The 55,910-nt window shown below is 63.5% G+C and carries 53 protein-coding genes and 1 tRNA gene (2 of these 54 cut by a window edge); 29 read left to right on the top strand and 25 right to left on the bottom strand.

The window, feature by feature from the left end:
- The 3 genes in view from AYK65_RS00855 to AYK65_RS00845 are tightly spaced (at most 55 nt apart) and all read right to left on the bottom strand, a layout consistent with a single transcriptional unit that may run on beyond the window.
- Positions 1-212 carry the beginning of a FadR/GntR family transcriptional regulator gene (locus AYK65_RS00855; RefSeq protein ID WP_081157794.1) on the bottom strand. Its footprint begins 481 nt before the window's first position, so 212 of the gene's 693 nt are visible here — the first part of the coding sequence; the start codon lies at positions 210-212; the stop codon falls past the left edge of the window.
- A 2-nt stretch (positions 213-214) separates the two neighbouring features.
- Complete coding sequence (locus AYK65_RS00850; protein WP_081157793.1) at positions 215-1,384, bottom strand: mandelate racemase/muconate lactonizing enzyme family protein; 1,170 nt, start codon at positions 1,382-1,384, stop codon at positions 215-217.
- 55 nt (positions 1,385-1,439) lie between these two features.
- Complete coding sequence (locus AYK65_RS00845; RefSeq protein WP_081157792.1) at positions 1,440-2,327, bottom strand: sugar phosphate isomerase/epimerase family protein; 888 nt, start codon at positions 2,325-2,327, stop codon at positions 1,440-1,442.
- A 306-nt stretch (positions 2,328-2,633) separates the two neighbouring features.
- On the opposite strand from AYK65_RS00845, the gene AYK65_RS00840 reads away from it, so the two are divergent.
- Positions 2,634-3,485: a sugar phosphate isomerase/epimerase family protein gene (locus AYK65_RS00840; RefSeq protein WP_081157926.1), complete on the top strand. Its 852-nt coding sequence runs from the start codon at positions 2,634-2,636 to the stop codon at positions 3,483-3,485.
- A gap of 202 nt (positions 3,486-3,687) precedes the next feature.
- Here AYK65_RS00840 and AYK65_RS00835 read toward each other — a convergent pair.
- Positions 3,688-3,777 (bottom strand) — tRNA-Ser (locus AYK65_RS00835).
- 299 nt (positions 3,778-4,076) lie between these two features.
- Between AYK65_RS00835 and AYK65_RS00830 the strand changes: the two genes are divergently transcribed.
- From AYK65_RS00830 to AYK65_RS00820, 3 genes are all read left to right on the top strand, one after another.
- Entirely contained in the window at positions 4,077-4,394 is a 318-nt protein-coding gene (locus tag AYK65_RS00830) for a hypothetical protein (protein ID WP_026616755.1), read from the top strand.
- Positions 4,395-4,443: 49 nt separating this feature from the next.
- Positions 4,444-5,097 carry a peptide-methionine (S)-S-oxide reductase MsrA gene (msrA, locus tag AYK65_RS00825; RefSeq protein ID WP_081157925.1) on the top strand — a complete coding sequence of 218 codons (654 nt, stop codon included), beginning with the start codon at positions 4,444-4,446 and terminating at the stop codon, positions 5,095-5,097.
- 343 nt (positions 5,098-5,440) lie between these two features.
- Positions 5,441-6,433 carry a BMP family lipoprotein gene (locus tag AYK65_RS00820; protein ID WP_026616753.1) on the top strand — a complete coding sequence of 331 codons (993 nt, stop codon included), beginning with the start codon at positions 5,441-5,443 and terminating at the stop codon, positions 6,431-6,433.
- 62 nt (positions 6,434-6,495) lie between these two features.
- Here AYK65_RS00820 and AYK65_RS00815 read toward each other — a convergent pair whose 3' ends face one another.
- Positions 6,496-6,708, bottom strand: a complete 213-nt coding sequence (locus AYK65_RS00815) for a SlyX family protein (protein WP_081157791.1) — start codon at positions 6,706-6,708, stop codon at positions 6,496-6,498.
- A gap of 68 nt (positions 6,709-6,776) precedes the next feature.
- Positions 6,777-7,514, bottom strand: coding sequence for a sulfate transporter family protein (locus AYK65_RS00810; RefSeq protein WP_081157790.1), 738 nt, complete (start codon positions 7,512-7,514; stop codon positions 6,777-6,779).
- A gap of 343 nt (positions 7,515-7,857) precedes the next feature.
- On the opposite strand from AYK65_RS00810, the gene AYK65_RS00805 reads away from it, so the two are divergent.
- From AYK65_RS00805 to AYK65_RS00795, 3 genes are read left to right on the top strand one after another with little or no spacing between them, the layout of a single operon-like run.
- Positions 7,858-9,219: an amidase gene (locus AYK65_RS00805; RefSeq protein WP_081157789.1), complete on the top strand. Its 1,362-nt coding sequence runs from the start codon at positions 7,858-7,860 to the stop codon at positions 9,217-9,219.
- Positions 9,216-10,127 carry an ROK family protein gene (locus AYK65_RS00800; RefSeq protein ID WP_081157788.1) on the top strand — a complete coding sequence of 304 codons (912 nt, stop codon included), beginning with the start codon at positions 9,216-9,218 and terminating at the stop codon, positions 10,125-10,127. The genes AYK65_RS00805 and AYK65_RS00800 overlap by 4 nt, the downstream gene beginning before the upstream one ends.
- Positions 10,124-10,861 (top strand): copper homeostasis protein CutC, encoded by a 738-nt coding sequence (locus AYK65_RS00795; RefSeq protein ID WP_026616748.1) that lies wholly within the window; start codon positions 10,124-10,126, stop codon positions 10,859-10,861. The genes AYK65_RS00800 and AYK65_RS00795 overlap by 4 nt, the downstream gene beginning before the upstream one ends.
- On the opposite strand, the gene nagA is transcribed toward AYK65_RS00795, so the two are convergent.
- Genes nagA through AYK65_RS00775 form a run of 4 tightly spaced genes read right to left on the bottom strand, consistent with a single transcriptional unit; the run spans position 10,858 to position 14,713 of the window.
- The gene (gene nagA / locus AYK65_RS00790; protein ID WP_046118120.1) at positions 10,858-12,018 is read right to left on the bottom strand and encodes an N-acetylglucosamine-6-phosphate deacetylase; all 1,161 of its coding nucleotides are present in this window, start codon (positions 12,016-12,018) and stop codon (positions 10,858-10,860) included. The genes AYK65_RS00795 and nagA overlap by 4 nt on opposite strands.
- Complete coding sequence (locus tag AYK65_RS00785) at positions 12,015-13,037, bottom strand: SIS domain-containing protein (protein ID WP_081157924.1); 1,023 nt, start codon at positions 13,035-13,037, stop codon at positions 12,015-12,017. Before AYK65_RS00785 ends, nagA begins: the two co-directional genes overlap by 4 nt.
- Positions 13,038-13,067: 30 nt before the next feature.
- Entirely contained in the window at positions 13,068-13,832 is a 765-nt protein-coding gene (locus tag AYK65_RS00780; RefSeq protein ID WP_026616745.1) for a GntR family transcriptional regulator, read from the bottom strand.
- Positions 13,829-14,713 carry a glucosamine kinase nucleotide-binding domain-containing protein gene (locus AYK65_RS00775; protein WP_081157787.1) on the bottom strand — a complete coding sequence of 295 codons (885 nt, stop codon included), beginning with the start codon at positions 14,711-14,713 and terminating at the stop codon, positions 13,829-13,831. The genes AYK65_RS00780 and AYK65_RS00775 overlap by 4 nt, the downstream gene beginning before the upstream one ends.
- A gap of 199 nt (positions 14,714-14,912) precedes the next feature.
- Here AYK65_RS00775 and AYK65_RS00770 point away from each other — a divergent pair, with 199 nt between their 5' ends.
- From AYK65_RS00770 to AYK65_RS00745, 6 genes are all read left to right on the top strand, one after another.
- Entirely contained in the window at positions 14,913-15,812 is a 900-nt protein-coding gene (locus AYK65_RS00770; RefSeq protein ID WP_081157786.1) for an N-acetylmuramic acid 6-phosphate etherase, read from the top strand.
- A gap of 51 nt (positions 15,813-15,863) precedes the next feature.
- A complete protein-coding gene (locus AYK65_RS00765) occupies positions 15,864-17,123 on the top strand; it encodes an ABC transporter substrate-binding protein (RefSeq protein ID WP_081157785.1) in 1,260 nt (419 codons plus the stop codon).
- 244 nt (positions 17,124-17,367) lie between these two features.
- Positions 17,368-18,315, top strand: coding sequence for a carbohydrate ABC transporter permease (locus AYK65_RS00760; protein WP_081157784.1), 948 nt, complete (start codon positions 17,368-17,370; stop codon positions 18,313-18,315).
- 12 nt (positions 18,316-18,327) lie between these two features.
- Positions 18,328-19,167 carry a carbohydrate ABC transporter permease gene (locus AYK65_RS00755; protein WP_046118116.1) on the top strand — a complete coding sequence of 280 codons (840 nt, stop codon included), beginning with the start codon at positions 18,328-18,330 and terminating at the stop codon, positions 19,165-19,167.
- Positions 19,164-20,228 (top strand): Gfo/Idh/MocA family protein, encoded by a 1,065-nt coding sequence (locus AYK65_RS00750; RefSeq protein ID WP_081157783.1) that lies wholly within the window; start codon positions 19,164-19,166, stop codon positions 20,226-20,228. Before AYK65_RS00755 ends, AYK65_RS00750 begins: the two co-directional genes overlap by 4 nt.
- A 15-nt stretch (positions 20,229-20,243) precedes the next feature.
- On the top strand, positions 20,244-21,254 hold the full coding sequence (locus AYK65_RS00745; RefSeq protein ID WP_081157782.1) for an ABC transporter ATP-binding protein: 1,011 nt from the start codon (positions 20,244-20,246) through the stop codon (positions 21,252-21,254).
- Positions 21,255-21,324: 70 nt separating this feature from the next.
- Here the strand turns inward: AYK65_RS00745 and AYK65_RS00740 are convergent, their stop codons facing one another.
- Positions 21,325-21,756 carry a CHRD domain-containing protein gene (locus AYK65_RS00740; RefSeq protein ID WP_046118115.1) on the bottom strand — a complete coding sequence of 144 codons (432 nt, stop codon included), beginning with the start codon at positions 21,754-21,756 and terminating at the stop codon, positions 21,325-21,327.
- Between the two features lie 261 nt (positions 21,757-22,017).
- Between AYK65_RS00740 and AYK65_RS00735 the strand changes: the two genes are divergently transcribed.
- From AYK65_RS00735 to AYK65_RS00725, 3 genes are read left to right on the top strand one after another with little or no spacing between them, the layout of a single operon-like run.
- The gene (locus AYK65_RS00735) at positions 22,018-23,238 is read left to right on the top strand and encodes an efflux RND transporter periplasmic adaptor subunit (RefSeq protein WP_081157781.1); all 1,221 of its coding nucleotides are present in this window, start codon (positions 22,018-22,020) and stop codon (positions 23,236-23,238) included.
- 10 nt (positions 23,239-23,248) lie between these two features.
- Entirely contained in the window at positions 23,249-26,386 is a 3,138-nt protein-coding gene (locus tag AYK65_RS00730) for an efflux RND transporter permease subunit (protein WP_081157780.1), read from the top strand.
- Between the two features lie 52 nt (positions 26,387-26,438).
- Positions 26,439-27,074, top strand: a complete 636-nt coding sequence (locus AYK65_RS00725; RefSeq protein ID WP_046118113.1) for a TetR family transcriptional regulator — start codon at positions 26,439-26,441, stop codon at positions 27,072-27,074.
- A 36-nt stretch (positions 27,075-27,110) separates the two neighbouring features.
- On the opposite strand, the gene purU is transcribed toward AYK65_RS00725, so the two are convergent.
- Entirely contained in the window at positions 27,111-27,965 is an 855-nt protein-coding gene (purU, locus tag AYK65_RS00720; RefSeq protein ID WP_026616733.1) for a formyltetrahydrofolate deformylase, read from the bottom strand.
- 306 nt (positions 27,966-28,271) lie between these two features.
- Complete coding sequence (gene polA, locus AYK65_RS00715) at positions 28,272-31,286, bottom strand: DNA polymerase I (protein ID WP_046118142.1); 3,015 nt, start codon at positions 31,284-31,286, stop codon at positions 28,272-28,274.
- Positions 31,287-31,770: 484 nt separating this feature from the next.
- Between polA and AYK65_RS00710 the strand changes: the two genes are divergently transcribed.
- From AYK65_RS00710 to AYK65_RS00700, 3 genes are all read left to right on the top strand, one after another.
- Entirely contained in the window at positions 31,771-32,214 is a 444-nt protein-coding gene (locus AYK65_RS00710) for a MarR family winged helix-turn-helix transcriptional regulator (RefSeq protein ID WP_081157779.1), read from the top strand.
- 98 nt (positions 32,215-32,312) lie between these two features.
- Positions 32,313-33,704: a M20/M25/M40 family metallo-hydrolase gene (locus AYK65_RS00705; protein WP_139793098.1), complete on the top strand. Its 1,392-nt coding sequence runs from the start codon at positions 32,313-32,315 to the stop codon at positions 33,702-33,704.
- 385 nt (positions 33,705-34,089) lie between these two features.
- On the top strand, positions 34,090-35,037 hold the full coding sequence (locus tag AYK65_RS00700) for a lysylphosphatidylglycerol synthase transmembrane domain-containing protein (RefSeq protein WP_081157922.1): 948 nt from the start codon (positions 34,090-34,092) through the stop codon (positions 35,035-35,037).
- 87 nt (positions 35,038-35,124) lie between these two features.
- On the opposite strand, the gene AYK65_RS00695 is transcribed toward AYK65_RS00700, so the two are convergent.
- The gene (locus AYK65_RS00695) at positions 35,125-35,616 is read right to left on the bottom strand and encodes a hypothetical protein (RefSeq protein ID WP_081157778.1); all 492 of its coding nucleotides are present in this window, start codon (positions 35,614-35,616) and stop codon (positions 35,125-35,127) included.
- A gap of 107 nt (positions 35,617-35,723) precedes the next feature.
- Positions 35,724-36,611, bottom strand: a complete 888-nt coding sequence (locus tag AYK65_RS00690) for a DMT family transporter (protein ID WP_081157777.1) — start codon at positions 36,609-36,611, stop codon at positions 35,724-35,726.
- A 624-nt stretch (positions 36,612-37,235) separates the two neighbouring features.
- Here AYK65_RS00690 and AYK65_RS00685 point away from each other — a divergent pair.
- The 3 genes from AYK65_RS00685 (at position 37,236) to dnaJ (ending at position 43,100) form a co-directional block, all read left to right on the top strand.
- Entirely contained in the window at positions 37,236-39,476 is a 2,241-nt protein-coding gene (locus tag AYK65_RS00685) for a transglycosylase domain-containing protein (RefSeq protein ID WP_081157921.1), read from the top strand.
- A gap of 311 nt (positions 39,477-39,787) precedes the next feature.
- A complete protein-coding gene (dnaK, locus tag AYK65_RS00680; protein ID WP_026616725.1) occupies positions 39,788-41,713 on the top strand; it encodes a molecular chaperone DnaK in 1,926 nt (641 codons plus the stop codon).
- A gap of 250 nt (positions 41,714-41,963) precedes the next feature.
- Positions 41,964-43,100, top strand: a complete 1,137-nt coding sequence (dnaJ, locus tag AYK65_RS00675) for a molecular chaperone DnaJ (protein ID WP_081157775.1) — start codon at positions 41,964-41,966, stop codon at positions 43,098-43,100.
- A gap of 183 nt (positions 43,101-43,283) precedes the next feature.
- Here dnaJ and AYK65_RS00670 read toward each other — a convergent pair whose 3' ends face one another.
- Positions 43,284-44,168 (bottom strand): DUF2182 domain-containing protein, encoded by an 885-nt coding sequence (locus tag AYK65_RS00670; protein WP_081157774.1) that lies wholly within the window; start codon positions 44,166-44,168, stop codon positions 43,284-43,286.
- 4 nt (positions 44,169-44,172) lie between these two features.
- On the bottom strand, positions 44,173-44,808 hold the full coding sequence (locus AYK65_RS00665) for a DUF1326 domain-containing protein (RefSeq protein WP_081157773.1): 636 nt from the start codon (positions 44,806-44,808) through the stop codon (positions 44,173-44,175).
- Positions 44,809-45,014: 206 nt separating this feature from the next.
- On the opposite strand from AYK65_RS00665, the gene recF reads away from it, so the two are divergent.
- The 3 genes from recF to AYK65_RS00650 are packed head-to-tail and all read left to right on the top strand — an operon-like array spanning position 45,015 to position 47,433.
- Positions 45,015-46,139 (top strand): DNA replication/repair protein RecF, encoded by a 1,125-nt coding sequence (gene recF / locus AYK65_RS00660; protein ID WP_081157920.1) that lies wholly within the window; start codon positions 45,015-45,017, stop codon positions 46,137-46,139.
- 54 nt (positions 46,140-46,193) lie between these two features.
- On the top strand, positions 46,194-46,958 hold the full coding sequence (locus AYK65_RS00655; protein WP_026616720.1) for a molybdopterin-synthase adenylyltransferase MoeB: 765 nt from the start codon (positions 46,194-46,196) through the stop codon (positions 46,956-46,958).
- Between the two features lie 7 nt (positions 46,959-46,965).
- Complete coding sequence (locus AYK65_RS00650) at positions 46,966-47,433, top strand: GNAT family N-acetyltransferase (protein ID WP_081157772.1); 468 nt, start codon at positions 46,966-46,968, stop codon at positions 47,431-47,433.
- A gap of 68 nt (positions 47,434-47,501) precedes the next feature.
- Here the strand turns inward: AYK65_RS00650 and AYK65_RS00645 are convergent, their stop codons facing one another.
- The 3 genes from AYK65_RS00645 to AYK65_RS00635 form a co-directional block, all read right to left on the bottom strand.
- Positions 47,502-47,978 carry an SRPBCC family protein gene (locus AYK65_RS00645; protein ID WP_081157771.1) on the bottom strand — a complete coding sequence of 159 codons (477 nt, stop codon included), beginning with the start codon at positions 47,976-47,978 and terminating at the stop codon, positions 47,502-47,504.
- Entirely contained in the window at positions 47,975-48,310 is a 336-nt protein-coding gene (locus AYK65_RS00640) for an ArsR/SmtB family transcription factor (protein WP_081157770.1), read from the bottom strand. The genes AYK65_RS00645 and AYK65_RS00640 overlap by 4 nt, the downstream gene beginning before the upstream one ends.
- A 253-nt stretch (positions 48,311-48,563) precedes the next feature.
- Entirely contained in the window at positions 48,564-49,568 is a 1,005-nt protein-coding gene (locus AYK65_RS00635; protein WP_026616716.1) for a 2-hydroxyacid dehydrogenase, read from the bottom strand.
- Between the two features lie 247 nt (positions 49,569-49,815).
- Here AYK65_RS00635 and AYK65_RS00630 point away from each other — a divergent pair, with 247 nt between their 5' ends.
- Positions 49,816-50,355, top strand: coding sequence for an SH3 domain-containing protein (locus tag AYK65_RS00630; RefSeq protein WP_046118105.1), 540 nt, complete (start codon positions 49,816-49,818; stop codon positions 50,353-50,355).
- 66 nt (positions 50,356-50,421) lie between these two features.
- Here AYK65_RS00630 and AYK65_RS00625 read toward each other — a convergent pair whose 3' ends face one another.
- The 3 genes from AYK65_RS00625 to AYK65_RS00615 all read right to left on the bottom strand — a co-directional run bounded on the left by AYK65_RS00625 (position 50,422) and on the right by AYK65_RS00615 (position 52,576).
- The gene (locus AYK65_RS00625; RefSeq protein WP_046118104.1) at positions 50,422-50,943 is read right to left on the bottom strand and encodes a P-loop nucleotide/nucleoside kinase family protein; all 522 of its coding nucleotides are present in this window, start codon (positions 50,941-50,943) and stop codon (positions 50,422-50,424) included.
- Between the two features lie 49 nt (positions 50,944-50,992).
- Positions 50,993-51,985 carry an adenosine kinase gene (locus AYK65_RS00620; RefSeq protein ID WP_026616713.1) on the bottom strand — a complete coding sequence of 331 codons (993 nt, stop codon included), beginning with the start codon at positions 51,983-51,985 and terminating at the stop codon, positions 50,993-50,995.
- 165 nt (positions 51,986-52,150) lie between these two features.
- Entirely contained in the window at positions 52,151-52,576 is a 426-nt protein-coding gene (locus AYK65_RS00615) for a VOC family protein (RefSeq protein ID WP_081157769.1), read from the bottom strand.
- A gap of 67 nt (positions 52,577-52,643) precedes the next feature.
- Between AYK65_RS00615 and AYK65_RS00610 the strand changes: the two genes are divergently transcribed.
- Entirely contained in the window at positions 52,644-53,237 is a 594-nt protein-coding gene (locus AYK65_RS00610) for a TetR/AcrR family transcriptional regulator (protein WP_026616711.1), read from the top strand.
- 119 nt (positions 53,238-53,356) lie between these two features.
- Here the strand turns inward: AYK65_RS00610 and nth are convergent, their stop codons facing one another.
- Positions 53,357-54,133, bottom strand: coding sequence for an endonuclease III (gene nth, locus AYK65_RS00605; protein ID WP_026616710.1), 777 nt, complete (start codon positions 54,131-54,133; stop codon positions 53,357-53,359).
- Between the two features lie 22 nt (positions 54,134-54,155).
- On the opposite strand from nth, the gene AYK65_RS00600 reads away from it, so the two are divergent.
- Positions 54,156-54,653 (top strand): DUF2244 domain-containing protein, encoded by a 498-nt coding sequence (locus AYK65_RS00600; RefSeq protein WP_026616709.1) that lies wholly within the window; start codon positions 54,156-54,158, stop codon positions 54,651-54,653.
- A gap of 77 nt (positions 54,654-54,730) precedes the next feature.
- Positions 54,731-55,603: a methylated-DNA--[protein]-cysteine S-methyltransferase gene (locus tag AYK65_RS00595; RefSeq protein WP_046118136.1), complete on the top strand. Its 873-nt coding sequence runs from the start codon at positions 54,731-54,733 to the stop codon at positions 55,601-55,603.
- Between the two features lie 193 nt (positions 55,604-55,796).
- Here AYK65_RS00595 and AYK65_RS00590 read toward each other — a convergent pair whose 3' ends face one another.
- A protein-coding gene (locus AYK65_RS00590) for a 2,3-bisphosphoglycerate-dependent phosphoglycerate mutase (protein ID WP_026616707.1) crosses the window boundary here: on the bottom strand, positions 55,797-55,910 show its 3' portion. Its footprint extends 522 nt past the window's final position; 114 of the gene's 636 nt are visible here — the last part of the coding sequence; its start codon lies beyond the right edge, outside the window; the stop codon is at positions 55,797-55,799.

Genomic DNA, 55,910 nt, shown 5'->3' with positions numbered 1-55,910 from the left:
ACGCTCGCCTCCGTCGTCGTCAGATAGATGCCCGACTTCGCCCGGCGCTCCACGATGCGCATGGCTTCGAGGATTGCCAGAGCCTCCCGAAGCTGCCCCCGGCTAACGGCGAAGTGCTCGGCGAGCTCTCGCTCCGATGGCGTTCGCCCATTGCTGCTTGAAGTCGTAAATAGATGGGCCGCTAGATCGGAAAGCAGATTGTTTTCTTTCATGGTTACAGTCTTTGCGCGTGAGTCTCCAGGACGCGTTCGTTTATCGTAAATCCCAGGCCGGGTTTATCAGGAATCTCCATCATCCCGTCTCTCACAGCCACGGTCTCCTCGACGAGGTCGTGGATCATCGGGTTCGCGCCAACCGAGTATTCGATGACAAAGCTTGCCGGGGAAGCCGCGCAGATGTGCAGGCCTGAGAAGAAACACGGGGCACCGGCCCACAAATGCGGGGCGAAACGGAGGTTGAAGGCACTGGCGATCGCACCAATGCGCATGGCTTCCGTAATGCCGCCGCAGAAGGCCGGATCGGGCTGGAAAATATCGGCCGAGCGCAGCACCGCGAGGTCGCGGAAGGCGAACCGAGTGGCCTCGCTCTCGCCGGCTGCGATCGGCACCTTTCCAGCGGCGCGCACTTCCGCCATGCCGGCCTTATCGTCTGCGATCACCGGCTCCTCGAACCAGGCAAGATCGCAATCTTCGACGAGATGGATGAAACGTTTCGCGTCGGCAACCGTATAGGTGCCATGCGCATCGACCATGATATCCACCGAGGAGCCTAGCGCCTTGCGGGCAGCACGCACGCGGGCGGCCGAGACGTGCGGCGCGCGGTCCATTGCGCCGACCCTCATCTTGACCGCCTTAAAACCGCCATTGGCAATGTAAGACTGCAGCTGGCCGCCGATCTTTTCGGCACTCTCCCACCCGCCGGAAGCATAAGCAGGCAACCGGTCCGCCTTGCGCCCGCCGAGAAGCTTCCATACCGGCACGCCCAGCGATTTGCCAAGAATGTCCCACAATGCGATGTCGACCGCGCTGATCGCGGCAATGGAGAGGCCCCGGCGCGAGAGCTCCGGCATCGCATGACCCGACATGGCCGCCGTTTCGTGGCGCACGCCGTTGTAGAGCATCTCCCAGATCGCGGAGACGTCGGCAGGGTCGCGACCGACGAGCTTCGGCCCCACCTCATGGTTCAGCATGTGCACGAGCGTGCCGTAAGTACCCGCGCTACCCGCAGCATTCTTGCCCTCACCCCACCCCACGATTCCGTCATCTGTCTCTATGCGCAGGATTGCCGCGTCGAAGGTTGTCAGGCGCCCGAAATCGCTGCGATGCTGCCGACTTGCTTCGATGGGTATGCGAACCCACCAGGCTTGGACGGTCTTGATACGCATTTCGCCTCCCCAACCTCGCGGCGCGCCGGCCGCAGGGCATGCTCGGGACCGGTCCTCACTTGATCAGCGGCAGGATGGTCTCGGCGGTGATCCGCATCTGGTCATCGTAGAACTTCTCGGTCAGCAGGCTCGATCCGTGGTCCTGTATGAACTTGAGCTGCTCGGGCGGGATATCGACCGGGTTGCGTTCGACCATGTCGGGATATTTCGCCGCCGGCGTGCGATCGACCGGAGCCACGAACTCATTGGTGAGCGCGCCGTCGTATCCGATCTCTTTCAGAGTGGCGACGATCTTCGGCCAATCGAGATGACCGAGGCCTGCCGCAAAGCGGTTGTTATCCGCCACGTGGAAATCGAAAAGCCGGTTTCCGGCGAGCCTGATCGCGTCGTATATGTCCTCCTCCTCAATGTTGAGGTGAAAGGCATCGAGGCAAACCCCGCAATCGGGATCGACTGCATCGGCTAGCGCAAGCGCTTCGGCAGCACGGTTGAAGAGATAAGTCTCGAACCGGTTGAGCGGCTCGATGGCCAGCCGGACGCCCTTTTTCTGGGCGTGGGCGAAGCACTCCTTGGTCGCATCCACGACCCACTTCCATTCCTCCTGCTCGGTGCCATCCGGAACGACCTTGCCGACGGTCGCCGGGACAAGTGTGACGATCTCGCCTTCGAGTTCACTCACCATGGTGATGACGCTCTTCACGTAGTCCACGGATTTTGCGCGCTGGCCCTCGTCCTTGGCTGCGAGGTTGCGCTCGCCGAGCGTCAGCGTCACCGCGCCCCAGCAGCGAATGCCGTGTTCCTTGAGCAGCGCGCGAGTGTCGTTGATGTCGTACTGGGCCGGCTCGCCTGAAATCTCGATGCTCTCGTAGCCGTACTTCTTGATGCGCTTCAGCGTGACGGCGAGAGGCTCCGCCCGCATCCAGTTGTGCGTCGAAAGGTGCATAAACGTCCTCCCAGACTAGCGTTACTCCCGAGTCACTCGAGGCGGTGCGGGGCACCTCCTCCACTTCGACCGAACTCATTCTGGTTTGGCCAATTTTCCCTTGTCAAAGCTCTATCCCAAATTATCGCTGGCGGCAAGGCGCCTGCGCCGCCTCGGTATTTCATGCAGTTATGGGCGTATCTCGCCCGCTCCGCTTTGAGATCATTGACGTCGTCGCCTTGACCAAATCGCCACATTTGGTATTACCAGATCGCGGCGGGTACAGGCAGGCGTTTACCGCGGCAGCCAACGCCGGGAGGGGGAATGATGAAGATCGGTATGTGCATGTTTCTTTGGACGACGAGCGTCGGGCGGAAACATGAAAAGCTCCTTCGGGACATTAAGGCGACCGGCTTCGACGGGGTCGAGATTCCGATCTTCGAGGGCACTCCGGACGACTACCGCCGCCTCGGCGCATTGCTCGATGGCATAGGTCTCGAGCGCACTGCCGTGTCTGCCATGAGCGACCCTTCGATAAACCTGATTTCGCCTGACGCAGCGACACGCAAGCGCGGCATCGCCTACATGCAGTGGGCTATCGACTGCGCCGCCGCCCTCGGCGCGCTGACGCTGAGCGGGCCACTGCATTCTACGCTGGGCCAGTTCTCCGGCACCGGGCCCACCGCCGCGGAACTGAGGCGGTCCATCTCCTCGCAGCGCACGATCGGCGATCATGCCGCTGAGCGCGGCGTCACCGTTGCGCTCGAGGCGCTGAACCGCTTCGAATGTTATCTCGTTAATACGATGGACGACCTCGCCGCCCATATCGATGCAATTGGGCATCCGAATATTCGCGCGATGTACGACACCTTCCACAGCAATATCGAGGAGGCCGATCCCGTGGGAGCCTTCACCCGCCATGCGGACCGCATCGTTCATGTCCACATCTCGGAGAACGACCGCGGCGTACCGGGCCGTGGCAACATTCCATGGCCGGAGATCTTCAAGGCGATCCGCGCGAGCGGCTATGACGGCTGGCTGACAATCGAGGCCTTCGGCCGCGCATTGAAAGACCTTGCCGCTGCAACGAAGGTCTGGCGCGATTTCTTCGAGGCGCCCGAAGCGGTCTATCGCGATGGATACCGTCACATCCGCGAGGGATGGCAGGGAGCTGCATGACAGGCCGGGCCCCGCGGCCGAAATCATAGATACGCCAATTGGAATAGCCCGTGTGCGCCGCTCACCAAAGCCTCGCACATTTTCCGGCGCTTAAAGCGGAGGTACCGGCCCTTACGTCGCCAACGCCGCTGTGGAACGGACAAACAGATTGAGGCCGCCGCCGTCGGCGACGGCTGTAGTCGGAAATCTTGGGAAAAGCTAATGGCGGACAGAGAGGGATTCGAACCCTCGATACGCTTTCACGTATACACGCGTTCCAGGCGTGCGCCTTCAACCACTCGGCCACCTGTCCATCCTCTGCAGCCGGTGGTCGATCCGGCCGGATGGGAGAAGCGAAGCTCCTCCGCGTCGCCGGCAAAACCGGCGGACGGGCGCGATATATACCGATGATGCGCGCGGGATCAACTGGTTTCTGACAGATTGTTGACATGTCTTTGAAACGCGCCGGACCCGTCGGCATTGCGCTCGGCCGCGGACGCGCCTATCTCTCTTGAGCAAGACGAGGAAGATGTGAAAACGGCTTTGCGCTCGCGTTCGTCTTGGACCGAGCGCACAAGCGGGAATTGTCGAGGGCTAGGCGAAGAGGGACGGATGCGGCTACTCATCAGGTTTGCAAGCCTTCTCGCGCTCGCGGCCGCCGTGCTTGCAGGCACCGTCGACTCGATCCAGTCGGTTGCTGCCTCCGAGCCCGTCATGACTTCGCTTTCCGACGGGATCGCGGCACTCGGCCCGGATGCGCTTAACTGGATTCAATCGCTGCAGCGCACCGATGCCGGGCCCGCCGTCTGGCTGACCGCGCTGCATTGGCTCTTCCTGCAGCCGGCCTTTGCCGTATTCCTCACCATCGCCCTCCTCCTGTGGATGGCGGGCTACAGGAAGAAGCCGGCCGCCGGGCGCTTTGCCGCCTGACGGGCGAATCGCCGAACTTCATCGCTTCCGGCGCAGGAAGGAGCCGCGGATGTTTCTGATCGACATGTTCAACAAGAAGACCATCCTGCCCGACGCCGCGACCGCCCTGCGCGGGCGCGAGGAGGCGATCCCGACGGCGACGACGCATTTCGTCTCTGGCCGTCCGCTCAAAGGCCCCTATCCCGAGGGCATGAAGAAGGTGCTGTTCGGCATGGGCTGCTTCTGGGGCGCCGAACGCCTGCTCTGGCAGATCCCCGGCGTCTATGTGACCGCCGTCGGCTATTCCGGCGGGCTCACGCCGAACCCGACCTACCAGGAGACGACGACGGGGCTGACGGGCCACGCCGAGGTGGTGCTGGTGGTCTATGATCCGGCCAAAGTCTCCCTCCAGCGCCTGCTCAAGACCTTCTTCGAGGAGCACGATCCGACCCAAGGCATGCGCCAGGGCAACGACATCGGCACGACCTATCGCTCGGCGATCTATGTCTATGATGAGGAGCAGCTCGCCGGGGCGAGCGCCGCACGCAACGCCTATCAGAGGGCGCTGAAAGCCTTCGATCATGACCGCGCGATCACCACCGAAATCGCGATGGCCGGGCCGTTCTATTTCGCCGAGGATTACCATCAGCAATATCTCGCCAAGAACCCGGACGGCTATTGCGGTCTCAGCGGTACCGGCGTCAGTTGCCCGATCGGCGCGTGACCTTCGCGCCGCGGATCGAAACCGGGGCGCGGCCCGTCTCTTCTCAACTTGCGGCCGCTTTGCCGGCTCTTGCGCTCCAGCGCCGCGCGTCCGATCAGACGCGCACAGATCGCCGTAGCACTTTGAATCGCTGCATGATTCACTCCTCGAACCGATTTCCGATTCAAGCAATCGTCGCGGCCGGACGGCGCTTTTACCATCTGAAAAATTTTGGGTGTTTTTTTGCCGAAGCCGTGCAAGGATGCGCCCACCCAAGCCTTAAAGAGGGGCGGGTTCCGCCGATCAGCCCCATATGGGCCGGCGGAAGACCCGAAAAGATCAATAGCGACAACAGGGCTGCACGATGAAGAAAACCATTCTCGGTCTCTTTGCTTTCTCGATGATGTCTGCGACGGCACTTGCCGCGGACATCAAGCCGGCGATCATCTACGATCTCGGCGGCAAATTCGACAAATCCTTCAACGAGGCCGCGTATAACGGCGCCGAAAAGTTCAAGGCCGAAACCGGCATCGAGTATCGCGAATTCGAGATCGCCAACGACGCCCAGCGCGAACAGGCGCTGCGCCGCTTCGCCAGCGACGGCAACAGCCCGATCGTCATGGCCGGCTTCAACTGGGCGGCGTCGCTCGAGAAGATCGCGGCGGAATATCCGGACACGAAATTCGCGATCATCGACATGGTCGTCGAAAAGCCGAACGTCAAATCGATCGTCTTCAAAGAGCAGGAAGGCTCCTATCTCGTCGGCGTTCTTGCCGGTCTCGCCTCCAAGTCCAAGACCGTCGGTTTCGTCGGCGGCATGGACATCCCGTTGATCCACAAGTTCGCCTGCGGCTATGTCGGCGGCGCCAAGTCGACCGGCGAGAACGTCAAGGTGCTCGAGGCCTATACGGGCACGACGCCGGACGCCTGGAACGATCCGGTCAAGGGCGGCGAGATCGCGAAGTCGCAGATCGACCAGGGTGCCGACGTCGTCTATCACGCCGCCGGCGGTACCGGCGTCGGTGTGCTGCAGGCGGCAGCGGATGCCGGAAAGCTCGGCATCGGCGTCGACTCCAACCAGAACATGCTGCAGCCGGGCAAGGTGCTGACCTCGATGCTGAAGCGCGTCGACGTCGCGGTCTACGACTCTTTCAAGGCGGCCAAGGACGACAAGTTTGAATTCGGCGTCTCCAATCTCGGCCTCAAGGAAGACGGCGTCGGCTACGCGCTCGACGAGCACAACAAGGCTCTGATCACGCCGGAAATGCTGGATGCGGTCGAGAAGGTGAAAGCGGAAATCATCGCCGGCAAGGTCCAGGTGCATGACTACATGACGGACGAGACCTGCCCGTACTGATCCTCTTTCGAGGGGTGCCAGACCGCCGGTTCACCCGAACCGGCGGTTTTTTGTTGGGAATTTCAGTAATACGGCGGCCGCGTCACAGGGATCGCGTCGCGCGCCTGCTCTTCGAGGCTCAAGAAGCGCTCCGTCAGCCGATCGAGCTTTGCACGCGTCTGCTCGACCACCTTCCACTGTTCGGCGAGCTGATCCGAAAGCTCTTCGATGGTCTTAGCCTGATGGGCCACCGTCTCCTCCAGACGGGTAATCCGGTCCTCTGCCTCGCTCATCATGCTTCTCCATCCACCAGGTTCAAACTTGCGCGCAGGATGTCCATGCCCGATCGGGTGTCAAGCGTTCATTAACTCCGAAGCGTGAGCGGGGCGACGCTGGCAAAACCCGGATCGCGCGCGGAAAGCATCTTGTGCAGATGCACCATCATGCCGGCGGCGAAAAGCGGCGTCAGCAGGTTGAGCAGAGGTATGGCGAGGAAGGCCGTCAGGATGAGGCCGGCGAGAAATACCGTCGCACGATGTTTGACGCGGAAGAGCCGGGCCTCAGCCGGCGGGCGATGGCGCATGGCGGCGAACTCGAAGAATTCGCGCCCGAGCAAATAGCCGTTGACGAGGAAGAAGGCGACGAGATTGACCCCCGGCACAAGCAGCAGCATGAGCGCGACGATGTTGCCGAGAATGACGACGCCCAGGAATTTTACCGAGGTTACCATCGCCTCAGCGAGCGGCAGCGGCGTTCCGGGTGGCTCACCGGGATAGTCGCGCTTCTCCACCACCTCGGCAACGTCGTCGAGGAAGAAGCCGGCGATCAGCGCCGTTACCGGGGCGAGCAGCAGCGCCAGAGCGAGTGCAAGGCCGAGGCTTGCGAAGATACCGACAACGAAGGTCAGCCATCCGGCCCAATCCGGCGTGCCGGGCATCAGCGCGTCTATCCACGGCAGCGCCAGCCAGACGAAGAGCTCGCGGATCAGAAACCAGAGTGCGACGAGCGCCAGCGATGTGAGCCCGATGACCTTCCAGAAGACCGTGCGGGTCTCCGCCGCGAAGAGATTGGCGAAGGCAAGCCGCGCCGCATCGAGAATCATGATCTATCTCCATAGGACAAGTGGAATCGATGTAGGCAGCCGCACCGGCGTCGGCAAGACACTTGCATCGAGCGCTCTCGCAGTGCACCTAAAGCGCGTCGCGTTCAATCGACTTCATGGGACGCGCTCAGGTCGTTTTCGTGCATGTCGTTGTCCCAAAACCGCTGCACTGTTTGGGCGACACGCATTAACGGATATCTCCGCCTAGCGTAGCCGATCAAGGAAGGACGCACGACGTTGTAGAATCAACAGGTCGGCGCTGGCAAACACCATGCACGGCGATATGCTAAACGGAACAAGTCAGGTCCAGCGCTGCGGACCGTAGACAGCCCAGGGGAAAGCCATGACCCACCACAAGACGCTTGCGAGCCTTGCCGCCCTCGTACAATCGGGGCAATCGGATCCGGTCGCACTCGCCGAGGATACGCTGACACGCATCGAAAGCCATTCGGATCAGGCGATCTTCGTCGGGCTCATGCGCGAACGGGCGACACGGGAAGCAGAGGCCGCTTCCGCGCGCATCAAGGCCGGCCGCTCGCTGGGCCTTCTCGACGGCCTGCCCGTGGCTTGGAAGGATCTCTTCGATCTTGCCGGCAGCGTCACGACCGCAGGTTCTATGATCCTCAAGGACAGTCCGCCGGCCGCCGCCGACGCAGCGGTCGTTGCGGCGCTCAGCGGTGCCGGCATGGTTAGCGTCGGGCGCACCAATATGAGCGAATTCGCCTTCTCCGGCCTCGGCATCAATCCGCATTACGGCACGCCCCGCAATCCGGCCTCCGCCGACGTCCATCGCATTCCCGGCGGCTCCTCCTCGGGCTCGGCTGCAGCGGTCGCCGCAGGTCTTGTACCGCTGGCGATCGGCACTGACACGGGCGGATCGGTCCGCATCCCGGCTGCGATGACCGGCATCGTCGGCTATAAGGCAACGCGTGGGCGCTATGCGATGAGGGGCGTTTTCCCGCTCGCCGGCAGCCTCGATTCGCTTGGCCCCCTTTGCCATACGGTGCAGGACGCCGTCTGGGCGGATGCGGCCCTGCATGGACTGACCGCACCGGTGATCCGCCGCGCCGACCTTGCCGACCTCTCCATGGTCGTTCCGGAAACCATCGTCTTCGACGAGGCGGAGCCGGAAGTCGTTACGGCCTTCGAGCAAGCGATCAAGCGGCTCGAGGCGGCGGGGGCGAAGATCAGGCGCCAGGCTTTCCCGAGCTTTTCCAAAATCTTCGAGCTCATGGCGCGCCACGGCGCACTGGTGAACGCGGAAGCCTATGCGCTTCATCGGGACCGCCTCGCCGGCGCTGAGGCGGCGCGCATGGACCGCCGTGTCGTCGCTCGCACGCGCCTCGGCGAAAAGATCACCGTCAGCGACTATATCGCGCTTCTCGCCGCCCGCGACCGGCTGATCCATGAGACTCTCGAAAGCCTCAAGGCGGGCGAGCTAATCGCGCATCCGACGGTGCCGCATGTCGCGCCGCCCGTCGATCCTCTGCTTGCCGATGACGATCTCTTCTTCAAGGTGAACGCCAGGACGCTGCGCAACACCTCGATCGGCAATTTCCTGGATTTCTGCGGCGTTTCCATCCCCTGCGGTACGGGCGCCGCCGGAATGCCGGTCGGCTTCCTGCTTTCAGCGCCGCACCACCAGGACGACCGGCTACTTTCCGCAGCACTTGCCGCTGAAGCGATCATCCGGGGTGAGGTATGATCGTCTGCTTCGACATCGGCGGCTCGGCGATAAAGGGCGCGATCACCCATTCTCCGGAGGGGATCTTCCCGCTTCCCCGCCGCACGACGCCGCTCACCGATTTTCGCCGCTTCGTAGAGGCAATGGAAGCGGTGCTCGACGAAGCGGGCGGACTGCCCGACGGAATCGCAATCTCGATCACCGGCGTCATCGACCCCGAAACGCGGCGGATCAAATGCGCCAATATCCCCTGCATCGACGGACGTGAACTGGCGGCCGAGCTCGAGGCGGCGCTGCACCTGCCGGTCAAGATCGCCAATGATGCCGATTGTTTCGCGCTTGCCGAAGCCGGCATCGGCGCCGGACGCGGCCACCGCATCGTCTTCGGCGCGATCCTTGGCACCGGCGTCGGCGGCGGCCTGGTGGTCGACGGCAGGCTGATAAACGCCGATGGCGGCTTTGCCGGCGAATGGGGACATGGGCCCGCCGTCGCATCGGAGGGCGGACATCCGCCGATCGCCATACCGGCTTATCCCTGCGGCTGCGGGCAAAGCCGCTGCGTCGACACCGTCGGCGGCGCGCGCGGGCTTGAAAGGCTGCATGAGACGATCCATGGCAAGACGCTCTCGAGCCAGGAAATCATTGCCGCCTGGCAGGACGGGGACGCGGCGGCGGCGCGGTCGATCGACGTCTTTGTCGACCTCTTAAGCTCGCCGCTGGCCTTGGTGATCAACATAACCGGCGCGACGATCGTGCCGGTCGGAGGCGGCCTCTCGAATTCCGAGGCACTCATCGCCGAAATCGATCGGACAGTGCGGGCCCGAATCCTCCGCCGTTTCGACAGGCCGCTGGTGGTCAGCGGCGAGTGCCGGGTGGAACCGGGCCTGATCGGGGCCGCCCTGCTCGGCTTCGGAGGGAAGGCATCGTGAGCGGCATCCTGCTCGAGGTCTGCGTCGACGACGCGCAAGGATTGGCGGCGGCGATGGAAGGCGGCGCCGACCGGATCGAACTCTGTTCGGCGCTTGCCGTCGGAGGCCTCACTCCGAGCCCCGGGCTGATGGCGCTCGCCGGCCCGCCGCCGGTGCCGGTCTATGCGATGATCCGCCCTCGCCCCGGCGATTTCGTTTATGGTGCGGCCGATCTCGACGTGATGCGCCGCGACATCGATGCGGCGCGCAATGCCGGACTCGCCGGCGTGGTGCTCGGAGCCTCGCTCTCCGATGGCCGGCTCGATGCGCGGATGCTGACGAAACTCGCGGGTCACGCCGCGGGTATGGGGCTCACGCTGCATCGAGCCTTCGATCTGGTGCCGGACTTCGCCGAGGCGATCGAGATCGCGGTCGAGCTTGGCTTCGAACGCATCCTGACCTCGGGTGGCGCGAGAACCGCGCCGGAAGCGGTCGACACGCTGGCGCGGCTCGTCGAATTGGCGGCGGGGCGTGTTTCCATCATGCCAGGCTCGGGCGTCAGCCTCAGCAGCATCGACGCGCTGCTACCGAGGCTCGCGGTCACGGAGGTGCATTCGTCCTGCTCCGTTGGTGAGCCGGCTAGAAACCGGCGCCTTACTGAGATGGGCTTCACCGCAGCGGAGCGGCGCGTCACGAGTGCGGCGACGATCCGGACGATGCGGACGCGCCTCGACGCGTTGACGACGAAGCCTTAGGCGGAGAACACGACGTCTCCGCCGATCCAGGTCGACTTCATGCCGAGCTCGGGTGTGAGCAGCACGAAATCGGCGTCGGTCCCGGGCAGGAGCCGGCCCTTGTGCGAGGCTATGCCCATGGCGTCGGCCGGATAGGCGGATGCCATGCGGATCGCCTCCTCGATCGGCAAGCCGAGCTTCTCATGTACGAAGCGGACGGAGGAGAGCATGTCGATGTCCGCTCCGGCGAGCGTGCCGTCAGCAAGCGTCAGCCGCCCGCCCTGGCGAAGGATTTCGCGGCCGTTCAGGGAGAAGCTGGTCTGATCGGTGCCGATCGGCGACATCGCATCGGTGACGAGGAATATCTGCCCCGGCCCCTTCTTCCCGCGCAGTGCAATGGCCATGGCAGCCGGAGCGACATGGAACCCGTCGGCGATCAGGCCGGCATGCAAGGCTCCGGTCGCGAGCGCCGCGCCGACCAAGCCCGGTTCCCGATGGCCGAGTCCGCTCATCGCGTTGAAGAGATGCGTGACGGTTCGGGCGCCTGCCTTGGCGTAGGCGCAGGCCGTATCGAACCCGGCATCCGTATGGCCGAGGCTGACGACGACACCGGCATCGGTGAGCGCTTTCACCTGCTCCCTCGTCGCATTTTCCGGGGCGACCGTAACCATCAGGCAGCCGAGCGCCTTGGCGCAGGCGAGCATCTCAGCGAGATCGTCATCCTCCATCGGCCGGATCAGCGACGGATCGTGAGCTCCCTTGCGCGCGACGGAGAGATGCGGACCTTCTAGATGCAGGCCCAGGAAACCGGGCACCGCCGCGGCCCTCGCCTCGAGACCCGCCTCGATGGCCGCGGTCCTGACCTTGCGCGTGTCGGTGATCAGCGTCGGGAGCAGCGCGGTGGTGCCGAACTTCGCATGCGCCGCGCAGATCTGCCGGATGCCGTCGAGCGTCGGCTGCTCATTCATAAGCGCGCCGCCGCCGCCATTGACCTGCAGATCGATGAAACCGGGCACCAGCAACAGGCCACGGGCATCGATGCTCTCCCCGCCGGCCGCGGCACTACTGGCTGGAACGATCGCCTTGACATGCCCAGCCTCGATGACGAGGGCGGCACCGTCATGCCAGTCGATACCGTCGAAAATCCGCGCTCCGGTGATCGTCTTTTTCGCAGTCATCGTGTCTCCGTAACCTTTTTGAGGCTCGCCGGCGCATCGGGGTCGAGCCCGCGCGAACGCGACCAGGCTTCGACGAAGCCATAGAAAGGCAGGATCAGCGTCAGCGCATCGGTGAGCGGGTGTCCCGTCTCGACGAAGGGCAGGCGCTTTGCCGTTTTCGCCGCCGCCGAGGTAACATGCACGACGGCGCCCTTGGCGCTCATGCCGTCGGCGATGTCGGCGACCGACGCCTCGGCGGCATCGCGGGCGGCAAGGACCAGCACCGGGAAGCGGGGGCCGACGAGCGCCACCGGTCCGTGCAGCACTTCCGCCGCGGAATAGGCCTCGGCATGCATGCCCGACGTCTCCTTGAACTTCAGCGCCGCCTCACTGGCGATCGCGAGCGCCGGGCCACGGCCCAGCACGTAGAGCGATTCCGCTTCGCCGAGATCGGCGGCGAAATCCTGCCAGTCGAGCTTCACAGCCTTGGCGAAATGGTTCGGCAGCTCCGCGACCGCGCGCTTCAGGCCGGCTTCTCCGGTCCATTCGCCGAGGACGGCAAGGCCCGCGACTATGGAGTTAACATAGGATTTGGTCGCCGCCACGGCAATTTCGGGACCGGCGCGAATATCGAGCGGATGGGTGCAGGCCTCCGCGATCGGCGAGGGAACCGTGTTCGTCAGCGCGATCGAGACGGCGCCGGCACGGGTTGCCGCTTCGGCCATGGCGACAATGTCCGGGCTCTTGCCGGACTGCGAGATCGCGATCGCCGCGCCACCGCCGAGTTTCATATCGGCACCGTAGATCGAGGCAAGGGACGGCCCGAGCGAAGCGACGGGACGGCCGGACGTGAGCTCGATCGCATATTTCAGGAATAGGGCGGCGTGATCGGAGGAGCCGCGGGCGATCGTCACCAGAAAGGCAGGATCCTTGGCCTTGAGCGCAGCACCGGCGGCGGCAAGCGCGGCGCCCGAGCGGTCCAGCAACCTGGCGGCGGCCTCGGGGATCTCGTCGATTTCTCGCCGCATATTAGTCTGCATCGTCATGTCCTTTCCTTGAGAGCCTAAGCCTCAGCTTTCCGGGATCGTCAGCTCCGCGACGAAATCATAGGTGTCGCCCCGGTAGAGTGAACGGGTGAATTCAACGACGCGCCCCGACGCGAGATAGGAGACGCGCTCGATCGAAAGGCCGGCGGCGCCGACGGGGACGCCGAGCATCGAAGCATCCGGGTCCTTGATGTTGCAGGCGGAGATGCGCTGCACGGCGCGGACCGGCCGGGCATGCTTCTTTTCGAGCGCGGCATAGAGAGACGAGGTGACAGCGAGCGGATCGGGGACGAATTCCGCCGAGACGCAGGCGCGCTCGATCGCAAGCGGCATATCATCGGCGATGCGCAAGCGGCCGAGGCGGGCGACCAGGGCGTCGGCCGCAAGGCCGAGCGTCATCATCTCGTCGGGCGAGGGATGAAAGAGCCCCCGCTCCAGCCACTCCGCCCGCGTGTTGAGGCCGCGCCGAGCCATGTCCTCGGTAAACGAGGTGAGCCGAGAGAGCGACTGTTCGACGCGCGACACGGGCCGGACGACGAAGGTGCCGGAGCCGTGCCGGCGCACCAGCAGTCCGTCGCGCACGAGGTCGTCCACGGCCTTGCGCACGGTCACGCGGCTGACATTGGCGTAGTCGGCGAGGTCCCTCTCCGGCGGCAGCGCATCGCCATGATTGAGCTTGCCCGAGAGGATCGCCTCTTCGAGCGACTGCCTGAGTTTGAGATAGAGCGGGCCCGCGCCGCCCGACTGCAGGCCCTCGAGCGGCAGGATGGCGGCAAGCTGCTGATTCATGCAGAGACCTCCGGCCGGGATCCGAAGCGGGCGGCAGCGAGCGCGACTGCACCGGTCAGAGCATCGGCCTCCGCCTCGACGAAAAGCGGCTGGTGCCGCTCGGCAAGCCAACGGCGATAGAGCGGCGCGAGCCCGCCGAGCAGGCAGATCGTCCGGCTCCCCCTCGAGACCACCACGTCGAGCGCCTCGTCCACGGTGGTCGCAGCTGCCTTGATGAGGCGCAGCGCCACCGGATCGCCATGCTCGGCGTGGTCGAAGACGCGCGGCGCATAGCGCCCGAACTCGCCGGGCTTGGCCAGGCGCGCGAAATCGACGACGTCGCGCGGATCGTTGTTGAACTCGGAAAGCACGGAATCCGTCACCGCCGAACCCACATGGATGCCGTCATAGGCGAGCAGGCTTTCCTGCAGGAGGGCATGGCCGATGCGCGCGCCGCTGCCGTGATCGCCGATCGTGAAACCCCAACCGCCGATATAGCTGACCGCATCTCCTTCGCGGGCGATATAAATGGTGCCGGTTCCGAGGATCGCGACCGCGCCGTTCTTATCGCCTAGGGCGCCTTGAAGGGCGATCAACCCATCGGATTCGATGTCCGCAACGGCAAAGGGAAGCCGCCTTTTCACGTAATGAACGGCGTCACCGACGTTGTGGCCCGCCACGCCGAGAATGGCGCGCGATGCCGTGATGCCAGCCGGATCGAGCCCCGCATCCTCGAAGGCGGCGCGCGCCGCATCGGTGATATTCTGCAGCGCCGTTTCGGGATCGGTGAGAATATTGGCGGCGCCCGCTTTTCCGCGGCCGAGGATGCGACCGTCCGGGAGCGCAACGGCCGCGCGGCAGCTCGTTCCGCCACCATCGATTCCGATCAGGTAAAACGTCATGGACACCTCCGTTCCCCCAAGATACCAAAAAAATACCATTAACCAAGCGCCATTTCGACCAAAGATAATCAATTCGAATTACGTGCTTGATTTTACTTGATAAATTTCGACGAGAAGTGTTTTCTGGTATCAAAAGTTAAATTTCTCCTAGACAAGTGGTATTTTTTTGGCATTAATTCCCGAAGAGGAGAACGTTGTCATGCCCGCAGCCAAGACCGAAGAGCGCCACGACAATGCCAAGGGCCTGGATGTCATGCATTCGGCGCTGGCCCTCCGCCTGCTTGCCTCCGGCCAGCAGGCCGCGGCGAAATCCGTCGATCAGGCGATCGAGCCGATCGCCGCGGCGGCCGCACTTGCCTCGGAAGTTCTTGCCGCCGGCGGACGGCTTGCCTATGTCGGGGCCGGAAGCTCCGGCCTGATGGCCATGGCCGACGCGCTCGAACTGCCCGGCACCTATGGCATCCCGAAAGAACAGATCGTCATACTGCTTGCCGGGGGCGCTCGGAGCCTCGCCGATCTTGCGGGCGGCTACGAGGACGACATGGAGCTTGCGCGCGCCGACGTGCGTGACGCCGGCATCGGAGCCGGCGACTGCCTGATCTCCGTCTCCGCCAGCGGCTCCACTCCCTACGCGCTCGCCGCCGCCGACGAAGCCAAAAAGCGCGGCGCGAAGGTCGTCGCCATGGCGAACAATGCCGGCGCGGCCCTCTTCGACGGCGCCGACGTCGCGATCCTACTGCAGACGCCGCCGGAGGTGGTGTCCGGCTCGACGCGCATGGGCGCGGGAACCGCGCAGAAGATTGCCTTCAACATGTTTTCGACGCTGGTCGGCATCCACCTCGGCCATGTGCTCGATGGCCACATGGTCAACCTGCGCGCCGACAACATCAAGCTGCGCGGCCGGGCAATCCGGATCGTCTCGGACGTGACCGGCGTCGGCGCGGCCGAGGCCGGCCGGCTGATCAGCCTCGCCTCCGGCTCGGTCAAGGTCGCGATCCTGCTCGCCTCCGGAGCGAGGGACGTAGCCGAGGCCGAAGCGGCACTTCAAAATACCAAACAGAATTTGCGCCGAGCGATGGAGATCGTCTCGCGGCAGTGAAACTGGGATCCAAACCGCGCCGTGACGGCGCTTATAAGAGGGAGAACCTGAATGACCCGCACAACAATGAAAGGCTTGCTGCTCGCATCGAGCATTCTCGGCTCGGCCGGGCTTGCCGAGGCGCAGGACGTGACACTCACGATCGAGAGCTGGCGCAATGACGACCTGGCGATCTGGCAGGAAAAGCTGATCCCGGCCTTCGAGGCGAAGAACCCCGGCATCAAGGTGGTCTTCTCGCCGTCCGCCCCGACCGAATACAACGCCGCCTTGAACGCTAAGCTCGACGCGGGCTCCGCAGGCGACCTCATCACCTGCCGTCCCTTCGACGCCTCGCTCGAGCTGTACAACAAGAAGCATCTTGCCGACCTGACCGGGCTCGCCGGAATGGAGAACTTCTCTGATGTCGCCAAGTCCGCCTGGACGACCGACGACGGCAAGACGACCTTCTGCGTGCCGATGGCATCGGTTATCCACGGCTTCATCTACAACAAGGACGCCTTCGACCAGCTCGGCATTTCCGTGCCGACGACGGAAGAGGAATTCTTCGCCGCCCTCGACAAGATCAAGGCCGACGGCAACTACATTCCGATGGCGATGGGCACGAAGGATCTCTGGGAAGCCGCCACCATGGGCTACCAGAATATCGGGCCGAACTACTGGAAGGGCGAGGAAGGGCGCCTGGCGCTGATCAAGGGCGAGCAGAAGCTCACCGACGAGCCCTGGGTCGAGCCGTTCCGCGTTCTTGCTAAATGGAAGGACTATCTCGGCGACGGCTTCGAAGCGCAGACCTATCCGGATAGCCAGAACCTCTTCACCCTTGGCCGCGCGTCGATCTATCCGGCCGGCTCCTGGGAGATCGCGGGCTTCAACACCCAGGCACAGTTCAAGATGGGCGCCTTCCCGCCGCCGGTGAAGAAGGCCGGAGACACCTGCTACATTTCCGACCATAACGACATCGGCATCGGCCTCAATGCCAAGAGCCCGAACGCGGAGGCCGCCAAGACCTTCCTCACCTGGGTCGCTTCGCCGGAATTCGCGGAGATCTACGCGAATGCCCTGCCGGGCTTCTTCAGCCTCAACTCGACGGCGGTGAAGATGACCGATCCGCTCGCCCAGGAATTCGTCTCCTGGCGTGAGAAGTGCAAGCCGACGATCCGCTCGACCTATCAGATCCTGTCGCGCGGGACGCCCAACCTCGAAAACGAGACCTGGGTGGCATCGGCCAACGTCATCAACGGCACCCAGACGCCCGAAGACGCAGCCAAGAAGCTGCAGGACGGCCTCGATAGCTGGTACAAGCCGGCGAAGTAAACTTGTAGGGGCGTGTGGCCGCAGCCGCGCGCCCCTGTTGCTCCCCCGCGCCGGAGTTAATCTTCCCGCGGGCACAACGCCGCAGCTTATGCTTGGATGCGCGAGCGACCGGCACGTTGGCAAGGCCGACTTCTCCGCGCCCGCAGCGGCGTATCAGCCGAGGCGCGCGACAGGAAACGCGCCCCATTTCGAGCGACATCGAGGCTGCGCCAGGAGCCAGCCGGTTAGAACGGGCCAGAGGCCGATGAATCCACGCGAGACTACAACGGACGTCAGTGAGCTGAAGCGCCCTCGGCGCTGGCACATCCTCGTCTTCCTGCTGCCGGCACTCGCCGTCTACACGGCGGTGATGATCCTGCCGCTGATCGAGACACTGCGCCAGTCCTTCTACAACACGGTCGACGGTCAATACACCTTCGTGGGCCTCGGCAATTTCAAGGTGCTCTTCGGCGACCCGCGCTGGGCGTCGGATTTCTGGAATGCGCTGAAGAACAATTTCGTCTTCTTCCTCATCCACATGGCCGTGCAGAACCCGATCGGCATTGCGCTCGCCGCCATGCTGTCGATCCCGAAGCTGCGCTTCAGCGCCTTCTATCGCACCGCGATCTTTCTACCGACGCTCTTGTCCTTCGTCATCGTCGGCTTCATCTGGAAGCTGATCCTGTCGCCGATCTGGGGTGTCGCGCCTTACCTCATGGATGTCGTCGGGCTGAAATGGCTGTTCGCGCCCTGGCTCGGGCGGCCCGACTCGGCGCTGATCGCCGTTTCCTTGATCTCGGTCTGGCAATATATCGGCATCCCGATGATGCTGATCTATGCGGCGCTCCTCAACATTCCCGACGAGGTGATCGAGGCGGCGGAGCTCGACGGCGTAACCGGCTGGAGCCAGTTCTGGAAGATCAAGCTGCCCTTGATATTGCCGGCCATCGGCATCGTCTCGATCCTCACCTTCGTCGGCAACTTCAATGCCTTCGACCTGATCTACACGGTGCAGGGCGCGCTCGCCGGACCGGACGGGTCGACGGACATCCTCGGCACGCTGCTCTACCGCACCTTCTTCGGTTTCCAGCTCCAGCTCGGCGACCGCTCGATGGGCGCGACGATCGCTGCGATCATGTTCCTCATCATTCTCGCCGGCGTCTCACTCTATCTCTTCGTCATCCAGCGCCGCATGCGCCGTTATCAGTTCTGAGGAGGATCCCGGATGTCGAAAGCACGCACCTCCCTCTTCCGCACCGGCGCGGTCCATGCCGCCCTGATCGCCTATACGCTCGTGGCGTTGTTTCCGGTGTTCCTGACGATCGTCAACTCGTTCAAGAGCCGCAACGCGATCTTTCGCGAGCCCCTGGCGATCCCGACACCCGAAACCTTCAGCCTGATCGGCTATGAGACCGTACTGAAGCAGGGCGATTTCCTCGGATATTTCCAGAACAGCGTCATCGTCACCGTCGTGTCGATCGCGCTCGTGCTGCTCTTCGGCGCCATGGCCGCCTTCGCCCTTTCCGAATATCGCTTCCGCGGCAACGCTTTGATGGGACTCTATCTCGCTCTCGGCATCATGATCCCGATCCGCCTCGGAACGGTCGCGATCCTCCAGGGCATGGTGGCGGCGAACCTCGTCAATACGCTGACCGCCCTGATCCTCGTCTATACGGCACAGGGCCTGCCGCTCGCGGTCTTCATCCTCTCGGAGTTCATGCGCACCGTGTCGGACGACCTGAAGAACGCCGGGCGCATAGACGGGCTTTCGGAATATGCGATCTTCTTCCGGCTGGTGCTGCCGCTCGTCCGCCCGGCCATGGCGACGGTCGCCGTCTTCACCATGATCCCGATCTGGAACGATCTATGGTTCCCGCTGATCCTCGCGCCGGCGGAGACGACGAAGACCGTCACGCTCGGATCGCAAATCTTCATCGGGCAGTTCGTCACCAACTGGAATGCGGTCCTGTCCGCACTGTCGCTGGCGATCTTCCCCGTACTCGTCCTCTACGTCATCTTCTCGCGGCAGTTGATCCGCGGCATCACGGCAGGAGCGGTCAAGTGAGTCCTTCCGAAAATCCCATCCGCGTTCTCGTAGCCGGCCTCGGCAATATGGGCCGCAGCCATGCCCTCGCCTATCACGAAAATCCCGGCTTCGAGATCGCCGGCCTCGTCAACCGCTCGAAGGTCGAGCTTCCGGAGCAACTCGCGGGCTACGAGATCCTCCCCTCCTTCAACGAGGCGCTTCTCGAACTGAGGCCGGAGCTCTGCTCGATCAACACCTATTCGGACAGCCACGCCGCCTATGCGGTGACGGCCATGGAGGCAGGCTGCCATGTCTTCGTCGAGAAGCCGCTGGCGACCACGGTCGCCGATGCCGAGCGGGTCGTCGCCTGCGCCCGAGCCAACGGCCGCAAGCTGGTGATCGGCTATATCCTGCGCCATCACCCATCCTGGATGCGGCTGATCGCGGAAGCCCGCAAACTCGGTGGCCCTTATGTTTTCCGCATGAACCTGAACCAACAGTCGAGCGGCGAGACCTGGGCGACGCACAAGTCTTTGATGCAGACGACCTCGCCGATCGTCGACTGCGGCGTTCACTATGTCGACGTCATGTGCCAGATCACTGACGCGAAACCGGTCGAGGTGCGCGGCATGGGCTTGAGGCTCTCGGACGAGATCGCGTCAGACATGTACAATTACGGGCATCTGCAGGTCGTTTTCGAGGACGGCTCGGTTGGCTGGTACGAGGCCGGCTGGGGGCCGATGATGTCGGAGACCGCCTTCTTCGTGAAGGACGTGATCTCGCCGAACGGTTCGGTGTCCATCGTCATGGATGAGAAGGCCAAGTCCGACGACATCGACGTGCACACCAAGACCGCCGTCATCCGCCTGCACAGCGCCGCGACCGGCCCGGACGGACGCTTCCTCACATCGGACGAGGACCTGACGATGGAAGGGGAACCCGGCCACCAGGAACTCTGCAACCGCGAGCAGGCCTTCGTGCTGAAGGCCATCCGCGAAGACATCGATCTCGACCGGCATATGAATGATGCGGTGCAGTCGCTGAAGATCTGCCTGGCGGCGGACGAAAGCGTGCGCATCGGTAAGCCGGTCAAGCTTTAATCAAGAGGGCAACACGTGGGATCACTGCAACTCAAATCCATCCGCAAGGCTTTCGGCGCTCATGAGGTGCTGAAGGGAATCGATCTCGATGTAAACGATGGCGAGTTCGTCATCTTCGTCGGACCGTCCGGCTGCGGAAAATCGACCCTCCTGCGCACCATCGCCGGCCTCGAGGACGCGACCTCGGGCAGCGTGCAGATCGACGGCGTCGAAGTCGGCCACGTCGCGCCCGCCAAGCGCGGCATCGCTATGGTGTTCCAGTCCTACGCGCTCTATCCGCACCTGACGGTCAAGGACAATATGGGCCTGGGCTTGAAGCAGGCTGGCGCGCCCAAGGTCGAGGTCGAGGAAAAAGTCGCCAAGGCGGCGGGCATGCTGTCGCTCGAACCCTATCTTGCACGCCGCCCGGCCGAGCTTTCCGGCGGCCAGCGGCAGCGCGTGGCGATCGGCCGCGCGATCGTGCGCGAGCCGAAGCTCTTCCTCTTCGACGAGCCGCTTTCGAACCTCGACGCGGCGCTGCGCGTCAACACGCGGCTCGAGATCGCCCGTCTGCACCGCAGCCTGAAGGCGACGATGATCTATGTCACCCATGACCAGGTCGAGGCGATGACGCTTGCCGACAAGATCGTCGTGCTCAACGCGGGGCGCATCGAGCAGGTCGGCTCGCCGATGGAACTCTACAACCGTCCCGCCAACCTCTTCGTCGCGGGCTTCATCGGCTCGCCGCAGATGAATTTCATCGACGGCGCGAAGCTCGGCGACGGTGCGGCGAAGACGATCGGCATTCGGCCGGAACACATCGGGCTTTCCCGCGACAGCGGCCAGTGGCGGGGTAAGGTGATTCATGTCGAGCACCTGGGCGCGGACACGATCGTCTACCTCGAATCCGACGAGGTCGGCCCATTGACCGTCCGGCTCTTCGGCGAACACCGCTACGCCGCCGACGATATCGTGCACGCGACGCCGGTCATCGGCGGCATGCATCGCTTCGATGCCGATGGTCGGGTGATCATCTCCGGTCAATGATCGCCATGAACGCTTGTTCGAGCCGTCGCGCCGCTTGGCGCGCCGAATGATCGAAGCGGCGCTGGCGCTGTTATTGTGCTTTTTCCACTTGCCCGCGGATCTCTCCGTCCGGGAACTTTTCCGTGTGGATGTTGAGATACCACCTTCCAGCCTGCAAATCCGCCAGATGTTTCTCGGTGATTTCAGCGGATCCGGAAGCGAGCGCGTTCGAGACATCGACAACCGGCCCGGCATTTTCACTCACGGCCGCCGGTCCATGAAAGTGCGCTGCCGTGGCTTCTCCGGACAAACCGCTCGAGTTCACAGTCCATGTCAATTTCTTCGTGTCAGTGTCGAAGGAAATGTTCGCCGTTCCGCGGCCGGCACTGTCATTAGGCGGCACTTCGCTTGATCCCCTGAGGTCGGCCTTGAATTTCAACGTCTCAGCGAAACCGGGACCCGAAGCTAAGGAGACGGCTACGGCGATCCCGGCCAGGAGAGAATTGTTACGAATGGCTCTCATTAGGTATCCTCCCGAGCAGGTGTAGTGCAGATGGCCTTCAACTCTTCAGAGCCAGCTTAGGTTCCGGTCAACACCACCAGCGCCGCGCCTCTTATCGCACCGCCGACGATCCGCTGTTGCACCACGGCGGAAATTAACATACATTGTTGTACGTATATTAGCTTTCCGGTATTTTAGCACCGCCAATACCGGCTCTGCTTCATCTCTCTTTTGGACCGCGCAGCGCTTGCCAGGCGCAGCGGCTGCGGACGGTCCTCCAATATGGACATCGCAATGCGAATGAATCGACCGATACTGGCCGCCTCGCTGGCAACTGTGATTTTTCTCGCCGGCTGCCAGAAAAACGAAGAACAGCAGGCCGCCCCCGCCTTCCCGCCGGCTCAGGTTGCCGTCTACACCACGACGACGGCGCCGTTGCCGATCACCAACGAACTGCCGGGCCGCATCACGCCGACCCGCATCGCCGAGGTCCGCCCGCGGGTTTCCGGGATTGTCGTCGAGCGCGTGTTCGAGCAGGGCTCCATGGTCAAGGAAGGCGACGTCCTCTACCGGATCGACCCGGCGCCGTTCCAGGTCAAGGTCGACAGCGCCGAGGCGACGCTGAAGCGCGCTCTCGCCGTGCGCGATCAGGCCAGGCAGACCGCCGATCGGCAGTCGCGGCTCAAGGAGGCCCAGGTCGCCGCCGTGCAACAATACGACGACGCGATCGCGACGCTGGCGCAGGCCGAGGCGGAGGTCGGCATAGCCGAGGCCGGCCTCGCCGAGGCGAAGCTCAATCTGCAATATGCGAACGTCACCGCACCGATCAGCGGCCGGATCGGCCGGGCGCTGATCACAGAAGGCGCGCTCGTCAGCACCAACGGCACGGAGAATCTTGCAACGATCCAGCAGCTCGACCCGATCTATGCCGACTTCACGCAGTCGGCGACCGACCTTATCCGCCTGCGCAGGGCGCTCGAGGACGGTCAACTGATGAGCGCCAAGGACGAGGCGGAGGTGCAACTGATTCTCGACGACGGAACGCCTTACGCACTCAAGGGCAAGCTGCTCTTCTCCGAGGCTGCCGTCGACGAGACCACCGGCCAGGTGACTCTGCGCGGCGAGTTCCCGAACCCGAACAACGATCTGCTGCCGGGCATGTATGTGCGCGTCCAGATCCAGCAGGGGCTGGAGAAGGACGCGATCACCGTGCCGCAACAGGCGGTCCAGCGCAACAATGCCGGCCAGTCCCAGATCTATGTCGTCTCCGCCGACAACAAGGTCGAATTCCGCAACGTCACGCTCGGGCGGACGGTCGGCGAACGCTGGCAGGTGACCTCCGGGCTCAAGGCCGGCGAGAAGGTCATCGTCGAGGGCTTCCAGAAAGTCGGTCCCGGCGCGCCGGTCGTACCGACCGCATGGGATCCGAACGCCAAGCCCACAACCGAACAAGCCAGCGCTTCGGCAGCCACCGGCGAAAAGCCCGCGACCGAAGTGAAGTGAGAGCCCTTCCATGCCCAGTTTCTTTATCGACAGGCCGATCTTTGCCTGGGTGGTGGCGATCTTCATCATGATCGCCGGCATCATCGCGATTCCGCTCCTGCCGGTTTCGCAATATCCGGACGTCGCGCCGCCGCAAATCTCGATCAACGCCACCTATCCCGGCGCCTCGTCGCAGGATACCTATCAGAGCGTCACGCGCCTGATCGAGGATGAGCTCAACGGCGTGGAGGGTCTGCTTTACTTCGAATCGACGTCCAGCTCCTCTGGCTCGGCTGAAATCAGCGCGACCTTTGCGCCGGGCACCGACCCGAGCCAGGCTTCGGTCGACATCCAGAACCGCGTCCAGCGCGTCGAGCCGCGCCTGCCGGATTCGGTCAGGCAGCAGGGCGTGCAGGTGGACGAGGCCGGTTCCGGCTTCCTCCTGATCATCTCGCTCACCTCGACTGACGGTTCGATGGACGCGATCGGCCTCGGCGACTATCTGAGCCGTAACGTGCTCAGTGAAATCCAGCGTGTGCCCGGCGTCGGCCGCGCCCAGCTCTTTGCGACCGAACGCTCGATGCGCATCTGGCTCGATCCGGACAAGATGCTCGGGCTCAACCTGACGGCGGCCGACATCACGGCCGCGATCCAGGCGCAGAACGCGCAGATCGCCTCGGGCTCGATCGGCGCCCAGCCGAACCCGATCACCCAGCAGATCGCCGCGCCTGTGGTGATCAAGGGTCAGCTCTCCACCCCGGAAGAGTTCGGCGCCATCGTTCTTCGCGCCAATGCCGACGGTTCCGCCGTGCGGCTGCGCGACGTCGCCCGTGTCGAGATCGGCGGCGAGACCTACTCGTTCACGACGCGCCTCAACGGCAAGCCCTCGGCAGCCATCGCCGTCCAGCTCTCGCCGAGCGGCAATGCGATGTCGACTTCCGCAGCGATCAAGGCGCGCATGGACGAGCTCGCCGAGTTCTTCCCGCAGGGCCTCGAATATTCCATTCCCTACGACACGTCACCCTTCGTTGAGGTATCGATCGAGAAGGTGCTGCATACGCTTGTCGAGGCTGTCGGTCTCGTCTTCATCGTGATGTTCCTGTTCCTGCAGAACATCCGCTACACGATCATCCCGACAATCGTTGTGCCGGTCGCCCTTCTCGGCACCTGCGCGGTTATGCTGGCGATGGGCTTCTCGATCAACGTCTTGACCATGTTCGGCATGGTGCTGGCGATCGGCATCCTCGTCGACGACGCAATCATCGTCGTCGAGAACGTCGAGCGCATCATGTCGGAGGAGGGACTGACGCCGAAGGAGGCCACCCGCAAGGCGATGAAGCAGATTACCGGCGCGGTGATCGGCATCACGCTCGTGTTGGCGTCCGTGTTCATCCCGATGGCCTTCTTCCCGGGCGCCGTCGGCGTGATCTACCGTCAGTTCAGCCTGACCATGGTCGTGTCGATCCTGTTCTCGGCGCTGCTTGCGCTGTCGCTGACGCCCGCACTCTGCGCGAGCTTCCTGAAGCAGGTTCCGAAGGGGCATCACCACGCCAAGCGCGGCTTCTTCGGCTGGTTCAACCGCAGCTTCGACCGCACGTCGCGCGGCTACACGGGCTTCGTCCGGGGTGTGGTCCATCGCACCGGCCGGTTCATGGTCATCTACCTGGCGCTGCTTGTCGGTCTCGGCTGGGCGTTCCTCCAGCTTCCTTCGTCCTTCCTACCGGACGAAGACCAGGGCTATGTCATCGTCATGATGCAGCTGCCTTCGGAGGCGACCGGAAACCGCACGACGGAAGTAATCGAACAGGCGGAGAAGATCTTCGGCCAGGAGCCCGCGGTCGATCGTATCGTCGCGATCAACGGCTTCTCCTTCTTCGGCAGCGGCCAGAATGCCGGTCTCGCTTTCGTGACGCTGAAAGACTGGAGCGAGCGCGATGCCGACAACTCCGCGCAGTCGATCGCCGGCCGCGCGACGATGGCGATGAGCCAAATCAAGGACGCGATCAGCTTCGCGCTGTCGCCTCCGGCGATCCAGGGGCTCGGGACCACCGGCGGCTTCTCCTTCCGCCTGCAGGATCGGGGCGGCCTCGGCGAAGTAGCCCTCGCACAGGCACGCGACCAGTTGCTCGGTCTCGCCTCACAAAGCAAGGTTCTGACCGGCGTCCGCTTCGAGGGCATGCCCGATGCGGCGCAGGTCAGCGTCATCATCGACCGCGAGAAGGCCAACACCTTCGGCGTGACCTTTGCCGACATCAACTCGACCATCTCGACCAATCTCGGCTCGTCCTATGTCAACGATTTCCCGAATGCCGGCCGCATGCAGCGCGTGACGGTGCAGGCGGACGAGACGAAGCGCATGCAGACGGCGGACTTGCTGAACCTCAACGTCCGCAACTCGAACGGCGGCATGGTTCCGCTCTCCGCCTTCGCGAGCATCGAGTGGGTCAAGGCGCCGACGCAAGCGGTAGGCTATAACGGTTACCCGGCGGTGCGCATCAGCGGCGAAGCGGCTCCCGGCTATTCCTCCGGCGATGCGATCGCCGAAATGGAACGGCTGGCGACGCAGCTTCCCGCCGGCTTCGGTTACGAGTGGACCGGTCAGTCTCTGCAGGAAATCCAGTCGGGCTCGCAGGCGCCGCTGCTCATCGCGCTCTCCTGCCTGCTCGTCTTCCTGTGCCTGGCGGCGCTCTACGAGAGCTGGTCCATTCCGGTCTCGGTGATCATGGTCGTGCCGCTCGGCGTCATTGGCGCCGTGCTCGCGGTCATGATGCGCGACATGCCGAACGACGTCTACTTCAAGGTTGGCCTGATCGCGATCATCGGCCTCTCGGCGAAAAACGCCATCCTGATCATCGAGTTCGCCAAGGAACTCCGCGAACAGGGCAAGTCGTTGATCGACGCGACGCTGGAGGCCGCACATTTGCGCTTCCGGCCGATCCTGATGACCTCGCTCGCCTTCACCCTCGGCGTCTTGCCGCTGGCCGTGGCAACCGGAGCAAGCTCCGCGAGCCAGCGCGCCATCGGCACCGGCGTCATGGGCGGCATGATCTCGGCAACGGTGCTGGCTATCCTCTTCGTGCCGGTCTTCTTCGTGTTCATCATGAAGATCTTCGAACGGAGAAAGACGGATAAAACGGCCGCGGCCGAATCCGTCAGCCCCGCCGAATAACGATCGATGACGGCCCGCCTTTACCGGCGGGCCGTTTTTCAAGGAGAATTGCATGCGCCGAACCAAGGCCGACGCCGAGGCAACACGAAAGAAGATCCTGAACGCCGCCGAGCGAATGTTCTACAGGAAAGGCGTCTCCAACACGACGCTCGAAGAGGTGGCAAAGGAAGCGGGTGTCACGCGCGGCGCCATCTACTGGCATTTCGCCAACAAGACCGATCTCTTCCTCGCCCTCTACGAGGCGGTGCCGCTACCGCAGGAAGACATGATCGCCCGCGAGATCGAGACCGAAGCCTTCGACACACTCGCCATCGTCGAAAGTGCCACCAGCGAGTGGCTGACGACACTGGCCAAGGACGAGCAGCGGCAGCGCATTCTCGCGATCATGCTGCGCTGCGACTACGACAACGACATGGCGCCCGTTCTCGAACGCCAAAGGGAAATCGACGAGCGCCACGATGCTACGCTCGAGCTGGCCTTTGCCCGGGCCCTCGAACGGGGACAATTGCAGGAGAGCTGGACGCCCCCTTCCGCCGCGCGGGCGCTACGCTGGATGATGATGGGGCTTTGCACCGAATGGCTGCTCTTCGGCCGCCGCTTCGATCTCGTGGCCGAGGGGCACGAGGCGCTCCGACGCCTCTTCGCCAGCTTCCGGCAGGTGCCGGTGAAGAGCCTGGAGGCCAGCTAGAGGCGCAGCGAGGTATCCCCCAGATCGCCCCGCACCTCAACTGAACACGACCGTCTTGTGGCCGTTCAGCATGACCCGGCTTTCGAGGTGCAGCTTGACGGCGCGCGCCAACACGCGGCTCTCGATATCCCGCCCGGTCGCGACGAAGTCCTCCGCCGTCAGGGCGTGGCTGACGCGCTCCGTCTCCTGCTCGAGGATCGGACCCTCGTCGAGGTCGGGCGTCACGTAATGCGCCGTCGCGCCGATCAGCTTCACGCCGCGCTCGTGCGCCTGGTGATAGGGCTTGGCGCCCTTGAAGCTCGGCAGGAAGGAATGGTGGATGTTGATCACTTTGCCATAGAGCCGCTTCGAGAGCCGGTCGGAGAGGACCTGCATGTAGCGGGCGAGGATGACGAGATCGGCTCCGGTCTCCTGGACCAGTTGCAGCAGCCTTTCCTCCTGTTCCTCCTTGTTTGCCTTGGAAATCGGCCAGCAATGATAGGCAATCCCCTCGAGTTCCGCTGTCCGGCGACTGTCCTCGTGATTGGAGACGATCGCGACGACCTCGGCATTCAGCCAGCCGACCCGGATCTGATAAAGAAGATGGAGAAGCGCATGGTCGAATTTCGAGACCATGATGATGATCTTCGGCCGGCGAGCCGCCTCGGTGAGCGCGGTGCGCATCTGGAAGCGCTCGGCTGCGGGACGCAGCGCCCGCTCGACATCCTCGCGCTTCACGCGCTCCGGCGCATCGAAGGCGATGCGCATGAAGAAGGTGTTCGTGCCTCTATCCCAGAACTGGTTGCTTTCGGCGATGTTGGCGCCGAAACCGGCAAGCTCCGTCGAGACGGCCGCAACAATGCCCGGCTTGTCTTCGCAGGACAGCACGAGGATGAAAGTGTTCGACGCCATGATCCGCTCCCGTAGAGAAAACTCCGGAAGGCTTTTGCCCTCCTCCACGGGCGATCCCTAAGCGCGGACGCCGCGCGACCGCAACCGTTCTGTTCGCGACGCGGCGCGCTTTCTATCATCGTGATGGGACGGGCTCAGAAGATCGGCACGAACGGCCGGGTCGTGAAAGATTCATCGCATAAGGATTGCGAGGGATGCTGATGGAATCCCTCAACGCCAATGCTGCTTGTGCTCAGCGTGCGGAAGGCCCCTCCCACCCCTCTCCACAGGTGGGAGGGGTTGGGAGGGTTTTTTAGAGGAAGGAGCCTAATGTGCTTCGTCCCAATTGTGCGCCGCGCGGGCGTCGACCTTCAGCGGCACTTTCATGTTGAGGGCCGGCATTGCCGCGTTCTCCATCACGGAGACGATTACCGGGATCGTGCGCTCGATCTCGCTCTCCTCGACCTCGAAGATCAGTTCGTCGTGGACCTGGAGCAGCATTCGGGCTGAAAGTTTCGCCCCTGCCAGCGCCGGCTCCATCTTGACCATGGCGCGGCGGATAATGTCGGCGGCCGATCCCTGGATCGGCGCGTTGATCGCGGCGCGTTCGTTGAAGGCGCGGTGCGATGGATTGGAGGAGCGGATATCCGGATAATGGGCGCGGCGGCCGAAGATCGTCTCGACATAGCCGTGCTCGCGGGCAAAGGCCTTGGTATTCTCCATATAGTCACGGATACCGGGGAAGCGCTCGAAATATTTCTTGATGTATTCGCCGGCCTCCGAGCGCTCGATCGAGAGCTGGTTGGCAAGACCGAAGGCGGAGATGCCGTAGATGATGCCGAAATTGATCGCCTTGGCGCGACGGCGTATTTCGCCCGGCATGCCTTCCACAGGCACGCCGAACATTTCGGACGCGGTCATCGCGTGGATGTCGACGCCATCGGCGAAAGCCTGGCGAAGTTGCGGAATATCGGCGACATGGGCGAGCACGCGAAGCTCGATCTGGCTATAGTCCGCCGAAACCAGCTTGTGTCCCGGCGTCGTGACGAAGGCCGTGCGGATCTTGCGGCCCTCGGCGGTCCTTATCGGGATGTTCTGCAGGTTCGGATCTGCGGACGAAAGTCGCCCGGTGGTCGTTGCAGCCAGGGCAAAGCAGGTGTGAACGCGCTTCGTTTCGGGATGCACGAAGCCCGGGAGCGCGTCAGTATAGGTGGATTTCAGCTTGGTGAGTTGCCGCCAGTCGACGATCTTGCGCGGCAGCTCGTGGCCGACGGCGGCAAGCTCCTCGAGCACCTGGGCGGAGGTCGACCATTGCCCGGTCTTCGTTTTCGAGCCGCCCGGCAGGCCCATCTTGCCGAACAGGATATCGCCGAGCTGCTTCGGCGAGCCGATGGTGAAGCTTTCGCCGGCGAGACGGTAGATCTCGTCTTCGAGCGCGGCCGCCCCCTGCGCCAGCTCTCCGGAGAGCCGCGACAGTATCTGCCGGTCGACGGTGATGCCGCGCTCCTCCATATGGGCAAGCACGGAGATAAGCGGCCTTTCGAGCCTTTCATAGACCCCCGTCAGCCCCTTGGCGGTAAGCTGTGGCCTCAGGACGTGCCAGAGCCTCAGCGTCACCTCCGCCCCCTCCGCCGCATAGATGGTCGCCTTGTCGATGTCGACGAAGTCGAAGCTGAGCGACGCCTTGCCGCTGCCGGCGATGTCCTTGTAGGGGATCGTCGTGTGGCCGAGCCAGCGTTCGGAGAGCGAGTCTATGCCATGGGCGCCGTTGCCGGCATCGATCACATAAGACATCAGCATCGTGTCGTCGAAGCTCTGCATGGTGATCCCATGCCGCTTCATCACGAGATAGCCGTATTTCATGTTCTGGGCGACCTTCAGTACGGAAGGGTCCTCCAGCAACACCTTTAGCCGGCTCAAGGCATCGCGCACCGGCACCTGGTTGCCGACGAGACCGCCCCCCAGGAGATCGCCGACACCGTTCTTGTGCGTGAGCGGCACATAAGCCGCCCTGATCCTGGACCCCAAGGGATCGTCGGCATAATCGGCGATCGCCAGCGAGAAGCCGCAGAGATCCGCCCGCATCGGGTCGAGTGACGTCGTTTCCGTGTCGAAACCGACGAGCCCTGCATCGCGCGCGGCCGCGATCCAGCGGTCGAGGGTGGCGAGATCGCGGATCGTCACATAGGCCGAATGGTCGAACGGTGCCTTGGCGAAGTATTCCGCACGGGCCCGCGCCAGCCCCTCGGGTGTCGCGCCGGCCCTTTCGACCTCCTGGCCGCGAGACAGGAAGGGAACAGCCGCCTTGGCGGCGTTGCCGCGCGGCGGCGCGGCGCTCGTCGATTGGGGCGACGGCGGCGGGCCGGCGGCCTCGCCCACGTCGAGATCAGGCCCGTGCGCCTGGGCGCCCCATTCGATCGGCACGTGGGCCGGCTCGATGGCCTCCGCATCGGTATCCGTCGCCGCGGCGACGCGTCGTGTCAACGCGTTGAACTCCATCGTCTTCAAGAAGGCGATCAGCTTCGGGCCGTCTTGGCTATCGAGCCGCAGATCCTCGAGCGGCACATCGAGCGGCGTATGCTTATCCAGCTTCACCAGCTCACGCGAGAGGCGCGCGAGATCGGCATTGGCGATGATCGCCTCCCGCCGCTTCTGCTGCTTGATCTCGCCCGCCCGCGCAAGCAGCGTGTCCAGATCGCCGTATTCTTCAAGGAGCTGGGCTGCCGTTTTCGGCCCGATTCCGGGAATGCCCGGGACATTGTCGGTCGAATCGCCGGTCATCGCCTGGAGATCGATCATCTTTTCGGGCGGCACGCCCCATTTCTCGATCACGTCGGGAATGGTGATCTGCTTGTCCTTCATGCTGTCGTACATCGACACATTGGGCGTGACCAATTGCATGAGGTCCTTGTCGGAGGAGACGATGGTGACGCCAGCGCCTGCCTCCTCGGCAAGCCGCGCATAGGTGGCGATCAGGTCGTCGGCCTCATAGCCCTCCTTCTCGATGCAGGGCAGGTTGAAGGCGCGGGTCGCGTGGCGGATGAGGCCGAATTGCGGGATCAGGTCTTCGGGCGGCGCGGTGCGGTTCGCCTTATACTGGTCGTAGAGCCCGTTGCGGAAGGTCTTCGAGGAATAGTCGAATATCACCGCGAAATGCGTCGGCGTCACGCCGACGGAGGTGTCGCGCGCATCCGTCAGGAGCTTCCACAGCATGTTGCAGAAACCCGCCACCGCATTGACCGGCAGCCCGTCCGACTTGCGGTTGAGCGGCGGGATGGCATGGAACGCCCGGAAGATGAATCCGGAGCCGTCGACGAGGAAGAGATGATCACCGTTTTTCATGCGGCCATGGATAGCGCGGGGCAGCGCAAAGGTCCATTGCGGTTTTCCGGTCGGCGCCACAAAGTCCGCGGGGCGGAAACGGGAATCGACGGTATTCTAACCTGGAGCAGGTGGAAGCGGAGACACGGCAAACAGGGCCTTTAGGCTCACGGAAACGTTACACATTTGTAATGTGCGATTCAGTCGGGCAATCCTTGAAAAGCCACATTTGAATCCTCAAATCATGTCGAGCGGCACTCAATGATGCCGTGTGTCTGGTGATTGGCCTGTCCCCCGCCCGCACCAGATGAGGACAAAGGCCTCATCCCCCTCTCCGGGCCTTTGTCCCGCTTTCAAAGAGCCGTCACGACGCCGCCTCCGCGCCGTGGCGGTTTTTTGTTGCCCGCGTTCGCAGGTCCTCAAATCCCTGTGAAGCCGGCAAACTTCGAGTTCATCGCAGGCTTTGTAACTTGTCTTCGTTCAGCTTCCCGCGTACCCATTGTGCATGGCCTTCAATCGTATGGAATCTGCGACCTACCTGGCCAGTCTGTTGGCAAGAAGCTTGGCGCGCGCCCTGCAGGAGCGGGGCCACAAGCTCGGCTTTGCCCCAGGACAATTCCCGATCTTGCTCGAACTGTGGTCTGAGGACGGGCTGACGCAGAAGCAGCTTCTCGACCGGCTCGACATCGAGCAGGCAACGATGGCCAACACGCTTGCGCGGATGGAGCGAGACGGCCTTATTCTGCGCCGCAGGCATCCGAGCGACCGGCGCTCGCAGCAGATCTTCCTGACGGAACGAGCCCGCGAGATGGAAGCGGCGGCGAAGGAAGCGGCGGTAGCGGCGGAGCAATCGCTTTTCTCCGGCTTCCGCCGCTTCGAAAAGGAACTCATGCTCGAATATATGCGCATGGCGCTCGCCAATACGGCGCGCGATGGCGAGGCTTCCTGATTTTTCGGCCAGACAATTTATCGTTGCATCAAAAGATTTCGCTTAAAGCGGCCTGTTTTAGGCTCTAGTTTCGCCCGCGAAACCCACAAAGGATTCGCATGATGGTAGATATCACCCCGGTTCTCGAGCGCGCCGACGCAAATCTCCCGAACAGCCTCGAGAGGCTCTTCGACGTCGTCCGCATCAAGTCGATTTCCACCGACCCGGTCTTCAAGGCGGAGTGTCGCAAGGCGGCCGAGTGGCTAGCGGCAGAGCTCGCCGCACTCGGCTTCGAAGCCTCGGTCCGCGACACGCCCGGCCACCCGATGGTGGTCGCCCATCACGGGGCCGAGAAGGCGACGGCGCCGCACCTGCTCTTTTACGGCCATTACGACGTGCAGCCGGTCGATCCGTTGAACCTCTGGGAGGCTCCGCCCTTCGAGCCCTCGATCAAGGAAGTGGAGCCCGGACGCAAGATCATCACCGGCCGCGGCACCTCCGACGACAAGGGCCAATTGATGACCTTCGTCGAGGCGGTGCGCGCCTATAAGGAAACCCGCGGCGCTCTTCCCTGCCGCATCACCATCCTCTTCGAGGGCGAGGAGGAATCCGGCTCGCCGTCGCTCAAACCCTTCCTCGAAGCCAATGCCGCCGAACTCAAGGCGGATTATGCGCTGGTCTGCGATACCGGCATGTGGGACCGGGAAACGCCAGCGATCTCGGCCGGGTTGCGCGGTCTTGTCGGCGAGGAGATCATCGTCACCGCGGCGGACCGCGACCTGCATTCCGGTCTTTTCGGCGGCGCGGCGGCAAACCCGATCCATATTCTGACCGATATCCTTGCCGGGCTCCACGACGAGACCGGCCGTGTGACGCTCGACGGTTTCTACGAAGGCGTCGAGGAGACCCCGGCCGAGATCAAGAAGAGCTGGGAGACGCTCGGCCGCACGGCAGAGAAATTCCTGGGCGAGGTCGGGCTCTCGATTCCTTCAGGTGAGAAGGGGCGCTCGCTGCTGGAACTGACCTGGGCGCGGCCGACCGCGGAGGTCAACGGCATCATCGGCGGCTATACCGGCGAAGGCTTCAAGACGGTCATTGCCGCCCAAGCCTCAGCCAAAGTATCGTTCCGCCTCGTCGGCAAGCAGGATCCGTTGAAAGTCCGCGAGAGCTTCCGCGCCTATGCCCGCTCGAAGATCCCGGCGGACTGCTCCGTCGAGTTCCATCCCCACGGCGCTTCGCCGGCTATTCACCTGCCCTATGATTCGGCGCTTTTGACCACGGCCAAAACCGCACTTTCCAAGGAATGGCCGAAGCCCGCCGTCGTTATCGGCATGGGCGGCTCGATCCCGGTCGTTGGCGATTTCCAGACGATGCTCGGCATGGAATCGCTGCTCGTCGGCTTCGGCCTTGCCGACGACCGCATCCATTCGCCCAATGAAAAATACGAGCTGCAGTCCTTCCACAAGGGCATCCGCTCATGGATCCGCATCCTCGACGCCCTTGCCGCCTGATATCGCCGCAAGACCGTGGCGGAGCCACCCTCCGCCACAGGCGTGCTGAGTAAACACTTGAATTTGACGATGCCGCGGTGTCCATCGCGGCTTGACCTGCCGGCTGTGGGGTGCTTCCCTTTCTCAACACAATCAGAATGGGAAGTGGGCTGTTGGCAAGGGCGAATACCGAGGCATCGCGTTTTCGACGCGATCCTTTCAATGCGCGGAAGAGGCGTAACCGCTCCGGCAGAACCCCGATGCCCCCGGCAGTCGTCAATCCGGCCGGCACCTTGTGGCGCCGAGCGCCCGGCCGGACACGCGAAGGTCATTGTGGCACTTCGACGTGCTGCATGATTTTGCGGTTGAATCGATTCCAGTCGAGGAATCATTCAGAAGCTCAAGCATGAAACGGCTGAAGGCATATTTCTGGCCCGTCGTCGGGCTAGCTGCGATTCTGTTTTCGGTACGCGCGCTTGTCCACGAGTTGCGTGGCCTTTCTCTCGACGAATTCGTCGCAAGCTTTCAGGCCATCTCCTTCACGAGCTGGCTGCTCGCCATCGGCTCCACGCTCCTCGCCTATGCCGCTCTCGCCGCCTATGACAAGCTGGCGCTCGACCATCTCGGCCACCGCATCTCCCTCTGGTTCATTACACTTTGCTCGTTCACGACCTACGCGCTGTCGCACAATCTCGGCGCCTCGGTGTTTTCCGGCGCCGTCGTGCGCTACCGCGCCTACCGGTCGAAGGGGCTGACGCCGGCCGAAGTGGGCATACTTGTCGCCTTCTGCTCCTTCACCTTCACGCTCGGCACACTGATGCTGTCGGCCATCGTGCTGCTCGTGAAGCCGGACATCATCGAGCGCTTCGCGGAATTCCTGCCGATCGAGATGTCGCTGACGACCGGGGCCCTTATCCTCGCGCTGATCGGGCTCTACGTCCTCGGCAGCCTGGTCGGCCTCCGGCCGCTGCGCCTGCGGTGGTTCCAGCTCCATTATCCGCGCCCCGCAATCGTGCTCCGGCAATTGATCATCGCGCCCGTCGAACTGCTGGGCGCTGCCGGCATCATCTATTTCGCTCTGCCGGACGCCGGCAATCCCGGCTACATCGTCATTCTCGGGATCTTCCTCGCATCTTTCTCGGCAGCACTGCTTTCACATGCGCCGGGCGGCCTCGGCGTGCTCGAACTCGTGTTCATCGCAGCCCTGCCGGAGATGGACCCGGCCGACGTGCTGGCGGCGCTCGCCATCTTCCGGCTGCTTTACCTCCTCATCCCCTTCGTCATGGCGCTCGTGGTTATCCTCGTCTTCGAGCACTCACGCTTCCTCGAACAGCGAGGCGTGAGGGGGCCGTAAGGACAAAAACATGCAGCAATTCTAAGTGCTACAGCGTCCTTTGTGCGTCTGAAAAGACGCACGGCGCTGTAATTGCACGCGGCACACCTAAGGCGCATTGCAAACGGCGGGGATCGCCTGCTCGATCGGGCCGCTGACTTCCTCGAGCCGCGCCGTCTCGATCTGATAGGGTGTGAAGGGTGGGACCTGCAGGGACGGATTGATGATCCTGGCAACATAACAGCCCGAAAAGAAACGGGTCTTGCCCTGCCGCTCGACCGACTTGATCGCGACGGGAACGGCCGAATAGATGCTGCCGGCGGCGCCTTCCGTCGTCACCTTGCCGAGTTTCAGTTCCACAGACTCCGTGTTCGCGTAACCGTCCGCAAAGGCCTTGAACTCGCCCACTGGTTTGGACGCACCGAAATAGCCGTAGGCCCTGGCGTATTCCTTCCGGCTGATTGCGTTGTAAAGCGAGCGGACGAGCGCCGCACCGTCGGAACGGTCGTCGACATAGGCGACGCTCTCCTGCGCCACACCGGTGCCGCTTGAGGCTCCAAGAGCCGCAAATGCCAACATGATTACGCAACGTATCTTCATCACTTTTGCCTCTTGAGCGGACGGTCAGGCCGGGCCACAAGCCGGCGGAGGTCGACAGGGTCGGTGATGATCGCGACGATTTTGAGTTGCGGGGGACTGGAAGGCCGTCACCGCGGCGGCAGGCCGGCCTTGCGTCTGGCGACGACATGCTCGCGCCAGACGGTGAAGATCCCGGCGGCGACTACCAGAACCGAGCCGATGATCATATTTGCCGACAGCGTCTCGCCGAAGATGGTGACGCCCATGATCGAGGCGAAGACGAGCTGGAGATAGGTAAGCGGCTCGACCGCGGCCGCATCGAGCATGTCATAGGCGCGAATCAGGAAATAATGGCTCGACGTGCCGGTGATGCAGAGCAGCAGCATCCAGCCCCAGTCCGGCGCCGACAGCGTTGCCCAGAAGAAGGGGCCGACGAGGCTGATGGCGGCCGCGCCGACGACACCGGTATAGAAGAAGCTGGTCATCGCCGGATCCTCGCGGCTGGCGAGCCGCGTCGTGATGACATAGATCGCGAACATCGATGCCGCCCCAAGCGGCAGCAGGAAATCGAGATCGAACGATCCCTGCTCGGGCTTCAGGATCAAGAGCACGCCGACGAGACCGACCGTGATCGCGCTCCAGCGCCGCCAGCCGACGCGCTCGCCGAGGAGCGGCATGGAAAGCAGCGCAACGAAAAGCGGTGTCGCCGCCAGGATCGCCTGGGAATGCGCCAGCCCGACGATGGTGAAGGAAGTGATGACAGCGACGATCTGTGCCGGCAGGAGCACGCCACGCAGCAGCTGGAGCAGCGGCCTCTTCGTCACCACCGTCGCGCCGAGCCCGCCCGGCGCCCGCGCGGCAAGCGCCGCCGCGAAGGCGGCAAAGGCCCAGTAGCGGATCATCGCCACGAAGACCGGCGGATAGTTCGCGCCGAGATGCTTCGAGATGCCGTCCTGAATCGAGAAGATGACGATCGCCAGAAGCGCGAAGACGTAGCCGTTTGCCTTGGATCTCATGAGGTCGCTGATACACGCACATTGCCGCGACAGCCACGGCTTCCAGATCACGATGATTTAGGTCGGTCCGACCTAAAATCGTGAACGTGATCGATCCTAATAAAGTTAGCGCGGGATGCGGGCGGAAAACCGCGCACACTTTTTCCTCATCCCGCGCCAGCAGAGCGGGCCGAGATTGACGCGGCACATCTGATACAGAAAGACCCCGATGCGGGAGGAGGTGCATCGGGGTCTCTGAACTAGATCGGTCCTGGGAGGAGGAGTGAACCGATCGGCGTCTGGCGCCGTGGGAGGAGGTACAGCGCTTCGACAAGACGGAGAGTAAATCATTCCCCCTGAATTAATAGGGACAATGTTGCATTGCAGCATTGCGTTTGGTGCAAGGCAGCAGGCCGATCCGGCCACTGCATGCGGCAAGCAACTGGCCCAAGGTAACGGCTTGAAGATGTTAACAATCTCCTATTCAGCTCCTTAACCCCCCCTTAAATTGCCGTATTTAAAGTACAACGGATCGCACAAGCGGACGGGGCGATGCCCGAACGCGGCGACAACTGTGCCGCCGGGAATCGCTCCGGAAGCGATGGCGCAACCCGGTCCGGCCTCAAGGGGACATATCCTTCCGGCATGGCGAGCGGCAAATCAGGACAGCGGATCGAACCTTCATTCGGCGGCGATGACGACGGCGACGAGCTGCGTGTCGACGCGAGCGACCGCGTCACAAGTGGCGGACGCAGGCCGAAGCGCACCGGCTCCGCGCAAGGCGGCAGCAAGCGGGAGACGACTGCGCGGCGCCCCGGCAGGAGCGGCGGCGGCAGACGCGGCTCCGGTGGCGGCTTCTTCGGCCTCGCCCGGCGCCTTGCCTATTGGTGCATCGTTCTCGGCATCTGGGGCGCGATCGGCGTCGGCGGCCTGGTACTCTATTACGGGGCGCGGATGCCGAGCGCGACGAGCTGGTCGATCCCCGACCGGCCGCCGAACGTCAAGATCCTCGCGGTCAACGGCGAGATCATCGCCAATCGCGGCGCGACCGGCGGCGAGGCGCTCGCGCTCGAAGACATGTCGCCCTATATCCCCCAGGCGGTGATCGCTATCGAGGATCGCCGTTTCTATTCGCATTTCGGCGTGGACCCGCTGGGGCTCGCGCGCGCGATGCTGACCAATCTGATGAGCGGCCGCATGGTCCAGGGCGGCTCCACGCTCACGCAGCAGCTTGCCAAAAACCTGTTCCTGTCGCCGGAGCGGACGCTGGAGCGCAAAGTGCAGGAGGTGCTGCTCGCCTTCTGGCTGGAGCAGAAATACACCAAGGACCAGATTCTCGCGATGTATCTCAACCGCGTCTTCTTCGGCTCGAACGCCTATGGCGTCGAGGCGGCATCGAGGCGCTACTTCAACAAGTCGGCCCGCGACGTCAATCTCGGCGAGGCTGCAGTGCTCGCCGGGCTGCTCAAGGCACCCTCGCGGCTCTCGCCGGCACGCGACCCGCAAGCGGCAGAAGAGCGCGCCCAGGTGGTGCTCGGCGCAATGCGCGAGGAAGGCTTCATCACCGATGCCGAGATCACGACGGCGATGTCGCAGACGCCGACAAGGGCGAAGAGCTTCTGGTCCGGCGCCGAGCACTACGTTGCCGACATGGTGATGGACCAGCTTCCGGGCATGATCGGCGAGGTCAGGCAAGACCTCATCATCGATACGACCATCGACCTCTCGCTCGAGAAGAAGGCCGAGGAGGTGCTTGCCGAAACGCTCGAGGCAGAGGGCGGCAAGCTCAACGCCTCGCAGGCGGCCCTCGTCTCGATCGACGGCACCGGCGCGATCCGGGCGCTCGTCGGCGGCCGGGACTATGCCGAGAGCCAGTTCGACCGCGCCTCGAAAGCGAAGCGCCAGCCGGGCTCGGCGTTCAAGCCCTTCGTCTATGCGGCGGCGCTGGAGATCGGCCGCACGCCGATGTCCATCCGCAATGATGCGCCGGTCAGGATTGGCAACTGGACGCCGGAAAACTACGACCAGAAATATCGCGGCGAGGTGACGCTCGCCGACGCGCTCGCCAATTCCCTAAACACGATCGCCGCCCAGCTCGTCATGGAAGTGGGACCGCAGAACGTCGTCAAGCTCGCGCATCGTCTCGGGATCGATTCCGAGATGCAGGCGAACGCCTCGATCGCGCTCGGCACGTCGGAGGTCACGCTGGTCGAACTCACCTCCTCCTACGCACCCTTCATGAATGGCGGCTTCAAGGCGACGCCGCATGTGATCCGCCGCATCGCCACCGCCGATGGCACGGTGCTCTACGAGAACACCTACGACAACCCCCCGCGTGTACTCGACCCGGCGATCGTCAGCGAGATGAACCGGATGATGGTGCAGGTCCTGACGAACGGTACCGGCAAGAAGGCGCGCCTGCCCGACTGGGAGGCGGCCGGCAAGACCGGGACCACGCAATCCTTCCGCGATGCGCTCTTCGTCGGCTACACGTCCAACCTCACGACCGGCGTCTGGTTCGGCAATGACGACGGCAAGTCGATGAAGAAGGTGACCGGCGGCGGCCTTCCCGCAAAGGCCTGGCATGATTTCATGGTGGCGGCGCATGAGGGCCTTTCGTCCTCGCCGCTCTTCGGCACGACAGGCGTGCAGCCCGTCTTCGACCAAGGCGGCATCGCCGCCGCCGGCGAAATGCCTGCCGACGACATGGCGACCGGCAGTCCCGAAGCTTTCCCCGAACCACCGGCGCCCGTGGACGGCACGGCTGCCGTCGAGCAGATCCGACCGGTAGAACAGACCGGCGGACCGATCCCGCCGGCGGGTGTCGGGGAGACGACCGGGGCAACCCGCCGCACGACGCTTTTCGACCTGCTGACGGGTGGCTAGAGCGATCGGGGCTGAGCGGCACTACCGGATAGCGCGCGGTGTTGCCCAAGGCGGGGCAGAGGAGGGTATCAAGACCCGTTTCCCGATTTCCGCGGCGGGCCGGCGAATGCATCCTCCACCCGATCGTAAAAGGCAGCTTGCATTTGCCCCTGATCCCCCCGCAGAATGCCTTGCAGTCCGAAACGCCGGTCCTTATATACGCCGCATCGGCGCAGCCCGCCGCTGCGATGAAATCCAAAAGACCATCCCGTTAGGGGCTGTCCCACGAATGCCTGACCGGGTTCCGACAGTCCGCTGCAAGGAGAGAAAACATGGCTAAAGTTATTGGTATTGACCTGGGAACGACCAACTCCTGCGTCGCCGTGATGGACGGCAAGGACGCGAAGGTGATCGAAAACGCCGAAGGCGCGCGCACGACCCCCTCCATGGTGGCATTCACCGACGACGGCGAACGTCTCGTCGGCCAGCCGGCCAAGCGCCAGGCCGTCACCAATCCGGAAAACACTCTTTTTGCGATCAAGCGCCTGATCGGCCGCACCTTCGAAGACCCGACGACGCAGAAGGACAAGGGGATGGTCCCCTACAAGATCATCAAGGCCGACAATGGCGACGCCTGGGTCGAAGCACATGGCAAGACCTACTCTCCGTCGCAGATTTCCGCGATGATCCTTCAGAAGATGAAGGAAACGGCCGAATCCTATCTCGGTGAAAAGATCGAGAAGGCCGTCATCACCGTTCCGGCCTACTTCAACGACGCGCAGCGCCAGGCCACCAAGGATGCCGGCAAGATCGCCGGTCTCGACGTGTTGCGCATCATCAACGAGCCGACCGCGGCGGCGCTCGCCTACGGCCTCGACAAGAAGGAAGGCAAGACGATCGCTGTCTACGACCTCGGCGGCGGCACCTTCGATATCTCGGTTCTCGAAATCGGCGACGGTGTCTTCGAGGTGAAGTCGACCAACGGCGATACCTTCCTCGGCGGTGAAGACTTCGACATGCGTCTCGTCGAATATCTTGCGTCCGAGTTCAAGAAGGAGCAGGGCATCGACCTCAGGAACGACAAGCTTGCGCTGCAGCGGCTCAAGGAAGCTGCCGAAAAGGCGAAGATCGAGCTGTCGTCCTCGCAGCAGACCGAAATCAACCTGCCGTTCATCACGGCCGATGCTTCCGGTCCGAAGCACCTGACGATGAAACTGTCGCGCGCCAAGTTCGAGAGCCTGGTCGAGGATCTCATCCAGAAGACCATCGCGCCCTGCAAGGCCGCGCTCAAGGACGCCGGCGTCTCGGCTGCCGAGATCGACGAGGTCGTTCTCGTCGGCGGCATGACCCGCATGCCGAAGGTTCAGGAGACCGTAAAGCAGCTCTTCGGCAAGGAGCCGCACAAGGGCGTCAACCCGGATGAGGTGGTCGCCATGGGCGCTGCGATCCAGGCCGGCGTTCTGCAGGGCGACGTCAAGGACGTGCTGCTGCTCGACGTGACCCCGCTCTCGCTTGGCATCGAAACGCTCGGTGGCGTCTTCACCCGCCTGATCGAGCGCAACACGACGATCCCGACCAAGAAGAGCCAGGTCTTCTCGACGGCCGAGGACAATCAGTCCGCCGTGACGATCCGCGTTTCCCAGGGCGAGCGTGAAATGGCGGCCGACAACAAGCTGCTCGGCCAGTTCGACCTGGTCGGCATTCCGCCGGCGCCGCGCGGCGTGCCGCAGATCGAGGTCACCTTCGACATCGACGCCAACGGTATCGTGCAGGTCTCCGCGAAGGACAAGGGCACGGGCAAGGAGCACCAGATCCGCATCCAGGCATCCGGTGGTCTCTCCGACGCCGAGATCGAGAAGATGGTCAAGGACGCCGAAGCCAATGCGGAAGCCGACAAGAAGCGCCGCGAGGGGGTCGAGGCCAGGAACCAGGCCGAAAGCCTGATCCATTCTTCGGAGAAGTCGCTCAAGGACTATGGCGACAAGGTCTCCGAGACGGACCGCAAGGCGATCGAAGACGCGATTGCTGCGCTCAAGACCGCCGTCGAGGCTTCCGAGCCGGACGCCGAGGACATCAAGGCCAAGACCAACACGCTCATGGAAGTCTCCATGAAGCTCGGTCAGGCGATCTATGAGGCCCAGCAGGCCGAAGCCGCGCACGCGGATGCCGCGGCCGACGCCAAGCGCTCCGGCGACGACGTCGTCGACGCCGACTACGAGGAAGTCAAGGACGAAGACGACCGCAAGCGGTCGGCATAAGGACCTCGCCTTGCAAGGAACGAGCCCGGGAGCGATCCCGGGCTTTTTCATTACCGGTCCACGGCTGAGCTGACGACGAAGGGAAAGTGACGCGAAACCGCGGTTTTCCGACAAAAAACAGCTTCCGCCCCGACTTGGCTATGGTATCGCGCTTAAAGGTTTACTAAATCCTGTGGCAAGATAATCAGGCAGCCGTCGGATCCTTCGCGCTGGCAAGCCCTGTCACTGTCAACAGGACAATCTTTGAAGCATGAAACGTGATCTTTACGAAACGCTTGGCGTTCAAAAAAACGCGGATGAGAAGGAACTGAAAAGCGCCTTCCGTAAACTCGCGATGAAATATCATCCGGACAGAAATCCCGGCGACAAAGAAGCGGAAAAGTCCTTCAAGGAAATCAACGAAGCCTACGAGACGCTGAAGGATCCTCAGAAGCGCGCGGCCTACGACCGCTACGGTCATGCGGCCTTCGAGCAGGGCATGGGTGCCGGCTTCGGAAACGGCTTTGCGGGCGGCGGCGCGCACGGCTTCTCAGACATTTTCGAGGACATCTTCGGCGAGATGATGGGCGGCCGCCAGCGCCGCTCGTCCGGCGGCCGCGAACGCGGCGCCGACCTTCGCTACAACATGGAGATCTCCCTCGAGGAGGCCTATTCCGGCAAGACGGCGCAGATTCGCGTACCGACGTCGGTTACCTGCGATCTCTGCACCGGCACGGGCGCCAAGCCCGGAACAAGCCCGAAGACCTGCGGCACCTGTCAGGGCACCGGCCGCGTCCGCGCGGCCCAGGGCTTCTTCTCGATCGAACGCACCTGCCCAACCTGCGGCGGCCGTGGTCAGACGATCACCGACCCGTGCACCAAGTGCCACGGCCAAGGTCGCGTCGTGGAGGAGCGGACGCTCTCGGTCAACATCCCGGCGGGTATCGAGGACGGTACGCGCATCCGGCTTTCCGGCGAGGGCGAGGCTGGCCTTCGCGGCGGCCCGGCCGGCGACCTCTACATCTTCCTCTCGGTCAAGCCGCATGAGTTCTATCAGCGCGACGGCGCCGACCTCTATTGCGCCGTGCCGATCTCAATGACCACGGCGGCGCTCGGCGGAAAGTTCGACGTCACCACGCTCGACGGCACGAAGTCGCGCGTCACCGTGCCGGAAGGCACTCAGGCCGGCAAGCAGTTCCGCCTCAAGGGCAAGGGCATGCCGGTGCTGCGCTCCAATCAGATGGGCGACCTCTACATCCAAATCCAGATCGAGACGCCGCAGAAGCTCACCAAGCGCCAGCGCGAGCTCCTGCAGGAATTCGAGCAGATCTCGTCGAAAGAAAACAATCCCGAGTCGACGGGCTTCTTCGCCCGCATGAAGGATTTCTTCGATACGTTGAGCGACTAGCTGGCCTCTCGAATTGGCCCTCACCCTAACCCTCTCCCCGTCCTGAGGGGGAGAGGGGACAGGCGCGCCATGAGTCTCCTTCGCCCCGCTTGCGGGGAGAAGATGGTTCGCAGGCCGGATGAGGGGCGGATTCGACAGAAAACCGCGCGTCCAAGGTGCCCTTCCCACCGCGGCACGCTCGTCTCAGGCCACCGCCGCAACCAACTGCCAGAGGCCGGCGGCAATGAGCACCGTGCCCGCCGCGCGGGAGAGGAGACGGCCGGTCGGCGTCACCTTCTCCGCGAGCGCAAATATGGCGATCGCCGCGATCCACAGCACGTTCATGATACCGCCGACGAAGAGAAGCGCCATCAGCGCCCAGCAGCAGCCGATGCAATAGAGGCCGTGGCGCAAGCCGAGCCCGACGGCGCCCGCAGGATCGCGGCGAAAGCCGCCATGGGTTTGCAGGAAGACGAAGGGCGTCTGGCATTGCCTCAGGCAGGCGTCCTTGAGCGGCGTCCATTGATAGAGGCCGGCGATCGTCAGAACGATGCCGCTGAAGACGCGGCTGGCACTTGCTAGCGCCGGCGTCAGCAGCGTGCCCTCCATCAGCCATTGCCCGAGCGTCGCGGCGAGCGCAAAGGCGGCCCAGGCAAGGAGATAGCCGCCCGCAAAGAAGCCGGTGGCGGCGAAGGGCTTGCCCTCTTTCCGGCTTTGCCGGCCGACGCGGGCATAGAGCAGGATCATCGGCGTTGCCGAAGGCAACATCATGCCGACCATCATCACCACCCACATGGCCAAGGTGACGCCGGCCTCAACGGCACTCCAGGGATGCGGCGAGAGGCCGAGCAAAGCACCGAGCGGAGCGGCGCCGCTGCCGCCCTCCATCTCCATACGCTCCATGTCCATGGCCGGGTCCATGTCCATGCCGGCACCCATCTCGGGATCGGACATGGCCATGCCGTCCATGTTCATGGTCGCAGCCAGCCAGACAATATAGGCCCAGGCGATCGCTGCGAGAATGGCGAGCGATGCCGCGACGATCGCCCGGTCCCGTCGCAGCAAGGTTTCGAGCGCGGTGTCCGGCATGGCGTCAGTGGACCACGCCGCTTTCGGTCATGTGGAGCTTCGCGAAATGGGCGTGCGAATCCGACAGCGACAGACTGATCGGTCCGGTCGTATCGGCCCAACCGCGCCCCACCTCGCACTGGTCGTATTCGAACCCTCGCGGCAGATTGATGCGGGCACGGTGCTCCGCTCCGGTCACCGGATTGAGGATCGGCTCTCCGCGGGCGTCGATCCATCCCGGGATATTCACGCGGGCGCTGCGTCCTGCGATATCGATTTCGAAATCGATCGGCGCGAAGACCGGTTCATGGAAGGTTTCGAAAGTCGTCGCAAACACCTGGAAGAACGTTGCGCCCGGCTCGGTGTCCTCACCGCTCATGATGCGCAAGAGCGCCTCGCGTTGGTCGTCCGAGGCCCGCTCGTCGATGATCGGTACGACCGCTCCCCTGCCCTCATGAATGGCGCCGGGCCAGGCTACGATCAGGGCGCACCGCAAACCGTCGAGGCTGGTGTCGCCATGATGCCCCTCCTCGATCTCAAAGACCCCGATCGCGCGGCAATGCCCTTGCGTCGGCAATGCGTTGAATTGGCAGGGGCAGCCATAGGCACAGTTGCAATGAATGAACTCGCGACCCTTGATCGTCCATTTGACGTCCGTCATCGTCTCCTCCCGAGCACGATGGATATCCAGTTTCTTTCGCTCGAACGCGATCTACCAGAGGACGAAAAATATACTCCGGGTCGCCGGTGATGCCAACGGCGCCGCGCCGTCGTGTCAGGCGGGTGAGGGGCCATCAGGGCGCCCTTTCGCCTTGCCTTGCCCCTGCTTTCGTCCTACCTGACAGCAACGTCGAATTCGGACATGCGATGCCCCACAAGGTCTTTCTCACCCGCCTGAAACTCACCGACTTCCGCAACTACGCGGCGCTTTCGCTCGACCTCGATCAGCGCCATGTGGTGCTGACCGGCGAAAACGGGGCGGGCAAAACCAATCTGATGGAGGCGGTCTCCCTCCTCTCGCCCGGCCGGGGTTTGCGGCGTGCTGCCTATGCGGATGTCGCCCGCGTCGGCGCTCCGGATGGCTTTTCCGTCTTTGCCGTGGTCGACGGCATGGAAGGCCCGGTGGAGATCGGCACGGGAACCCAAGCCACGGAGGAAGGCCAATCGCGCCGCCTGAGGCTCAACGGCACGCCGGCCCGCACCGTCGACGAGTTGACCGACCACTTGAGAGTGCTCTGGCTGACGCCGGCGATGGACGGCCTCTTCACCGGTCCATCCGTTGATCGCCGGCGCTTCCTCGACCGCCTGGTGCTCTCCCTCGATCCCGAGCACGGAAGGCGCGCCAGCGAGTTCGACCGCGCCATGCGCAGCCGCAACCGGCTCCTTGCGGAGTTTCGGCCCGATTCCGCCTGGCTCTCGGCGATCGAACGCGAGATGGCGGGGCTCGGTGTTTCGATGGCGCTCGCCCGCCAGGAAATGCTCGGCCTGCTCACGGCGCTCGTCGAGCGCAGCCAAAGCAACGCAACCTTTCCCTCCGCCCGCCTGGCGCTCGCCGGATTTCTTGACGACAGCCAAGGTTTGCCTGCCTATGACCTCGAAGAGCGGTATATCGCTATGCTCGCCGAAGGCCGCGCCCGCGACGCCGCCGCGGGCCGCACGCTCGACGGGCCGCACCGCAGCGACCTCCTGATCCGCCACCGGGAAAAGGACATGGAGGCCGAGCGCTGCTCGACAGGCGAACAGAAAGCGCTGCTTATCGGCCTCGTGCTCGCCCATGCGCGGCTCGTCGGCGACATGACCGGCCATGCGCCGGTGCTGCTGCTCGACGAAATCGCCGCCCACCTCGACCAGGGACGGCGTGCCGCCCTCTTCGATCTCGTCGACGCGCTCGGCGGCCAAGCCTTCATGACGGGCACCGATCGGGCGATGTTCGACGCGCTCGGCGAGCGCGGGCGCTATCTAACCGTTGCAAACGGCCGCGTTTCGGGGTGACATCCTGCCCGCGGCCCCGCCGCGTCGCGGACCTCAGAATAGACGGAGACGCTCATGACGACCGCTGCAACACTCGATCCTTCGGAGATCGCGCGCTATGCGCGCCACATCGTGCTGCCGGAAATAGGCGGACCTGGGCAGCAGAAACTGAAGGCGGCGCGCGTGCTCGTCATCGGAGCGGGCGGCCTTGGCGCCCCGGCGCTGCAATATCTCGCCGCAGCCGGCGTCGGCACGCTCGGCATCGCCGACGACGACGTCGTGTCGCTGTCGAACCTGCAGCGCCAGGTCATCCACGCTACCGGGGATATCGGCCGGCCGAAGGTGGAGAGCGCCGCCAACGCTATCGATGCCCTCAATCCACATGTGAAGGTCGTCGCGCACGCACTTCGGCTCGGCCCGGAAAACGCCGAGGCGATCTTCAAGGCATACGATCTCGTCGTCGACGGCTCCGACAATTTCGATACGCGCTATCTCGCCGCCGACACGGCGGAGACGATGGCAGTTCCGCTGGTCACCGGCGCCGTCGGCCGCTTCGACGGCTCCCTCACCGTGTTGAAGCCCTACGAGACCGATGCCGAGGGACATCCCAATCCCTCCTATCGCGATCTCTTTCCCTCGCCGCCCCCGCCCGGCGCGGTTCCGACCTGCGCCGAAGCAGGCATTATCGGCGCGCTCACCGGCGTCATCGGCACGCTGCAGGCGATGGAGGCGATCAAGCTCATCACCGGCATCGGCGAACCGCTCGTTGGCCGGCTGCTTCTCTACGACGCGCTTGCCGCCCAGTTCAACACGATCCGCTACCGGCGCGGCAGGGCTTGAGGTCAGGATGGAAACGATTCGCCTCGACGGAAGCTTCGATCGCTACGAAGACCTGTTGTCGCTGATCCTTTCGTCCTTCGCCTATATGGACGGGCGGATCGATCCGCCCTCCTCCGCCCACACGTTGACGGTGGCATCGCTGCGGCGGAAGGCCGTAGACGAGATCGCCTTTGCCGTCACCACCGGTCGCGAGCTTCTCGGCTGTGTCTTCTGTAAGCCGGAGCCGGACTGCCTCTACATCGGCAAGCTCGCCGTCGCTCCCAAAGCTCAGGGAAGAGGCGTCGGACGCATGTTGCTCGCCGTGGCGGAAGAGACGGCGAGGGCCCTCGCTTTACCTGCGCTGAGACTCCAGACACGCATCGAACTGACCGAGAACCACGCCGCCTTCGCTGCCTTGGGCTTCGTCGAGACGAGCCGCACCGCCCATCCAGGCTTCACGCGCCCGACCTCGATCGAGATGCGGAAACGGCTTTAGGCCTGCATCAGCTCAGAGATGGGAATCCGGGAGCTCGAGCGCTGGCCTCTTCGGGGAAACCCTCAAGCTCATTTCGCATCGGACGTCTCCTCGACGATCGCCCTGATCAGCCTGTCAAAGCCCTCCTCGGTCCCCATGACGCGTTGCTGGCGCGTCCCACCGCCCCCGAGAAACACGGCCTGCTCGGTGAACTTCATGTGCGTTTGTGCGCCGCTCGGCGTGAGCTCGATCGTAACGAGCGATGCGGATACCCTCTGGCCCCTGAAGCTCATCTCATAGGCGTAGATGATCCGCTGCTCTGGCGCGATGTCGAGGTAGAAGGCATTGAATGTCTGCTCGTCGCCTTCGGATGTTCGCCAGCGCTTGGCCTCCGATCCGCCGGCCCGGAAATCGAACTGCTCGTGGAGCACCGTCCAATCCGGGTGGCAGCCGGTCCAGCGCTCCTTGAGCTTGGGCTCGGCCCAAAAACGGAAAGCGTGTCGAGGGCTTCCCGGCAATTCGCGCTCGATCACGAAGGTGGTGTGCTCAATCTCTGACGTTTTCACTGCTCGGGTTCCTCTTCAAGAATCTGCATCGCCGCGGCAAGCCGATCGAAGGCCGCATTCCACGCCGCTTCCCGCTTCCGGGCCCAGTCGCCGATGGTTCTCAGCGCGTTGGCCTGGATGGTGTAGGTGCGCGTGCGGCCCACCTTGTTAGAGATGACGATGCCACTCTCCTCGAGCACCTTGAGGTGCTTGACCGCCGACGGCAGCCTCATCCCCGTTGGCGCGGCGAGTTGCTTCACAGTGGCGGGGCCGTCGCTCAACTGCTCCACCATGCCGCGACGGTTCGGGTCCGCCAGAGCCAGGAACATTCGATCGAGTGGCTGGAGCTGCATGAATCGTCCTCTATAGTTTCCGCAGTGAGAAACTATCAGGATTGCCGTTGCAGATCAAGAACAGTTTCCGCAAGCGGAAACCTTTTCAGCGTGATCGAGCTACTACAGCCCCGCGCGTCCTTTCAGACGCCACAGTGCACGACAGTGGGGTCATTGGGTTGGCGAATGCTTTCGCGCCCTCAGCTCTGTGCTTGCCACATGAGTTCGGCGGCACCGCGTCTGCGGCGCGGAAGAGTTTTCGCAGGACTTGGCTTCAAGTCCGCCCCGGCAAAACCCTGTCCGGCGGGCGGTGGCCATCGAAGAAGGTGCGGATGTTGATCACCACCTTCTCGCCCATATCGATGCGACCTTCGAGCGTTGCCGAACTCATATGCGGCAAAAGCACCACCCTGCCTTCGCCTGCGAGCTTGATCAGCCGGGGGTTGACGGCGGGCTCATTCTCGAAGACGTCGAGGCCGGCACCGGCGATCTTGCCTTCCCTCAGGCATTTGATCAGCGCCGTCTCGTCTATGATGTCGCCGCGCGCGGTGTTGACGATGTAACTGTCCGGGCGCATAAGCGCCAGCCGCCGGGCCGAAATCAGATGGTAAGTGGCCGGCGTGGACGGGCAATTGACCGAGACGATGTCGACGCGGGCGAGCATCTGGTCGAGGCTGTCCCAGTAGGTCGCCTCCAGCATCTCCTCGGTCTCCGGCTTGACGCGATGGCGGTTGTGATAATGGATCGAGAGGCCGAAGGCCTTGGCGCGGCGGGCGACCGCGGTGCCGATCCGCCCCATGCCGACGATGCCGATCCGCTTACCGGCTATGCGCCGGCCGAGCATCCAGGTGGGCGACCAGCCCGCCCATTCACCCTTGCGGTCGGTCAGCACCTGCGCACCTTCGGCGAGCCGGCGTGGCACCGCGAGGATCAGCGCCATAGTCATGTCGGCCGTGTCTTCCGTCAGCACGTTCGGCGTGTTGGTGACGGTGATGCCTTTCCTCGCTGCCGCATCGACATCGATGTTGTCGACGCCGTTCGAGAAGGCGGCGATCAGTTTCAGTTGCGGTCCCGCCTGCTCGATCAGCGCGGCGTCGATTCGATCCGTCACCGTCGGCACGAGCACGTCCGCCCGCTTGACCGCCGCAACGAGCTCCGGCTGGCTGCGCGGCGTGTCGTCGATGTTGAGCTCCGCATCGAAGAGCTCCCGCATCCTGGTTTCGACGACGTCCGGCAGTTTCCGGGTGATGTAGACGGTTGGCTTTTTCTTGCTTGTCATTCCCGTGGGCGGCCTCGTTGACGGGTCCTTAACCAAGTTGGGCGATAGTTTCTCCCTGTAGCCGCAATTTCTACCAGACCCGGTGGGGAAGACAATTGAAAGTCGCTGTCCGGGTTCAAGGATTTGCGGCGCCGCGCGGCTGGTCAAGAGGTTGGAGCGGGGTGCGGGCGGAAACCGCAGACACTTTTTTCTCATCCCGCTCGGGCTTGCGCAAAGTCTCGCTTACGTTCGGAAAATGGGCCTCGTCATGCGTCACATCATTTCCAAAGCCTCTGCACTCATATCAGCCGCACTCCTCGCGACGGCCATGCTGACCACCACCGCCCATGCCCAGGCGGCCAAGGGGCCGAGCGGCCTGCCCCTTCCCCGCTTCGTCAGCCTGAAGGCCAAGAGCGTCAATCTCAGAATCGGCCCGAGCCTCGATTATGCGGTCGCGTTCCGCTATCTCAAACCGGGCGTTCCGGTCGAGATCATCCAGGAATACGACAACTGGCGTCGGATCCGCGACGCGGACGGTACCGAGGGCTGGGTCAACCAGGCGCTTCTCTCCGGTGACCGCACTGCGCTTGCGGCTCCCTGGATGCGCGGCAAGGGCGAGGAGGTCTTCGTCAATTTAAGGCGCGATCCGCAGAGCACGGCGCCGATCGTCGCGCGGATGGAGCCCGGCGTCATGCTGCATATCGGCGAGTGCAATGGCGAGTGGTGCCATGCCGAGACGCAAGGGGTCGAGGGCTGGATCGCCCAGGCCGAGATCTGGGGCGCCTATCCCGGCGAGGCCTTCAAGTAGGCGGCGTCGGGACGGGCCGTTAGCTCGCTAGCAAAGCGTCCGCAAAAAAGTAGAGCGTGCCAGAAGTCATGGCTTGATTGATTTCCGGCCAAGCTCAAGGTTCGAAACCAGATCGGTAACAAGCTCGTCCACGTTCGCCGTCGCGGTGTCGATGACGATGGGACGCGACCCCCAATCTTCGTAGACTCGATCGGTGACCTCTTCCCACGTCGGTTTTAACAGCCGCTGTACATCGGTCACCCGGGTTTCTACCCGCCGGCGATGTTCCGCCTTGTCCGAGCAGATGACCTCCACCTCGACGGCTGGCATTGCCGATCGCTCTGCCACCGCCAGCCAAGCGTCTCTGGTTACTTGCAGGCAATTTACCGAATCCGCAATGACTGTATTGCCGAGAGTGAGGTTGTCTTCAGCCACCCCATAAGCTGCTACATATCCTGCTGGGCCGACGTCCGAGTCCAGGACACCGGAAGCCCGAATGCTTTGCTCGATCGTATCGACGCGCACATGCACTGCGCGTAGCCGCTTGGCTAAAGCGCGAGCAATTGTCGTTTTCCCGCTTCCCGGCAAGCCGCCCAAGATAATGAGCATGAACAGACGCTTTCGATTCCGTCAAAACCGCGCTTTCGGATGCCATGCATCAGACGAGAGCGGCCTCGCGGGCGGCGCTCGCGAGCGAGACCAGCGGGCGCGGACCGATCTGACCGATCACGATGCCGGCGGCAAGATTGCCGAGCCGGCTGCAATCCTCGAGCGAGCGGCCGGTCGTATAGCCGAACAGGAAGCCGGAGGCATAGAGATCGCCGGCGCCGGTGGTATCGACCACCTGCTCAAGCGAGTTCGCACGGACGCGGACGCGCTCGGCGCCGCGCACGACGACGGAGCCTTCTTCGCTCAGCGTAACGGCGGCGAGCTTGCAGTCCTTCGCCAGCATGTCGAGCGCGTGATCGAAGTCCTCCGTCTCATAGAGAGCGAGGGCTTCCTGGCGGTTGGCGAAGACGATGTCGACCGTGCCCGAGCGCATGAGCTCGAGAAACTCGCCGCGGTAGCGGTGAACGCAGAAACTGTCGGAAAGCGTCATCGCCGTTTCGCGGCCGTGCGCATGGGCAATGCGTGCCGCCTCGCGGATCGCGTCCTTGGCGCGCGGCGGATCCCACAGATAACCTTCGAAATAGGTGACCTTGGAGCCGGCGACGACGTCGGCCTCGACGTCTTCCGGGCCGAGCTCGACACAGGCGCCGAGATAGGTGTTCATCGAGCGCTCGCCGTCCTCGGTGACGAAGATCATCGAGCGTGCCGTCGGCGGATGGCCGTCGAGCGGCTTCGTCTGGAAGTGCACGCCCTGGGCGCGGATATCGTGGGTGAAGATCTCGCCCAGCTGGTCGCTGGCGACCTTGCCGAAATAGGCCGCCCGTCCGCCGAGGCTGGCCACGCCGGCCGCCGTATTGCCGGCGCTGCCGCCGGACGCCTCGACTGCAGGCCCCATTCGCGAATAGAGGAGTTCCGCGCGATCGGCATTGATGAGGTTCATCGCGCCCTTGATGATGCCGTTTTCCTCAAGGAAACCGTCGTCGCAGCGCGCAATGATATCAACGATCGCATTGCCGATCGCCAGCACGTCGAATTTTGCCATGAACTCCGTCCGGGTTTTCAAAATGACCGGTGTTCGTTAATAGCGGTTTTCCGGCCATTTGGAAGACACTACAGCGCGGCGCGTCTTTTCAGACGTCCAAAGGGCGCTGCTGCACTTAGAATGCTGCGTTTCAACGATGCGTGCAGCGGGCAAAGATGCCGGTGATCATGCCGGCAGCGCCTCGGCGTCATAGGCCGCGGCAAACTCGGCACTCGGCGGAATCGGCTTGATGATGTCGATCATGACGCCGTTGGGATCGGCTGTGATGAAATGGCGTTGACCGAAGTCCTCGTCGCAGATCGGCTTGAGGATAGGCAGCCCCGCACTTCGCATCTCATCATAAAGCCGGTCGGGATCCTCCACCTCGAAATTCAGCAGCACGCCGCGGACGGGCGCCCGGTGCTGTTCCGGCACGGTCTCATGCCGATAGTCGAGGACGGCGAGCGTCACATGCTCGTCCTCAGCCGATTGAAGATGCATATACCAGTCGCTCATGAAAAGCGGCTCGAAGCGCAGATGCTTCACGTAAAAATCCGCCGTGGCCCGAACGTCGTCCGTCATGATGACCGGATAATAGCTCGTCGATTTCATCCTTCCCCTCCGTCGATCAGCAACATACAATCTGCATGTATTCATCGATAACATACAGGCTGTATGTATGCAACAGAGAAGACCGAGACGCTCGAATCAGGAGCGCTCCGACGCGACCCGAGCCGCGATCCTTGATGCCGCCCGCGCACTCTTCGTCGAGAAGGGCTATGCCGACACGGCGACACCGGAGATCGTTGCCGCGGCCGGGCTTACGCGTGGCGCGCTCTATCACCACTTCGAGGACAAGAAGGCGCTGTTTCGCGCGGTCATAGAACGGGAGGCGCGCGAAGTCGCGGCGACCATCGAGAACTCCGCCGCTGAAGGCTTTGCGCCTCGCGAGGCGCTACTCGCCGGGGCCGCCGCCTATTTCGACGCGATGGCGGCGCCCGGCAGGGTGCGCCTGCTGCTGCTCGACGGCCCGGCCGTCCTCGGCGTTACCGAAATGGCGATGATCGACGCTGCGCATGGCGGCAGAACGCTCGAGGAAGGGCTGGCCGCCGTCATGGCTCCGCACCGCCTGGAGGAAAAGGCGGTCAAGGCAATGGCGTTCCTGCTATCGGCCGCTTTCGACCGGGCCGCGCTCGAGATCGATGCCGGCGCCGCGCGTGCCGACTACGCCTACGCCATCGACAGGCTGATCGATCGCCTGATCGCTGCATGAAGCACCTCGCGTTCATCGAATTCACGCGACGCGCTTTATGCCCTCGTTTTTGGGCGTGTCGTTGTCCGAAACCGCTGCACACTTTCGGGCGACATGCACGAGGACGGCAGGCACGACCGTCAGCCGGCGACGGGGACCACCTGTGGCGGCAGTTCGACGAGCGGCGCCGGGATGTCGCAGGTCTTCTCCGGCGATTTGCACAGGTCGGCAATCACGCAGCGTTCGCATTCCGGCCGGCGCGCCTTGCAGACATAGCGGCCGTGCAGGATCAGCCAATGGTGCGCGTGATAGAGATATTTCTTCGGAATGACGCGCAGGAGATGCGCCTCCACCTCGTCCGGCGTCTTGCCGGGAGCGAGCCGGATGCGGTTCGCGATGCGGAAGATATGCGTGTCGACGGCGATCGTCGACTGACCGAAAGCCATCGAGAGCACGACGTTCGCGGTCTTCCGCCCGACGCCCGGCAGAGTCATGAGCTCCTGGTGCGTGCGCGGCACCTCGCCGCCGAAATCGGTAATGAGTTTCTCGGAGAGGGCGATGACGTTTTTTGCCTTGTTGCGGTAGAGGCCGATCGTCTTGATGTAGTCGCGCAGCTTTTCCTCCCCGAGCGCCAGCATCTTCTCCGGCGTATCGGCCACGGCAAAGAGCGGCCGCGTCGCCTTGTTGACGCCGGCGTCCGTCGCCTGCGCCGAAAGCGCGACGGCTACCAGCAGCGTGAACGGATTGACGTGCTCGAGCTCGCCCTTCGGTTCCGGCCGCTGGATGGAGAAGCGGCGAAAGATCTCCTCGACTTCAGCGGCGCTATAGGCGCTGCGCCGCCGCGCGCCATTGCGTCCTGTCGTCGCCTTCTTCGGTTTTGACGGTTGCGGCGGCGATTTGAGTTTCACGTTTTTCATGGCGCATCTATAGTCATGGGTCATGACCGAAGGCAATGTCGAGACAAGCATCAACGAAAAGCCGATCTTTGCGGCCGAACTGACGCCCTACCGCTCCCTGGGTTCAAGGGGCTTCAAGGTTTTCTTTCTGATTGCCGGCGCCATGAGCCTCATGCACATATTCGTCTTCCTGGTGATCGGCGCATGGCCGATTGTCTTCTTCTTCGGTCTCGATTTCGTGCTGCTCCTCGGCGCCTTCTGGCTCAACTACCACTCGGCGCGCGCCCGCGAGGAGGTCAGCGTTTCGCGCACCGATGTGTCGGTGAAGAAGTTCGCGCCGTCGGGAAGGATGACCGAGCACCGCTTTAATCCCTTCTGGACGCGGTTCAGCATAAAGCGCCATCAGGAAATCGGCATCGTCTCGATGAAGATCAGCGGCGGCGGGCGGCAGACCGATATCGGCTCCTTTCTCAACCGCGACGACCGCGAGACCTTCGCCGTCGCCTTCGCCCGCGCCCTGGCGACCGCACGATCGCGATAAGCGCAACGCGAAGCCCGACAAGAATCGGGTGGTTATAGGCTCGCCCGCATGATTATCTGCAGCATGAGGAGATGATCATGAACGTCGTTACATCCATTCCCACCGACATCACCCCCGAGGGCAGCGACTACGACACGGTCCGGCGGGTGATCGCAATGCTGACCGAGGATTACCGCGACCAGCCGTCGCTCGAGACGATCGCGCGGCGCCTCGGCCAATCGCCGACGCAGCTTCAGAAGGTCTTTACCCGTTGGGCGGGACTTTCGCCCAAGGCTTTCCTGCAGGCGATCACACTCGACCACGCGAAGCGACTCCTGCGCCAGGAGGACATGCCCCTGCTCGAGACCAGCATCGAGGTCGGCCTGTCCGGTCCGGGGCGGCTGCACGACCTTTTCGTCACGCACGAGGCGATGTCGCCCGGCGAGTGGAAGGCGCGCGGCGCGGGCCTCACCATCCGCTACGGCTTCCATCCCTCGCCTTTCGGCACGGCGCTGGTGATGATCACCGACCGGGGCCTCGCCGGGCTCGCCTTCGCCGATACCGGCGAGGAGCGTGCGAGCTTCGACGACATGGCCGCCCGCTGGCCGAACGCGAGCTATGTCGAGGACAGCGCCGCCACGGCACGCTACGCGGCGCGCATTTTCAATCCGGATCGCTGGTCGGCCGAGGAGCCGCTCAGAATCTTCCTGATCGGTTCGGATTTCCAGGTTCGGGTATGGCAGACGCTCCTGAAGGTCCCGCTTGGCAAGGCGACGACCTATTCGAAAATCGCCGAAGATATCGGCCAGCCGACGGCCTCACGCGCCGTTGGTGCTGCGGTCGGGCGCAACCCGATCTCCTTCGTCGTGCCGTGCCATCGTGCGCTCGGCAAGACCGGCGACCTCACAGGCTACCACTGGGGGCTGACGCGCAAACGCGCAATTCTCGGCTGGGAGGCGGGGAAGGCGTGAGGGCTTAAACGGATTGCCGCCGATTGCCCCTCATCCGGCCTGCCGGGCACCCTCTCCCCGCAGGTGGGACAAAGGCGACTCGCGGCGCCGCCTCAGTCCCCTCTCTCCCCGCGCGCGGGGAGAGAGTTAGTCCTCGGGTTAAGCCCGAGGAGAGGGGCAAATCGCCCGCACCTGCAACGTCAACGCGCCAAGTTCAATGCGCGCCGGACATATCGCCGAGCACTTCCTTGGAGGCGACGGTCGAATCCGCCTTCAGCTTGTAGACCATTGGCACGCCGGTGGCGAGGTTGAGCTTGAGGATCTGTTC

Source organism: Ensifer aridi, from assembly GCF_002078505.1.
Lineage (GTDB): Bacteria > Pseudomonadota > Alphaproteobacteria > Rhizobiales > Rhizobiaceae > Sinorhizobium > Sinorhizobium aridi.
The sequence above is the reverse complement of the archived record's forward strand: the minus strand, read 5'-3'. Positions and strand labels throughout refer to the sequence as shown.

Excerpts from the sequence above, each read along its gene's own strand:
- AYK65_RS00850 (WP_081157793.1), bottom strand. The coding sequence starts at position 1,384 with ATGCGTATCAAGACCGTCCAAGCCTGGTGGGTTCGCATACCCATCGAA.
- AYK65_RS00845 (WP_081157792.1), bottom strand. The coding sequence starts at position 2,327 with ATGCACCTTTCGACGCACAACTGGATGCGGGCGGAGCCTCTCGCCGTC.
- AYK65_RS00840 (WP_081157926.1), top strand. The coding sequence starts at position 2,634 with ATGAAGATCGGTATGTGCATGTTTCTTTGGACGACGAGCGTCGGGCGG.
- AYK65_RS00830 (WP_026616755.1), top strand. The coding sequence starts at position 4,077 with ATGCGGCTACTCATCAGGTTTGCAAGCCTTCTCGCGCTCGCGGCCGCC.
- msrA (WP_081157925.1), top strand. The coding sequence starts at position 4,444 with ATGTTTCTGATCGACATGTTCAACAAGAAGACCATCCTGCCCGACGCC.
- AYK65_RS00820 (WP_026616753.1), top strand. The coding sequence starts at position 5,441 with ATGAAGAAAACCATTCTCGGTCTCTTTGCTTTCTCGATGATGTCTGCG.
- AYK65_RS00815 (WP_081157791.1), bottom strand. The coding sequence starts at position 6,708 with ATGATGAGCGAGGCAGAGGACCGGATTACCCGTCTGGAGGAGACGGTG.
- AYK65_RS00810 (WP_081157790.1), bottom strand. The coding sequence starts at position 7,514 with ATGATTCTCGATGCGGCGCGGCTTGCCTTCGCCAATCTCTTCGCGGCG.
- AYK65_RS00805 (WP_081157789.1), top strand. The coding sequence starts at position 7,858 with ATGACCCACCACAAGACGCTTGCGAGCCTTGCCGCCCTCGTACAATCG.
- AYK65_RS00800 (WP_081157788.1), top strand. The coding sequence starts at position 9,216 with ATGATCGTCTGCTTCGACATCGGCGGCTCGGCGATAAAGGGCGCGATC.
- nagA (WP_046118120.1), bottom strand. The coding sequence starts at position 12,018 with ATGACTGCGAAAAAGACGATCACCGGAGCGCGGATTTTCGACGGTATC.
- AYK65_RS00785 (WP_081157924.1), bottom strand. The coding sequence starts at position 13,037 with ATGCAGACTAATATGCGGCGAGAAATCGACGAGATCCCCGAGGCCGCC.
- AYK65_RS00780 (WP_026616745.1), bottom strand. The coding sequence starts at position 13,832 with ATGAATCAGCAGCTTGCCGCCATCCTGCCGCTCGAGGGCCTGCAGTCG.
- AYK65_RS00775 (WP_081157787.1), bottom strand. The coding sequence starts at position 14,713 with ATGACGTTTTACCTGATCGGAATCGATGGTGGCGGAACGAGCTGCCGC.
- AYK65_RS00770 (WP_081157786.1), top strand. The coding sequence starts at position 14,913 with ATGCCCGCAGCCAAGACCGAAGAGCGCCACGACAATGCCAAGGGCCTG.
- AYK65_RS00765 (WP_081157785.1), top strand. The coding sequence starts at position 15,864 with ATGACCCGCACAACAATGAAAGGCTTGCTGCTCGCATCGAGCATTCTC.
- AYK65_RS00760 (WP_081157784.1), top strand. The coding sequence starts at position 17,368 with ATGAATCCACGCGAGACTACAACGGACGTCAGTGAGCTGAAGCGCCCT.
- AYK65_RS00755 (WP_046118116.1), top strand. The coding sequence starts at position 18,328 with ATGTCGAAAGCACGCACCTCCCTCTTCCGCACCGGCGCGGTCCATGCC.
- AYK65_RS00740 (WP_046118115.1), bottom strand. The coding sequence starts at position 21,756 with ATGAGAGCCATTCGTAACAATTCTCTCCTGGCCGGGATCGCCGTAGCC.
- AYK65_RS00735 (WP_081157781.1), top strand. The coding sequence starts at position 22,018 with ATGGACATCGCAATGCGAATGAATCGACCGATACTGGCCGCCTCGCTG.
- AYK65_RS00730 (WP_081157780.1), top strand. The coding sequence starts at position 23,249 with ATGCCCAGTTTCTTTATCGACAGGCCGATCTTTGCCTGGGTGGTGGCG.
- AYK65_RS00725 (WP_046118113.1), top strand. The coding sequence starts at position 26,439 with ATGCGCCGAACCAAGGCCGACGCCGAGGCAACACGAAAGAAGATCCTG.
- purU (WP_026616733.1), bottom strand. The coding sequence starts at position 27,965 with ATGGCGTCGAACACTTTCATCCTCGTGCTGTCCTGCGAAGACAAGCCG.
- polA (WP_046118142.1), bottom strand. The coding sequence starts at position 31,286 with ATGAAAAACGGTGATCATCTCTTCCTCGTCGACGGCTCCGGATTCATC.
- AYK65_RS00710 (WP_081157779.1), top strand. The coding sequence starts at position 31,771 with ATGGCCTTCAATCGTATGGAATCTGCGACCTACCTGGCCAGTCTGTTG.
- AYK65_RS00705 (WP_139793098.1), top strand. The coding sequence starts at position 32,313 with ATGATGGTAGATATCACCCCGGTTCTCGAGCGCGCCGACGCAAATCTC.
- AYK65_RS00700 (WP_081157922.1), top strand. The coding sequence starts at position 34,090 with ATGAAACGGCTGAAGGCATATTTCTGGCCCGTCGTCGGGCTAGCTGCG.
- AYK65_RS00695 (WP_081157778.1), bottom strand. The coding sequence starts at position 35,616 with ATGAAGATACGTTGCGTAATCATGTTGGCATTTGCGGCTCTTGGAGCC.
- AYK65_RS00690 (WP_081157777.1), bottom strand. The coding sequence starts at position 36,611 with ATGAGATCCAAGGCAAACGGCTACGTCTTCGCGCTTCTGGCGATCGTC.
- AYK65_RS00685 (WP_081157921.1), top strand. The coding sequence starts at position 37,236 with ATGGCGAGCGGCAAATCAGGACAGCGGATCGAACCTTCATTCGGCGGC.
- dnaK (WP_026616725.1), top strand. The coding sequence starts at position 39,788 with ATGGCTAAAGTTATTGGTATTGACCTGGGAACGACCAACTCCTGCGTC.
- dnaJ (WP_081157775.1), top strand. The coding sequence starts at position 41,964 with ATGAAACGTGATCTTTACGAAACGCTTGGCGTTCAAAAAAACGCGGAT.
- AYK65_RS00670 (WP_081157774.1), bottom strand. The coding sequence starts at position 44,168 with ATGCCGGACACCGCGCTCGAAACCTTGCTGCGACGGGACCGGGCGATC.
- AYK65_RS00665 (WP_081157773.1), bottom strand. The coding sequence starts at position 44,808 with ATGACGGACGTCAAATGGACGATCAAGGGTCGCGAGTTCATTCATTGC.
- recF (WP_081157920.1), top strand. The coding sequence starts at position 45,015 with ATGCCCCACAAGGTCTTTCTCACCCGCCTGAAACTCACCGACTTCCGC.
- AYK65_RS00655 (WP_026616720.1), top strand. The coding sequence starts at position 46,194 with ATGACGACCGCTGCAACACTCGATCCTTCGGAGATCGCGCGCTATGCG.
- AYK65_RS00650 (WP_081157772.1), top strand. The coding sequence starts at position 46,966 with ATGGAAACGATTCGCCTCGACGGAAGCTTCGATCGCTACGAAGACCTG.
- AYK65_RS00640 (WP_081157770.1), bottom strand. The coding sequence starts at position 48,310 with ATGCAGCTCCAGCCACTCGATCGAATGTTCCTGGCTCTGGCGGACCCG.
- AYK65_RS00635 (WP_026616716.1), bottom strand. The coding sequence starts at position 49,568 with ATGACAAGCAAGAAAAAGCCAACCGTCTACATCACCCGGAAACTGCCG.
- AYK65_RS00630 (WP_046118105.1), top strand. The coding sequence starts at position 49,816 with ATGCGTCACATCATTTCCAAAGCCTCTGCACTCATATCAGCCGCACTC.
- AYK65_RS00625 (WP_046118104.1), bottom strand. The coding sequence starts at position 50,943 with ATGCTCATTATCTTGGGCGGCTTGCCGGGAAGCGGGAAAACGACAATT.
- AYK65_RS00620 (WP_026616713.1), bottom strand. The coding sequence starts at position 51,985 with ATGGCAAAATTCGACGTGCTGGCGATCGGCAATGCGATCGTTGATATC.
- AYK65_RS00615 (WP_081157769.1), bottom strand. The coding sequence starts at position 52,576 with ATGAAATCGACGAGCTATTATCCGGTCATCATGACGGACGACGTTCGG.
- AYK65_RS00610 (WP_026616711.1), top strand. The coding sequence starts at position 52,644 with ATGCAACAGAGAAGACCGAGACGCTCGAATCAGGAGCGCTCCGACGCG.
- nth (WP_026616710.1), bottom strand. The coding sequence starts at position 54,133 with ATGAAAAACGTGAAACTCAAATCGCCGCCGCAACCGTCAAAACCGAAG.
- AYK65_RS00600 (WP_026616709.1), top strand. The coding sequence starts at position 54,156 with ATGACCGAAGGCAATGTCGAGACAAGCATCAACGAAAAGCCGATCTTT.
- AYK65_RS00595 (WP_046118136.1), top strand. The coding sequence starts at position 54,731 with ATGAACGTCGTTACATCCATTCCCACCGACATCACCCCCGAGGGCAGC.